We start from the raw sequence: 55,748 nt of genomic DNA on the forward strand, positions 1-55,748 counted from the left end.
GCCCGGATTCCGAGAACCTGCTTGAGTTTCGCTCGTTTGCGGTTGAAACTGACGTTTGACATCTTCGCTGCCCACCCCGCGGCTAAGGTAAAGCGAGGGGTTCAAAAACTCTTTCTTGAACTCGGTAAAATTAGAACTAGCTCCGCAACAACCAGCTCCGATGCGACATCATGACTGAAGCCAACGCCGCGCCGCTAACCGGCCATTCACCAAACGCGCTCGCCGCGGTCGAAGCCGAAATCGCGCGCGCCTGCAAGGATGCGCGGCGCGAGCGTGCCTCCGTGACGCTGATCGCGGTGTCGAAAACTTTCGCCGCGGATGCAATTACCCCGGTCATCGATGCCGGACAGCGCGTATTCGGGGAGAATCGCGTGCAGGAGGCCAAAGGCAAGTGGCCCGCGTTAACTTCTGTTTACCCCGATATCGCGCTGCATCTGATCGGCCCGCTGCAATCCAACAAGGCGAAAGAGGCAGTCGCGCTGTTCGATGCCATCCATTCGGTCGATCGCCCGAGCATTTGCCAGGCGTTAGCCAAGGAAATCGAATCCCAGAACAAGCACCCGGAATTGTTCGTGCAGATCAATATCGGTGAGGAGCCGCAGAAGGCGGGCATCGCGCCCGGCGAGGCCGATGCTTTCATCGCGAGCTGCCGCGACACCTACGGGCTGACGATCTCGGGGTTGATGTGCATCCCGCCGCTAGACGAGCCGCCGGCGGCGCATTTCGCGCTGACCGCCAAGGTCGCCGCGCGCAATGGATTGAAGAAGCTCTCGATGGGCATGAGCGCGGATTATGCGACCGCGATCATGCTCGGCGCCACCCATGTGCGCGTGGGCAGTGCGATCTTCGGGCGCCGGTGAGAGCCGTTAGCGACGGCAGAGCGCCATACGAACTCTCGATTTCGTCATTGCGAGCACAGCGAAGCAATCCAGAGTCCCTCCGCGGAAAGATTCTGGATTGCTTCGCTGCGCTCGCAATGACGGTGGTGTATGTGGGGCCTATTCAAACCCCACTGCCACCTTCCCCAGCGCGCCAAAGTCCGCGACAAACCGATCACCCGCCTGGATCGGAAGCGGCGGATGGCACGTGCCCGTGGTCACCACCTCCCCTGCCCGCAAGGGGATGCCGAGGCCACGCAGTTCGTTGGCCAGCCAGACCAGGGCAATGCGGGGATCGCCGAGCACGTTCTTGCCGTGGCCGAGATAGCGCTGGCCGCGCAGCGTGATCTGCGGCCGCTGTTCGACGAGGTCCATGGCACGCCAGTTCGCATTCGTCGCTGCGCCCAGCACGAACAGATGCGCACAGGCGTTGTCGGCGATGAGCTGCGCCTCGCCGGCGCTGGCGAAATCGGCAAAGCGCGAATCGGGAATCTCGATCGCGGGATGCAAGCTGTCCACGGCGGCGAGCACCTCGTCGACAGTATATGGCGCCGCGCGCGGCGGCAGATCGCGCCCCATGCCGAAAGCGAACTCGGGTTCGCCGACGCGCATCGCGTTGCCCTTCATCGAGGCGGTGCCGCCATCGGCGATCACGGTGTCGCTCATGATCCGACCGGCCAACGGTCCCGCGACATTGATGTGCTTCTGTCCGGACTCGCTCGTTGCCGCGATCTTCCAGCCGAACAAAGTCCCGCTGAGCGCAGCCTGCACGGCGTAAGCCTCGGTGCGGTTCTGAGGCCGCAACTCTGGCTCCAGCGCGTCAAGCTTGGTGCCGTCGCGCCAATGTTTGACCAGGACCTGCGAAGCGGCGGCGATCTGATCCTTGTCGAGCATGTGTCCTCATCCGATGATGATTTTTGTTTTTGGTCCAAGCCGCCGCAGCAATTGTCGCATCGCCGCTTCGGTCATCGAGACGCAGCCTGCGGTGGGGCCGAAATTGTCGCGGGCCAGATGCAAGAACACCGCGCTGCCCCGGCCGGCGATCCGCGGCCTCGTATTGTGGTCGATTTCGATGATGAAGTCATAGAGATGGTCGGCCCGCTTGAGCCGGTCGCCGCCCTGCCCCTCGCCGAGGCGGATTCCCTGATTGTAATGACGGTCCTTGGGATCCTCGCACCAGGCGTCCTCGCCGGTGATGATCCGGGCCGGCAGGAAGGTCTGCGGGCGGCTGTGCCGGTCGCCCCGCCACCACAATCGCCTCGGACGGAAGCTGCCCCGCGGGGTGCCGCCATCGCCCTCGCGCTTGTTCGCCAGAATGCCGCCGCGTCCGAGCGCCACCGGAATCGTCAGCGCTCCGGCGGTCAGCCAGCCCCGGCGCGGCTTCCCGGCGGCAGGCTTAACGCGGATCACCGAGAGCGGCCCGGCGCTCCGGTTCATGGTGTAACTAGCTGAAGCAGCTTTATTTTTCATGTGAACGTGCGATGTCGAATTCATTACAGGACATTCATCAAAACGGCCTGCTATTCTAGGTTAGAGTGGTTCTGGCTTGTGAATCGGTAACAGCCCACTACTTCAAGACGAACAACAATAATAACGGCGACCCCTAAACTTCCCTCTCGGCTGGGTGCAGCATGGATGCGCGCCGCGCCGGACCCCAAAAGGATGACCCCCTATGGCCAATGCCCGCAAGATCCTGATCGTGGATGACGATACCGATCTGCGCGATACGTTGGTGGAGCAATTGTCGCTGCACGAAGAATTTGAAGCCTCCGCGGTCGATACCGGCGCCAAGGGCGCGAGCGCCGCGAAGGCCAATGCCCCCGATCTCGTCCTGATGGATGTTGGCCTGCCCGACACCGATGGCCGCGAAGTGGTCCGTTCCTTACGCAAGGGCGGGTTCAAGGCTCCGATCATCATGCTCACCGGGCATGACACCGACTCCGACACGATTTTGGGGCTGGAATCCGGCGCCAACGACTATGTCGCAAAACCCTTCCGCTTCGCCGTACTGCTGGCGCGCATCCGCGCCCAGCTCCGGCAGCACGAAGCCAGCGAGGACGCAGTGTTCTCGGTCGGCCCCTACTCTTTCCGGCCCGGCTCCAAGATGCTGACCGCCGCCAATGCGCGCAAGGTCCGGCTGACGGAGAAGGAAACCGCCATCCTCCGCTTCCTCTACCGGGCCGGCCAGATGCCGGTCTCGCGCGAGACCCTGCTCCAGGAGGTCTGGGGCTACAATTCCGGCGTCACCACCCACACGCTGGAAACCCACATTTACCGGCTTCGCCAGAAGATCGAGAAGGACGCCGCGAACCCGGAAATCCTGGTCACGGAAGCCGGTGGCTACAAGCTGGTGCCGTGATACGCTTCAGGGGCGTGCGAATCGTTTTAGATTGCGTGCCCTTGAGCCCCGGACCTGAATGTCAATCGACGATGATGTAGCGCTTCTCGAGCGTGTCCCGACACTGCGCCTGTTGGGAGACGCTTCGTTGCGCATGCTGGCGATCGGCTCCGAGCAGCGTGACTTCGTCCGCGGCGACGTCTTGTTCAATCTCGGCGACGATGCCGATGCCGGCTTCGTGGTCCAGCGCGGCGCCTTCCGGGTCGACGACGGCGCCGGTGCGGAGATGATCGCAAGTCCCGGTGCGTTGATCGGCGAGCTCGCGCTGATCGTGCCGATGAAGCGGCCGTCGAGCGCGATCGCGATCGAGCACGCCTCCGTCATCCGCGTCGCGCGCAGCCTGTTTCAGCGTGTGCTCGAAAGCGACCCCGCCGCCGCCGTCCGCCTGCGCGACGAATTCGCGGTGCGCTCCAGCCAGATCGCCAGCGATATATTGATGGCGGGTGCGAAGCTGACGTCGTGATGTCGTCCTGGCGAAGGCCAGGACCCGTCATCCCAAATGTTTCTGGCTTGGTGCGATTGCCGATGTCCTCGCGCAACAACGAAGATTGGTGGTAATGGGCCTGGCTTTCGCCAGAGCGACATTAAACCTCGAGCGTCACCGTCACCGGCACATGATCCGACGGACGCTCCCAGCTCCGCGCATCGCGCAAAATCTTGAAATCACTCACCGCATCTTTCATCGCGCGCGAGACCCAGATGTGGTCGAGCCTGCGGCCGCGGTCGCCGACAGTCCAATCGGCGGAGCGGTAGCTCCACCACGTGTAGACCTTTTCCGACATCGGAATGCGCTCGCGCGCGACGTCGACCCACTCACCGGCGGCGAGCGCGGCTTGCAGCTTCTCGGTTTCGATGGGCGTGTGCGACACCACTTTCAGAAGCTGCTTGTGCGACCAGACGTCGTTCTCATGCGGGGCGACGTTGAGATCGCCGACCAGGATGTGGCGATCCTCGCCGCGCGGATGCAACGGCTCGCACGCCTTCATCTCGTCGAGGAAGCGGAGCTTGTGATCGAATTTCTCGTTCAGCGCGGGATCGGGAATGTCGCCGCCGGCGGGCACGTAGAAATTATGCACCACCAGGGGTTTCGCGATCCCGGCCCTCTCACCAAACGACACCGAGATGTGGCGTGAATCCACCTTGTCGCAGAAGGTGCGGATGTCCTTCGACTCGAACGGAATCTTCGAGACGATGGCGACGCCGTGATAGCCCTTCTGTCCGTTCAACGCGACATGCTCGTAGCCGAGCCGCTTGAAGCGCTTCAGCGGAAAAGCGTCGTCGATGCACTTGGTCTCCTGGAGACACAGCACGTCCGGCCGCGCGCTCTTGAGAAATTTTGCGACCAGATCGATGCGCAGCCGAACCGAATTGATGTTCCAGGTTGTCAGGGAAAAACGCATGAGATTGATCTAACAAACTCCATCCGTCATGGCCGGGCTTGACCCGGCCATCCACGCCTTTTTGTAGGTCCAGATTGTAGGTCCAGAACGTGGATGCCCGGGACAAGCCCGGGCATGTCGATCATCGCAGCAGCGAGTAAGTCTCAGCCCGGCGACGGGCCGTAATTGGTAAAATCGATCTTGAACATGCCGGGATCGAGCTTCTTGCTCGTATCCAGATTATAGACCGCGATCGTGGTGTCGTAGCCCTGCGGGTCGGTGACGGTCCACTGCTTCAACTGGCCGTCCTTGGCGCCGAACATCAGCAAGAGGCGACTGGTGCCGACCAGCGCCTGCTTCTCCTCGATGGTGACGCTGACGAAGACGTCGTCGGCCGAGACGTTGACGACGTTGGTGTCCTTCATCAGGTCGATGCGGTCGGACAGCAGGAAACGCAGCGGTGTCTGTGACAGCGGATAGACGTCCTGCGTCGCGAGCTTGCGGTCGCGCACCACCAGCGACGATCCGTCGGCGACGATGTCGATCGGGCTCGGCGCGTCATATTCGAAGCGCACCTTGCCCGGCTTCTGGATGTAGAAGTCGCCTTGCGTCTTGCTGCCGTCGGGGCCGACCTGGACGAAATTCCCGACCAGCGTCGACAATGACGACAAATAGGCGCTGACCTTGGCGGCCTGGGCCTTCTGGTTCGCATCGAAGGTCTGGAAGATGCTGCTCGGCACGTTGCGGCGTGGATCCGGAATCACCGGATTGGGCGGCGTCTGGGTCGCGCCGGTGACCGCGGGCCCTCCAACGGCCGGACCGCCGTCGCGGCCCTTCGGTGCAGGCTTCGGCACGGGAACGGTCTGCGCGAACGACGCCGTGATCACCATCGCGGCGGTGACGAGAATTACGCCGGCCATGCGCGCGCTCCGCGCGGCGACAATGGCAGCGAATCGAATGTCCGGATGTCTGATCAACGCGTCGTCCTGTGTGGCTGGGCGCCCTTTTAGCGTGATTTCGGCCAAAAGCAGATAACGTTTTTGCGTGAATGATGGTTTGAGGCGGCTCGCCTCACATATGGCTGTCTTCTTCCTCGACCAGGATCTCGCGCTTGCCGGCGTGGTTGGCGGGTCCGACGATGCCCTCCAGTTCCATGCGCTCCATCAGCGATGCGGCGCGGTTATAGCCGATCTGCAGGCGGCGCTGGATATAGCTGGTAGAGGCCTTACGGTCGCGTTTGACGATCGCAACAGCCTGCGAGAACAAATCGCCGCCGCCATCCGCGCCCATGGCGGACGCGTCGAACACCGCGCCGTCCTCGTCTTCGCTGGGTTCTTCGGCCGTGACGGCTTCGAGATATTCCGGCTGTCCCTGCGTCTTGAGGTGGCGCACCACCTTCTCGACTTCCTCGTCCGACGCGAAAGGTCCGTGCACGCGGCTGATGCGACCGCCCCCGGCCATGTAGAGCATGTCGCCCTGGCCGAGCAGCTGCTCGGCACCCATCTCGCCGAGAATCGTGCGGCTGTCGATCTTGGACGTCACCTGGAAGGCGATGCGGGTTGGGAAGTTCGCCTTGATGGTACCGGTGATGACGTCGACCGATGGACGCTGCGTTGCGAGGATCACGTGCAGGCCGGCGGCGCGCGCCATCTGCGCGAGGCGCTGCACCGCGCCTTCGATGTCCTTGCCGGCAACCATCATCAGGTCGGCCATTTCGTCGACGATGATGACGATGTAGGGCAGCGGGTCGAGCGAGAGCTTCTCTTCCTCGTAGATCGCCTTGCCGGTTTCCTTGTCGAAGCCGGTGTGCACCGTGCGCGTCGGCTCTTCGCCCTTGGCCTTCAATTCGAGCAAGCGCGTGTTGTAACCGTCGATGTTGCGCACACCGAGCTTGGCCATGTTCTTGTAGCGCTCTTCCATCTCGCGCACGGCCCATTTCAGCGCGACCACCGCCTTCTTCGGGTCGGTCACGACGGGCGTGAGCAGATGGGGAATGCCGTCATAGACGGAGAGTTCGAGCATCTTCGGATCGACCATGATCAGGCGGCACTGGTCCGGGCGCAGCCGATAGACCAAGCTGAGGATCATGGTGTTGATGGCGACCGACTTGCCGGAGCCGGTGGTACCGGCGATCAGCATGTGCGGCGTGCGTGCGAGGTCGATGATGACGGGATCACCGCCGATGGTCTTGCCGAGGCAGAGCGGCAGTTTCGCAACCGAATCGACAGTCTCCTTGGCGACCAGCAGCTCGCGCAGATAGACCTTTTCGCGATGCGCGTTCGGCAGCTCGATGCCGATGGCGTTGCGGCCCGGCACGACGGCGACGCGCGCCGACAGCGCGCTCATCGAACGGGCGATGTCGTCGGAAAGTCCGATCACGCGCGACGATTTGATCCCCGGCGCCGGCTCCAGCTCGTACAGCGTGACCACGGGACCCGGATGGGCCTTCACGATCTCGCCGCGAACGCCGAAATCCTGCAGCACGCCTTCGAGCGCGCGCGAATTGGTTTCCAGCTCGGCCTTGCTGAGCGGCTGGCGATCGCCGGCCTTGGGCGCGGCCAGCACCGACACGGACGGAAGCTCGAACTTGTCGGAAGATTTCTTGGAAGCAGCCTTTGGAGCAGCCTTCTTGCGCGGCGCGCGCGCGGCGGGCTCCTCCTCCTCTTCCTCCTCGTGGTCTTCTTCGTGCTCGTCCTCGTCGTGCTCGTCTTCGGACTGCGGCGAGATCGGCGGCGCGGCGCGGCCGCCACCGAGCTTCGGCTCCTGACGGCTGAAGGCAACGGCCTTGGTCTTCGGTCCGCTCGAGACCAGCGAGCGGTAGGCCGCGCCAAGCAACCAGATCAGCCGTGCCTTCGTGCTCATCAAGGCGTGGAACAGCCAGCCCAGCGATACCGAACCGCGATCGCTCTCCTCGTCCAGGTCGAGCGGCTTGTCATCGTCCTCGATCTCAGCGAGTTCGTCGTCATGCTCGCGTGCGCCGAGGCCGCAGGCGATCAGGAAGGTCGCCGCCATCGCGGCGAACAGGATCGTGCCGAGCACGATGCGATAGATCATGCCCGGCGGTCCGAAGATCACCGCGGGCGCGCGAACCAGGGCATCGCCGACCACGCCGCCGAGGCCTGTCGGCAGCGGCCAGGCGCCGCCATGTGGCCAGCAGCTGACGAAGCCCGCCGCGATCACCGTGCAGAGAATCCAGCAGCCGAGCCGCAGCGCCTCGCGGTCGAACGGGCGATGGGTCAGCATGCGCCAGCCCCAGACCGCGACGGTCAGGACCAGCATGATCGCGCCGAGCCCGAGGGTCTGCATCGCAAGGTCGGCGCCGATCGCGCCGGCATAGCCGAGAATATTGCGGATCGGCCGCGACGTTGCGTGGCTGAGGCTGGGATCCTGCACTGACCAGGTCATCAGCGCCGCCGAGGCGACGCCCGACAATGCGATCAGGCCGAGACCGCTGAGCTCGCGCACGCGCCGCGCCAGCCCCTCGCGGATCGAGGGCGGCAGATGGCTGACCAAGGGAACGACACGTTCGATTGTCGACATGCTCATGGGCCCCGCCTAACCCAGAGTCTCGACCAGGCGGTGCAGCGCCTGCGCCGTGGTCTCGCCATCCTGCACCAGCGCAAGGCGAATGTAGCCTGCGCCGGGATTGAAGCCGTCGGGCTGGAGCCGCGCCAGATAGCTGCCGGGCACCACGCGCACGCCTGCTTCCTTGAAGAGTTTCAGGCACACAGACACATCGTCGCCGATTTCGGACGTGTTGAGCCAGACGCAGAAGCCGGCATCGGGCCGGCGATAGCCGTAACGATTGCCGATGATCTGGTCGGCGAGATCGAACTTGATGCGGTAGAGCCTGCGGTTCTCCTCGACATGCGCCTCGTCGCCGTAAGCAACGGTCGCGACATGCTGCAACGGGACCGGCACCTGCGGCGCCGCGATGTTGCGCAATTCGAGGAACATGCCGATGAGTTTTTTGTCGCCGGCGGCGAAGCCGACGCGCAGGCCCGGCAGGTTCGAGCGCTTGGACAGCGACTGGAACGCGACCACGCGGGTGAAATCAGGGCCAGCGCATTCGAGCGCGCTGCCGGGCGCTTCGCGGGTGTAGATCTCCGAATAGCACTCGTCGCTGAGGATCACGAAGCCGTAGCGGTCGGCGAGCTGCTTCAGGCGAATGAAATAATCGCGCGAGGCCACCGATCCCTGCGGGTTGGCGGGCGAGGCCAGATAGAACGCCACCGTGCGCGCCAGCGTCGCCTCGTCGATGGCGTCGAGATCGGGCAGGAAGCCGTTCTCGGCGGTGGTCGGCAGGTAGACCGGCTCGCAAGCAGCGGCGCGGGCGCCGGCGCCATAGACCGGATAGAACGGGTTCGGCATCAGGATCGCGGGCTTGCCGGGACGCGGGCCGACATAGCGCGCAGCCGCGATGGCGGCGAGGAACAGCCCCTCGCGGCTGCCATTGAGGACGAGAATCTCGCTCTCGGGATTGAGCGGTCGCGGCAGCTTGAAACGCGACGACAGCCAGGCGCCCGCGGCCATGCGGAACGGGTCGGTGCCCTTGTTCGCGGGGTAACGGCCGAAATCGGCGATGTGCTTGGCCAGTACCGGGCCGACGAAATCAGGCACCGGATGCTGCGGCTCGCCGACGGCAAGCGAAATCAAAGGCTTGCCGGGCTGATGCGGTGCCAGCAGCTCGTTCAGCCGGACGAAGGGAGAGCGTTCGCTATCGGAGCTTCCACTGTCCTGCGGCGCACGGGATGAAGCGGTCATAGCCATTCTGGACGCCAGCACTCTTGGAACAGCCGGTCGCAGCACGGCGCCGGCGGGAAGCGGTTCAGTTCACCATAGATAGGGCGAGGTTAAGACGCGATTAACCATCGGTCGCCGCCTCGGTCCAGAGCAGGAATAATGACGCCACGGGCGGCTCTCGGAGCTGGTCATGCCATTGCGAGGGGGTGGACGTCTTGGCGATATCATGGCCGGGCCTGTCCCGGCCACCCACGGCCTTTCCGACGGCGTCCAAGAACGTGGATGCCCGGGACAAGCCCGGGCATGACGGCTTATGACGGCTTTGGCGGATAGGCGCCCTAATGCCCCGGCAGCTTCTCGAATGTCGCCATGCCCGCGGGGATCGCGTGGAAGTCCTGCTTGTCGCAGGTGTAGATCGCCATCTGTGGATGGAACTGCGCAGGCTCGTCCAGCGTGCCGACCTTCAGGATCGCCGCCGGCAGGCCGGGAACCTTGGTCACCAGATGGGTCCCGCATTGAGCGCAGAATTCGCGCGTGACGGCGCGTTCGAGGTCCTTGCGCGCGAATTGCTTGGGTTGCCCGGTGATGTAGCTGAAGCCAGCCGCCGGCATCGCGATGAAGGTGTTGGGCGCGCCGCCCGAGATGTACTGGCATTCGCGGCAATGACACTGCGCCTGCATCATCGGGTCGCCCTCGGCGACATAGCGCACTTCGCCGCAATAGCATCCGCCTTCCAAACGCATGACGACCTCCCGATTGTTGTTTCTTGTGGTCGATATTTCTGCGCGGGCGGTGTGGAATGGCAATCTTTTTCTTTCGCCTGGACGGACCAAGACAGACCGCCTGCAGCCGGTTCGTGCATCTATCTCTTGGCAAGTCCGCAGCCGTTGAATCCCCGGCCGCGCCAGCACCCGCTGCTCATGCACTCGGCTTCCAGCCGTGGACAAGCGGTTGAAGCGCAATCCGCGCGGCCACCCATACCGACGCATGCCGTGGCGCACCTGCTTCGCATGAACGAACAGCTCATGCCGCTTCCGGTCTGCCGCGGTTGCCCTGCGCCGGCCTGATCTGGCGGCAGCACGGCCGTCTTGTCCTCGCGCTTGGGCGCCCGCTTCGAATCAGGTTGGCCCGGACTTGCAGCGGGGCTCTGTGTCGTCAGCTTGGAGAGCTCCATCCGACACGGTCGGCTGGTATCGGTGCGGACGCCGGCGCCGGTGGTTCCTTTCAGCTCGAGTGCGAGCTTGTACTGATAGGGCGCGCCGGCTGTGCGGCGCAGCGGATCCTTCTCGCCAATCAGCCCGTTGACGGTGACAGTCGCGCTGCCATCCGCTTCGATCTTCCCGTTATAGATTGTGGCACCGGGCTTGCCCTCTTCCCCGGAGAGAGTGTGCAGCACGCCATCCTTGACGCGCAGGGCATACTGGAAATAGGCCTCGGGAAATGGGGGCTTGTTCTCGCAAGTCTCCTTCGCGATCCAGGTTCCATCGAATGCGGTTACGCGCTTGGCGGTGTCTGATGGTTTCGCCAAGGTCTCGACGCGCGATTTTGCCAGATCTGCGAACGCGCAGGCCGGGAAGCGTGCGAGGTGATCCTTGAATGCCGCGAGCGTTCCCAGCGCTTCCGCGCTACGCCAATGGTCTCCGGCCTCCGCGCAGGGATCGAGCTGAGGCGTCGCAGGCGACAACGCCGCCGTCTCGGGCTTGCCGTTCAGGTAGAACTCGCCGAAGAACGACAGCGACAGCTCCGGTACTTGCGAGCCTTTGGAGCGCTGGTAGACGCCGGCGCTGATCGTCTGAAATACCGTGTTGACGTTGCCCTTGTCGCCGATGTGCTCCAGGAACGCGCTGGTGTAGGGGCTGTTGCGGCCGCTGCCGTCGTCGGCGGTCCGGCCGGCCTGTGTCGCGTAGGAAATGATGGTGCCCTCGGGACTTTCCATCTTGGCAAGGCCGCGTGAGACGGTGACGCCACGGCCCTGTCCGACGTTTCGCCGCAACTCGTCGGCAAATGGATTGTCGCGGCAGGCGTCGAGCACGAGGATGCGCAGGTTCTTGGCCTGCTGCAGATCCGCCAGGATCTCGTCGGCGCGCACCAGACGGCGCAGATCGACCTCGTCGCGAACGACGGCATCGACAGGCACCAGATAGTTGACGCCGGCGAACTGGAGCGCGTGCCCACTGTAATAGAACAGGGCGACATCGGCGCCGCGGGCCTCACGCGCGAAGCGAAGAATGGTGTCCTGCATGGCGGACTGGTCGAGGTCGGTCGCGACCACAGGATCGAACCCCGATCGCTTGAGGGCCGCGCCGACATCGGCCGCATCGTTGGTCGGATTGGCGAGCGGGGGAACGTTTCGGTAGGCGCCGTTGCCAATCACCAGCGCGACGCGCTTGTCCGCACGGGCATCGAGGCTCGACAAAGCGAGCAACAGGAAACACCAGACCAGGCAATAGGGCAGACGCATGAAATCCTGCTCCAAACGGGGAGCATGATATTCAGCAAGCTCGCAGCAATGCAATTTAACTTATGACGGCCCAGCGGCACGGGACCAAAAGAAAGGGGCTCCAACTTGCGCTGGAGCCCCTCAACGGTCGGGACATTGCCGGGTATGTGCCCCAAACCGTAGTTGTGAGCGCGACCTCCGAGGAGGCCGCGCCCGGGAGGAGACTTACATGTTGTAGGCGCGCTCTGTGTGCTCGGTGATGTCGAGGCCTTCACGCTCGCTCTCGACATTGGCGCGGAGGCCAACGATCACATCGACGACCTTGTAGAGAATCGCCGAACCGATGCCCGACCACACCAGCGTGGTGCCGACGCCCCAGACCTGGGAGATCATCTGCGCCGCGAAGTCGTAATCGGCAACCTTCGGCGGGATCGCGGTGTAGTCGATGATGCCCGCACCACCCAGCGCCGGATTGACGAGGATGCCGGTGCCGAGGGCGCCGATGATGCCGCCGACGCAGTGCACGCCGAACACATCGAGGGAGTCGTCGTAGCCGAGCGCGTTCTTCACGACGGTGCAGAAGAACAGGCAGACCACGCCGACCACGAGGCCGAGGACGATCGCACCCATCACGCCGGAGAAGCCGGCGGCAGGCGTGACGGCCACGAGGCCCGCGACAGCGCCGGAGATGACGCCGAGCACCGACGGGTGACCCTTGATGATCCACTCCGCGAACATCCACGACAGCGCGGCGGCTGCGGTGGCGACGAAGGAGTTGGTCATGGCGAGGGCTGCGCCGCCGTTGGCTTCGAGGTTGGAGCCGGCGTTGAAGCCGAACCAGCCGACCCAGAGCAGCGAGGCGCCGATCATCGACATCGTCAGCGAGTGCGGAGCCATCAGCTCCTTGCCGTAGCCGACGCGCTTGCCGATCAGCAGGGCGCCGACGAGGCCTGCGATGCCGGCGTTGATGTGCACCACGGTGCCGCCCGCAAAGTCGATCGCGCCCTTCTTGAAGATCCAGCCTGCGTCGGCGTTGATCTCATCGAGCTTGGCCTGCGCTGCGGTCTTCGCCGCGCCATCAGCCGCAGCAGCCAGAGCCTTGGCTGCGTCCTGGATCATGTCCGGGCCGGGCCAGTACCAGACCATGTGCGCGATCGGGAAGTAGATCAGCGTGACCCAGAGCGGGACGAAGAGCGCGAGCGCCGCGAACTTCATGCGTTCGGCGAAGGCGCCGACGATGAGGGCGGGCGTGATCGCCGCGAAGGTCATCTGGAAGCACATATAGATGAGCTCCGAGATGTTGGCGTCGACCGAGAAGGTCGCGGCCTTCGAGTCGGTGGTGACGCCCATCATGAAGGCCTTGGAGAAGCCGCCGATGAAGTCGGAACCGCCGGTGAAGGTGAGGCTGTAGCCGTACACGGCCCAGATCACGGTGACGACGCAGACGGTGTAGAACACCTGCATCAGGACGGAGAGCATGTTCTTGGAACGGACGAGGCCGCCGTAGAACAGCGCGAGGCCGGGGATCGTCATCAACAGCACGAGCACTGTCGATGTCAGCATCCAGGCGTTGTCTCCCTTGTTGACCGTTGGCTCGGCGTAGGCTGCGGTCGCAGCGAACAGGCCGACTGCGAGAGCCGCCAATCCCGCGCCATAGGGACGCTTAAACGTCATTTCATTTACTCCTGATTGAATTTTGATTGAGCGCGAAATCAAAGGGCCGCAGCATCGGCCTCGCCGGTGCGGATGCGAACCGCATGGTCGAGATTGATGACGAAGATCTTGCCGTCGCCGATCTGTCCGGTTTTCGCGGCGGTCGTGATGGCGTCGATGGTCTTGTCGACCTGGTCGGAGGCGACAGCGACCTCGATCTTGATCTTGGGCAGGAAGCTCACGGCATATTCGGCGCCGCGATAGATTTCCGTATGGCCCTTCTGGCGGCCATATCCCTTGACTTCCGTCACCGTGAGACCGTGAACGCCGATGGCGGTCAGGGCGTCACGGACTTCTTCCAGCTTGAATGGCTTAATAATCGCCATAACAATTTTCATGGGTCCTATCCCCGCTTGGGCCCGGTCCGGACGTGGCCGGGCGCTTCTCGACTGGTTCGCCACGAGGGAGAAAGTTCACTACGCGGGCACAGCCAGGACCCTTAGAATCAAATGCCGTGCCAGATCGGGCGTGTTGCCTAACGGACTATGAAAACGGGTGTTTTCGCGTTTGACGCGTAGTGCGGTGCAGTGCGCCATTACGCCGCGCTCAATACCTGACCATGCCTGATTAAAATAAAGGCACGACAGGCTGTCGACACATTGGTGCTCACACGTAGGGCAGCAGAAAGGTATTTCCGTAAGGCGGACGCCTATTGCGGGGCTTGTCGTGCCGCGAAATATCGGGCCCCTCGCACTTGTGCTCACGGAATGCGCGCAACCGGCCAACCTGCTTGAGCGGGCGAGACTTGCCGGACGGGTCCCCGGCAGAGACCGTCAGGCGGCGCTGCGTTCCGCGAAGACCCGGTCGATCAGCCCCCAGTCGACCGCCTGCTGCGCGGTCATGAAATGGTCGCGGTCCAAGGTCCGTTCCACGTCCGGTTCGGGGCGCCCGCAATGCTGGGCATAGAGCCGGATGATGCGCCGCTTGGTTTCCTGCATTTCGGTGGCGTGGATCAGGATGTCGGACGCCTGGCCCTGAAAGCCGCCGAGCGGCTGATGCACGTGAAGGCTCGCATTGGGCAGGGCGGCGCGGTGACCGGGCTCGCCGGCCATCAGCAGAAACGAGCCCATCGAGCGCGCGGTGCCCATGCACAGCGTATGCACCGGCGCCTTGATGAATTGCATGGTGTCGTACATCGCAAGGCCGCTGGTGACCACGCCGCCATAGGAATTGATGTAGAGATTGATCGGCTTGTTCGGATTCTCCGCCTCCAGAAACAGGAGCTGCGCGCAGACCAGTCCGGACATCGCATCATTGACCTCGCCATTGAGGAAGATGATGCGCTCGCGCAACAGGCGCGAATAGATGTCGAAGGATCGCTCGCCGCGGGCGGATTGTTCGACGACCATAGGGACGAGCTGAAGCATGTCGCGCATCGGCGACCTCCATTTTCTGCGGGTGATGAAGTGGTGTTGGTGTCAGGCGGCCGCGCGCATCAGGCAGCCATTGCTGTTGGCCGGCTGCGGCAGCTTCATACGGATCTCGCAGGCTTGCTGGATGATGCGAAAGCGGGTGCCGCCGTCCTCGTTCGGCTCGATCCGGAAGATGACATGGCTTTCGCGAAACGGCGGTTCGGAATCGCGAAGCCGGTAGCGCACCTCCTGGCCCGGGATCGCTGATTCCGGCTCGGCGCCCGCAAGATCGCAATCCGGCAACCAGCGCTCGCGCAAAGCCGGAATGGTCACCGCGCGCCAGACCTTGGCCGGCGGCGCATCGAATTCATATTCGAGCACCAGGTCTGTTTTGAGCGCCAAGTCTGCGTCGGAGGGATCAGGCTTCACGGCGTCGCTCATTGATCCATCTCCTTCAAGAGATCGGCGAGGGCATCCATGCGTTTCGGCCAATAGGCGCGGTAGCGCGCAAGCCAGGCCCCGATCGCGGAGATTCCTTCGGGATCGACTTCGTAATTCACAAAGCGGCCCTGCCGCTGTTCGCGCACCAGGCCCGCGCCGCGCAGCACCGCGAGATGCTGCGACATCGCCGGTTGGCTGATCTCCAATCCGTCGCGCAAGGCGCTGGCATTCAGGCTTCCGCCGGCAAGCTTCTCAAAGACCTTGCGGCGGGTCGGGTCGGCCAGCGCTTTGAAGATGTCGGCTTCGATCATGGCAACACATAAGCATACGCTTATGTGTTGCGCAAGCCCAATTACTGCAGCGCCTCGCCGTGCTGCGAAATATCCAGGCCCTCGAGTTCGTGCTCGCGGGAGACCCGCAACGGCACGAACAGACCGACCAGCTTGAGCAGGACGAAGCTCATGCCTGCCGACCAGACGAAGGTGACGGCGACCCCGTAGAGCTGGATAAGAAGCTGCTGCGGATGGCCTTCGAGCACGCCGGCGGTGCCGCCGATCGCGCTCGTTGCGAACACGCCGGCCAGCAGGGTCCCGGTCATCCCCCCGATGCCGTGGACGCCGAACACGTCGAGCGAATCGTCATAGTCGAAGCGGTGCTTCAGCCAGGTGCAGGCCCAGTAGCAGACGAGGCCTGCGATCACGCCGATGACGATGCCGTGCCAGGGCGCCACGAATCCCGAGGCCGGCGTGATGGTGCCGAGGCCGGCCACCGCGCCGGAGATCATGCCGAGCACGGATGGCTTGCGCCGCGTCGACCATTCGATCGCGCCCCAGGTCAGCGCGCCGGAGCAGGCTGCGAGATGGGTCGCGATGATCGCCAGCACCGCGCGCGAATTGGCTGCGCCCGCCGAGCCGCCGTTGAAGCCGAACCAGCCGACCCACAACAGGCCGGTGCCCATCACCGCAAGCGACAGATCGAACGGCGAGAGATTTTCGGTGCCGTAGCCGTGACGGCGTCCCATCACCTTCGCCGCGACGAGGCCGGCGGTGCCGGCCGACAGATGCACCACGAGGCCGCCGGCGAAATCCAGCACGCCCATTCCGGCGAGGAAGCCGCCGCCCCACACCCAATGCGCCAGTGGAATGTAGACGAAGATGAACCAGGCCACGGAAAAGAGGAGATAAGCGGAGAACCGCATCCGGTCGGCCACCGCGCCCGCGACCAGCGCCACCGTGATGATCGCAAACGTCATCTGGTACAGCATGAACAGCGCTTCCGGGATCGTCTTCGCCGCCGGGTTGACGCTGTCCATGGTCATACCGGAGAGAAACCAGCGGTCGAGCGTGCCGATCCACGGGCCGTCGCCGACGAAGCACAACGAATAGCCGAACGCGACCCAGAGAATGGAGATGATCGTCACTGCGGCGAGGCTCTGCGCCATGGTGGCGAGGACGTTCTTCTTGCGCACCATGCCGGAATAGAACAGCGCGAGCCCCGGGATCGTCATCATCAGCACCAGCGCGGTGGCGACGATCATCCAGGCGGTGTCGGCAGTGTTGATCTCGGAGCCCGCGGCACGCGCCGGCGAAGCCATGATCGACCCAAGCCCGATCGGCGCGGCGATAGCAGCCGCGCGGCGCAACAATCCCGCCATGTCGTTTCCCCCAGCTATTGATTGTGTCGCACGCCGTGGCGCCGTTGCCCGGTGCGATCGAAGAAGAGCGTTGTCGAGCGAAGCGGTTACCGGTTCGCGAAAAGAAAACGCGTCAAAGCAAAAATCTAGAGCGCGTCGCTGTCGGTCTCGCCGGTGCGAATGCGGGTCGCGTGATCGATCGGCGTGACGAAGATCTTGCCGTCGCCGATCTGGCCGGTGCGCGCGGTCGCGGTGATGACCGCGACGGCCTTCTCGGCGATATCGGAGGCAACCGCGATCTCGATCCGCAGCTTCGGCAGGAAATTCACGACATATTCGGCGCCGCGATAGATCTCGGTGTGGCCCTTTTGGCGGCCATAGCCCTTCACTTCGGTCACGGTCATGCCGTGGACGCCGATCGCCGTCAGGGCCTGACGGACCTCATCGAGCTTGAAGGGTTTGATGATCGCGACGACGAGTTTCATGGTCAGGCCTATTCCCCGGGATGCGCCGCGCCGTATGTCCCCGGCGCAGCGTCAATCTGGCATCTTTCCGGGCAAATGGCATAAAAAACTTGCAGATTGAAGCGGAAAATCGTTGGGCCATGTGAACGGCCGCCTCTGTACAGGGCAGCCGTTCATCCTCCACAATGCGTTTTTGGCATGGATGCGATGAACCCAAGCGTCGCGGCCGGTACAAAACTATGTTCGAGGGGGACGCTTCATGGCGAGTTGGTTCTACGCATCCGAGGGCAAGCAGCAGGGGCCCTATCCGGAAGGGCAATTCCGTGACCTCGTCGCCCAGGGAGTCGTGCGTCCGGATACGCTGGTGTGGTCGGAGGGCATGGCCGGCTGGCAGAAGGCGGCCGAAATCCCCGGCCTGATCGGCGGGGGCGGTGCGCCCCCGATGATGCCGGCTGGCGGCCCGCCGATGATGGGCTCCGGGGGCTACGGCGGCGGTGGCGCCGGAGGATCGCTGGCGGTCGATTTCGGCATCCTCGAGTTCACCTGGCGCAGCATCGTGATGCTGATCGGCATGTGCTTCATCATCCCGGTGCCGTGGGTGTTCGTCTGGTACACGAAATGGATCGTGTCCTGCGTGAAGGTCCCCGGGCGGCCCAATCTCAGCTTCACCGGCAATGCGATGACGCTGGTGCCCTGGTATTTCGGCTTCATCGTTCTGGCGGTCGTGATCGGCTACATCGGCGTTCCCTTGCTGAGCAATTTGCTGTTCATCGCCCAGCTCGTTCTGTACTGGCTCCTGATCAAATGGATGGTCGCGAATCTCGCCTCCAATGGGCAGCCGCTCGGCCTGAGCTTCACCGGCACGGTTTGGGCCTATGTCGGCTGGAGCCTGCTGTTCGCGATTTCCATCATCACCATCATCGGCTGGGCCTGGGTCGCCGCGGCTCAGATGCGCTGGTTCTGCCGCAGCATCGAAGGCACGCGGCGCGAGATCGTGTTCAACGGCAGCGGTCTCGGGATTCTCTGGCGGGGCATCGTGGCCGCATTCCTGTGCGGCTTCATCATCCCCGATCCCGTGGGTCTATCGCTGGATCATGAACTGGTTCGCGTCGGAGACGGTTCTGGCTCCGCGGGGATCGCTCCGGGCCTGACCTCGAAAGGCACAAGCGCGATCGATCGTGCTTGTGCCTCTTAGGCTCTCCGTTCGCGCACCGAGCCTTCCTGCGCGACGGAGGCCACCAGCGTGCCGTCGGGCTTGAAGATCGAGCCGCGGGTCAAGCCGCGGCCGCTTCGCGCGCTCGGCGAATCCTGTGCGTAGAGCAGCCATTCGTCGGCGCGGAACGGGCGGTGAAACCACATCGCGTGGTCGAGGCTCGCGGGCATCATGCGCTTGTCGAACAGGGTGCGGCCGTAGCGCGCCATAATCGCATCGAGCAGCGAGAAGTCCGACGCATAGGCCAGCGCGCACATGTGCAGCGCCGGATCGTCCGGCAGCGTTGCCGCGGTCTTGATCCAGACATGGATGCGGCCGTCCTCGATCCTCTCACCGAAATAACGGCCGAGCTCGACCGGGCGCAGCTCGATCGGACGGTCGGATTCATAATAGCGGCGGATGAACTCCGGCATCTCCTTGAACATCGGCTGCTTCGCGACTTCCTCCGCCGTCAGCTTTTCCGGCGGCGGCACGTCGGGCATCTTGTCCTGGTGATCGAACGCGCTCTCTTCCTCCGCATGGAATGACACCATGATCGAGAAGATCGCGTTGCCGTGCTGGATCGCGGTGACGCGTCGCGTCGAGTAGCTCTTGCCGTCGCGCAGGCGCTCGACCTGGTAGATGATCGGGATCTGCGGATCGCCCGGCAGGATGAAATAGCAATGCAGCGAATGCGGCAGCCGGCCCTCGACGGTGCGGCACGCTGCAACCATCGCCTGTCCGATCACCTGGCCGCCGAACACCCGTTGCCAGCTGGTCTTCGGACTGTTGCCGCGGAACAGATTCACCTCGAGCTGTTCGAGGTCGAGGATCGAGATGAGGTCGATCAGGCTCTTGGACATGGATTTCAGCTTTCGCCTTGCCGCCCCGGGGTTCGCTGCTCCGGATTGACACAATGGGGGCTGTCCGCCCTTGTTTCACCGCACTGTTTCGCCCACCTCAAGTCTGCTAGCAAGGCCAGGATTTAGCCGGGAATTGGGTATGTCGGTACAGGGTAGCATTGTCATCGGTGGCGGCGCGTTTGCGGGCCTGGCGCTGGCCCTGGCGCTGCGCCAGGGGCTCGGCCCCGAGATCCCCGTCATCGTCGCCGACCCCGCGCTCTCCACACGTCCGAGCCGGGACCCGCGCGCGACCGCGATCGTGGCCGCCTGCCGCCGCCTGTTCGAGGCGATCGGCGCCTGGGACGACGTAAGGGGCGAGGCGCAGCCGATCCTCGACATGATCGTCACCGATTCCAAGCTGGAAGACGCCACCCGTCCGGCGTTCCTCAACTTTGCCGGCGACGTCGCGCCGGGCGAGCCCTTCGCGCATATGGTCGAGAACCGCCGCCTCATTGATGCGCTGGTGGTGCGCGCCGAGGCCGAGGGCGTCGATCTCCGCGCGACCACAGTGTCGTCTTACGACGCGCGGGCCGAAGGTATCGACGTGACGCTCGATGGCAGCGTGATTGCAGCGAGCCTCCTGGTTGCGGCCGACGGTGCGAAGTCGAAACTGCGCGAGCGCGCCGGCATCGCCACCCACGGCTGGGAATATGATCAATCCGGCATCGTCGTCACTGTCGGCCATGAGCGCGATCACGAAGGCCGCGCCGAAGAGCATTTTCTGCCGGCGGGTCCGTTTGCTATCCTGCCGCTTTCGGGCAAGCGCTCCTCGCTGGTATGGACCGAGCGTCGCAGCGAAGCCGCGCGTATCATTGCGTTGAGCGATGAGGAATTTCACGGCGAGCTCGAGCAGCGCTTCGGCCTGCATCTCGGCGAGGTGAAGGCGCTCGACAAGCCGCGCGCGTTTCCGCTGTCCTATTTCGTCGCACGCTCCTTCATTGCCCAGCGCCTCGCGCTGGTCGGCGATTCCGCCCACGTCATCCACCCAATCGCGGGCCAGGGTCTCAACATGGGGCTGAAGGACGTCGCCGCGCTGGCCGAGGTCGTGGTCGACGCCGCGCGGCTCGGCATGGATATCGGCGGCGTCGACGTGCTCGAACGTTATCAGCGCTGGCGCCGCTTCGACACCATGGCCATGGGCGTTGCCACCAACTCGCTGAACTTCCTGTTCTCCAACCAGTCCACCTTGCTGCGCACCGTCCGCGACATCGGCCTCGGCCTCGTCGATCGCGCCCCGCCGCTGAAGAATCTTTTTATCCGCCAAGCCGCGGGTTTGACCGGTGAGATACCGCGGCTGTTGAAGGGCGAGGCGCTGTAGGATTTTCGGTAGCCCGGATGGAGCGCAGCGTATTCCGGGGCCGCTGCGTCATACGAGGAACCCCGGATTTCGCTGCGCTCCATCCGGGCTACAAGTCTCTCATCGGGCCACAAGTCCCCTCAATCGATCTTGCGGGCCTCTTCCGGCAGCATGATCGGGATGCCGTCGCGGATCGGATAGGCGAGCTTGGCGCTGCGCGAGATCAGCTCCTGCTTTGCAGAATCGAACTCCAGCGGGCCCTTGGTCAGCGGGCAGACCAAAATCTCCAGCAATTTGGGATCGACGCTGGCTTCGGGGCGTTCGGTGGGCGCGTTCATGGGGGTCTCCGACGGTCGGTTGCCTCTAGCATAAAAAATCGTGGCAGCCCATCGCGTCGCTCAAGCTGAAACCATCCGCAGAATCTCGTCGAGCAGGCCCTCAAGCCGCGCGGCCGGCGCTGGCGGGCCCGACAGGGCGAAGCCGAGAAACGTCCAGTACAGGATTTGCGCGCGGGCTCGCGCTGTCGCCGCCTCGAACCCGCGCTTCCTCAGCAGCTCCTCGATATAGTCGAGCCTGCGCCGGTCGATGGCACGCACCGCCGTTTGTGCCGCCGCATCGAAGGCCGCCCAGTTCCGCACCGCGCGCTCGAGGTCGAGCCGCGCGCCAAAAGTCCTGCGCAGCAGCGCTTTCAGCGGCTCGTCGCTGTCCGCCTCGACATCGGCGATGATCTGCTCGGCCGCGATCTCGCGCCAGCGCTTCAAGAGAGCAGCATGGAATGCGCCGAGATCGGCGAAATGCCAATAGAAGCTGCCGCGCGAGACCCCCATGGCTTTTGCCAGCGGATCGGCCTTCAGCGCGGTGAAGCCGTCTCGCGCGAGCGCCTTCAGTCCCTGTTTGATCCAGTCGTCGGCGGTCAGCTGTTCGGCCATGTCGGGTTCCGGATGCAAACATACACTAGTGTATTGACAGCCGGCAGGCCAGCGCCTATCCCACCATACATAACTGTATGGACCATATTTGCAGGGAGCTTTGACGATGCGTGATCTCTTGCTCCAGTGCGCCGGGGTCTTGACCATTGCCGTGGCCCTCATTCATGGCATTCTCGGCGAGACCAAGGTCTTTGCCCGCGCCCGCATCGAGCCGGAGCGGCTCCGCACCCTGATCCGCCTGGTCTGGCAGGCCTCGACCGTCGCCTGGATCGGCGGCGGTGTGCTCCTGATCGCGGCGCCCTGGATGCAATCGGAGCCAGCGCGTCACTGGATCGTCGTCACCATGGCCGGTGTGTTCGGCTTCTCCGCTCTCGCCAACGCATGGGCCACAAGCGGCCGGCATTTTGGATGGATGGCGCTCACCGCCGTCGTCGTCATGGCGGTTGCTGGCTACTGAGCTTGCGCGTCGGGATCAGCCTGCTGTCAAACCGTGAGACGTAAGGCCGCAGTGTCGTCTCAAATGCGCGCTGCATACGGAGAGCGCTGAACTTTTTCGGATCGTTAGAATAACTCTAAAGCGAACTGGCCGCGAACCGCATTGACTTCATCATGTGCTTTGCTTCCTTCGGTCCCGCTTCGCCTGCCGGCGCAGCGCCCACGACAGAAGAGGAGACGTTCGTGAAGGTTATTCGTGTTGTTGCCGTTGCATTGACGATCGGGATTGGCATGGGATCGGCAGCCTTGGCCGATGGTTTCAAGGACTGCACCAAACTCGACAAGGCGTCGTGGAAGCCGGCGAGCGACGCCGAAGCCAAGGCCAAGGCGCTCGGCTACGAGGTGCGGCGCTCCAAGATCGAAGGCTCGTGCTACGAGGTCTACGGCGTCAAGGAAGGCAAGCTTTACGAGCTGTTCTACAGCCCAGAAGATCTCAGCCTGAAGCACACGATTGCGAAGTAGACCGCGCGAAGTGTCTGCGCAATGCTACGCCTGAGGGTGGTCCTCGCTTGATCGAAGAAACGGTGCCGCACGCACGCGGGGGGTCCGACCGGACCCCCGCGGATCGAACCGCCGCGCGGACAGTCGCGGTCTGGGACCTCCCGCTGCGGCTCTGGCACTGGGCGCTCGCGGCTTGCGTTCTGGCCGCGTGGTTCACGCCGACCGTCTATGACGGACTTCACCGCATCGTCGGTTATGCCGTACTCGGCCTTCTTGCGTTCCGTCTGGTCTGGGGTTTTTGGGGAAGCCGCTATTCGCGCTTTCGCATGGTCGGCGTCAGACTTCGGGCCGCGCCGGGTTATCTCTGGAATCTGCGCCGCGGCATCACCGGCCGCTATATCGGTCTCAATCCAGCCGGCACGTTGATGCTGGTGGCGCTGCTGGTCTCGCTGGCGGTCTCGACGATCACGGGCGCGATGTCGGTGACGGTGACCTTTTTCGGGGTCTGGTGGGTCGAGGACACCCACCACTATTCATCGGATGCGGTCATCGTCCTGGTCGTGCTGCACGTCTTGGGCGTGCTGATGATGGGACGCCTCCAGCGCGAGAATCTGATCAGCGCGATGATCACTGGACGTAAGCGCATCCGTCATCACCTCTAGAGCACTATTGGTTCTGATTGTGTCAGAACCGAAGCTTCGGTTCGGCGCGTCTCCTCCCCGCCAATCGGTGTCGCCTTCCTCCGCTCCAGGCCTCGCTGCCGGTTCCAGAGTGCTCTCGGTTGGCTCTACGAGCGGTGGCGCGCATTGTCCTGCGCGGGCGCGCCGCCAGATTTCAAATTGCACTGACCACGTTAAGCAACCAATAAGCATGCAATCAGGCGTTGCACAAAATTAACGCGAAGGCGGATTAGCACGGACACTATCGGCAATATCCACGATGGAGCGGCTGGGATGTTTCGGGTTTTCGGTTGCCTTGCTGTCGAGCACGATTGGCGGCTTGTCCTGCTCGCCGGTCTGGTCTGCTTGCTCGCGAGTAGCGTCGCGGTCAGTATCTTTCATCGTGCGATCGTGGCGCCCGCAAGAACGCGGTTGATCTGGATCGGGATTGCCGGCGCTGCCATCGGATATGGGATCTGGGCAACGCATTTCGTCGCGATGCTCGCCTACGAACCCGGCGTTACGACCGGCTACGGCATCGTACTGACGGCGCTTTCGCTTGCTACGGCAATGCTGTTGACGTCGGGCGGCTTCGGCATTGCGGCCGGCTATTCCGGCCGGTGGCGCGCCGCGGCAGGCGGTGTCGTCATTGGCGGCGGCATCGCGAGCATGCACTATCTCGGAATGTGGGCACTTGAAGTGCCGGGCCGCGTCACCTGGTCGCTGGATCTGGTGTTTGCCTCGGTCATTCTGGGCATGTGCCTCGGCTGTGCCGCCCTCGTTGTTGCAGTCAGGTACAAGAACTCCTGGGGCGCACTGTTGGCGGCAGTCCTGCTGACCCTTGCTATCGTCTCGCATCACTTCACGGCGATGGGTGCCGTGCAGATCGTTCCAGATCCGACGCGTTCAACCGACAGTCTGTCGCTTTCGCCGACTTTCCTCGCTCTCGCCATCGCCGGCGTGGCACTATCTGTACTTGGGATGAGCCTGATCGGCGTACTCGCCGACCGCCGCCTGGCAAGTAGAACCAGCAAATTCGAGGAGATCATCAGCCAGCTTTCGATCGCCCGGCAGCAGCTCGAAGGCTCGCAGAGAGAGTTGCAGGATCAGACGCTCAGGCTGGACACCGCGATCAACCACATGGTTGAGGGCCTTTGCATGTTTGATGCCGAGAAGCGGCTTGTCGTCTGCAACGAGCGCTACGCCCGACTCTATCGACTGCCGCCGGAACTGCTGCGGACGGGGACGTCGCACACCGACATCATCAGGCATCGCATCGTGAACGGAATCCTCAAGGGCGATCTCAGCGAGGGGGCTGCCGAGCAATTCATCTCGAAGCTGGCCGCGCTGCCGTTCGATGCGGTCTCAAGCAGGATCGACGAGTTTGCCGACGGCCGGTTGATCTGCGTGACGCGGCAGCCAATGGCCGGTGGCGGATGGGTTGCCACACATCTCGATGTGACCGAGCAGCGCCGGTCTGAGGCCAAAATCACTCATATGGCGCAACATGACGCGTTGACCGATCTGCCCAACCGCGTGCTGCTCAGGGAGCGGATGGAGCATGCCATCGCAGTTACTCGCAACGGTGGCGTCGACTTGGCCGTGCTCATGCTCGACCTCGACCGCTTCAAGGAAGTCAACGACACGCTTGGACATCCGGCGGGGGATTCCCTGCTCCGCGCCGTCGCCGCGCGCCTGCGCGAATGCACCACCGAAACCGCGTTGATCGCTCGACTGGGCGGCGACGAGTTCGCAGTGATCGATTACGTCACCAATCCAGCCGTGGAGGCTGCCGGCCTGGCCGAGAGCATCGGAAGGGCGCTTTGCGAGCCCTTCGATCTCGGCGATCACCGGGTCACGGTCGGCACCAGCATCGGAATCGCCATCGCGCCGCGCGATGGCAGCGATTCCGACGTGATCATGAAGAGCGCGGATCTCGCCCTCTACTCCGCCAAAAGTGGCGGACGTGGCGCATACCGCTTCTTCGAGCCGGAACTCGACGAGCTCATGCACGCGCGACGCAACCTGGAGCACGATATGCGGGATGCCCTTGCCGATCGTCAGTTCGAGCTCCACTATCAGCCGTTCGTCAGCGCCGCTACCGGCGAGACCCGCGGCTTCGAGGCCCTGCTCCGCTGGCATCACCCACAGCGAGGACTGGTCACGCCGAGCGAATTCATCCCGCTTGCGGAGGAGACAGGCCTTATCGTGCCGCTGGGAGAATGGGTCTTGCGGACCGCCTGTGCGGAAGCCGCCAATTGGCCTGCGCATGTCAGGATCGCTATCAACCTATCTCCCGCTCAATTCAGGAGCAAGGAACTCGTTGCTGTCATTGTCGGCGCGCTGGCGAGTTCGGGAGTGGCGCCACACAGGCTCGAGCTCGAGGTCACCGAGACGGTGATCATGCACGATAGCGAGGCTGCTTTCGCGGTGCTCGGACAATTGCGCGAGCTTGGCGTGCGAGTTGCCCTGGACGATTTCGGCACCGGCTATTCGTCTCTGAGCTTTCTGCAGAGATTCCCGTTCGACAAAATCAAGATCGACCGCAGTTTCGTCAGCGAACTATCCAGCCCGAGCGCAGAGGCGCACCATCTTGCGCGGGCAGTGGTTCGTTTTGCTGTCAGCCTCGGCAAGATAACGACCGCCGAAGGCGTCGAAACGAAAGAGCAGCTGGACATCCTCCGTGAGGAAGGCTGCGTCGAAACACAAGGCTACTATTTCAGCCGGCCGATGCCTGCATCCAGCATCACCAGCATGCTGCGGCGAGGTGCCGAAGCGGCCTACCACGCTGCATGAGCATTCCTACCCTCACTGCAGCGGCGGATCGCCGCTGGTGCGCTTCTTCGCGAGGTCCATCTCGGTCACCGCGATCAAAATTTCGGCGCGGGTCTTCAGGTCGGGCGCTTCCAGCATCGCCTGCTTCTCGGCCACGCCATAGGGCGACATCATCGCCAGCGCGTTGACGAGTGCTTCGTTGGGAGCGGTCTCGACGCCCTCCCAGTCAACCTTGAGGTTGTTGGCCTTCAGAAAGTCCGCCAGCACCGTCAGCAGTGCTTCGCGATCGACCTCCTCCTCGCCCATGCGCGGCGTGAAGTCGTCGACGAAGGCAAAGAAATCCACCTTGCACTGCCGGTAGGCGGTGAGAACCTCAAGCTCCTCGACGACCTTGAAGCGCGAGACACCGGTGAGCTCGAGGATGTAGCGGCCGTCGCCGGATTCCGCGAGCTGGGTGATGCGGCCGACACAGCCGACACGGAACAGCGCCGGCTTGTCGGAATTCTTGGGCGAATGCGCGATGTCGGGCTGGATCATGCCGATCAAGCGATGGCCGTCGCGAAAGGCATCGTCGATCATCGCGAGGTAGCGCGGCTCGAAGATGTTGAGCGGCATCTGCCCGCGCGGCAGCAGCAGCGCGCCCGGCAGCGGAAACACCGGAAGGATCTCCGGAAGGTCGGCGGGCCCGCGATATTCGATGTTGATCGGCATCTGCCGGGTCCCCTGGCCTTGCCAGCGCGCGTCAGGAAAACAGGATGATCGACAAGCGCTTGCGTCCCTCGACGGTTGCATCGTCCGTGCCGCCCCAGGCCTCGAAGAACTGTACCAGCTGCTTGCGGGCGCCGTCGTCGTTCCATTTGCGGTCGCGCTTGACGATCGCGAGCAGCTGCTCGGTGGCCGCTGCCCGGTTGCCTTGCGCGTTGAGCGCGATCGCGAGGTCGAATCGGGCCTGATGATCGAGCGGGTTTGCGGCGACTTTCTGTTCCAGCTCGGCGACGGGCCCGAGCTGTTCCGCCTGCTCGGCCAGATCGATCGCGGTCTGCACGGCTTTCACAGCCGGGTCGTTGCGCTTGGATTCCGGGACCATGGCGAGCGTCTGCTTGGCCTGCTCCATCGCGCCGGAGACGGCGTAGCATTTCGCGAGCCCGGCGAGGGCCGCAATGTTGGTCGATTCGAGCTGCAACACCTCCGCGTAGATCTGGGCGGCCGCGGCGGCATCGCCCTCTGCGAGCACGGCCTCGGCTTCCTGGAGGATCTCCGCGATATTCGGCTCACCCGGCGCGGTCACGCCCTTGGTCAGCTTCTCGATGAAGGCGTTGAGCTGGCTCTCCGGGACCGCACCCATGAAGCCGTCGGCCGGCTGGCCGTTGACGAAGGCGATCACCGCCGGAATCGACTGGATGCCCATCTGGCCCGGGATCGCCGGGTGCTGGTCGATGTTCATCTTGACCAGCTTGACCTTGCCCTTGGCGGCCTTGACCGCTTTTTCCAGCAAGGGCGTGAGCTGCTTGCAGGGGCCACACCACTCCGCCCAGAAGTCGATCAGCACCGGCTGGCGCTTCGATTCCTCGATGACGTCCTTCACGAAGGTCTGGGTAGTCGTGTCCTTGATCAGATCGGCGGCAGCCGGGCCCGCTGCTCCGTTACCCTGGTCGATGATCGTCACGGGATCCCCTCGTCTGATGTCTGGAATTGGCGGGTCTTTAGCACGTCGCCAATTCATATGCTTCGCTGTTGGCCCTAAATTGGGCCGGGACGGCCGAATTTCAATCCGTGTGGGCCGATTCGCCGGTTCCGGAGCCTTTTTTGGGGCATTTGGCCGCGTTCGGGTCCATATCGGCCTCCGATTGCGCATCTATGCCGCCGGTAGCTGTTGCATTCCCCTCCCGCTTTTGGCATACGACAGCCGTTGCCGGCGCAGTCATGCGACCGACACAGGATGCGGGTGTAGCTCAGTGGTAGAGCACGACCTTGCCAAGGTCGGGGTCGAGGGTTCGAGCCCCTTCGCCCGCTCCAATTTTCTCCCAAAGCATCCAGTGAGCCGGACGGGCACGTGGTTTTCCACGCCTCTGGCGGCCGTTTGAGTCTCGAATGACAATTCTGGTCACAGGCAGCGCGGGCCATCTCGGCGAGGGTCTTCTCCGCACGCTCCGCGGGCGCGATTCGTCTGTGCGTGGGATTGACCTGAAGCCATCGCCCTTCACCGATGCCGTGGGCTCGATCGTCGATTCCGACTTCGTCCGGGCCCAGATGGACGGCGTCACCGCGGTGATCCACACTGCGACCCTGCACAAGCCGCATGTGGCGACCCACAGCAAGCAAGTCTTTGTCGACACCAACGTCACCGGCACGCTCAACCTGCTTGAAGCGGCCGTGGCCGCCGGCGTGCGCAGTTTTGTCTTTACCAGTACCACCAGCGCGTTTGGCTCGCAGCTTCGCCCCGAGGCGGGCCAAGCCGCGGTGTGGGTCACCGAGGACCTGCCGCCGATTCCGAAGAACATCTACGGCACGACCAAGCTGATGGCTGAGACTCTCTGCGAGCTGTTCTGTCGCGAGCGCGGCCTGCCTGTCGTGGTCTTGAGGACCTCGCGCTTCTTCCCGGAAGACGATGACGATCCGGCGATGCGGTCGGCTTACGCGCCGGAGAATGCGCAGGCCAACGAGCTGCTCTATCGCCGGCTGGATATCGCGGACGCGGTGAGCGCCCATCTGCTCGCCGCCGAGCGCGCGCCGGACATCCGGTTTGCCCGCTACATCCTGTCGGCCACGAGCCCGTTCGAGCAGCGCCACCTCGCCGCGCTGGCGCGCGATGCGGCCGGTGTGGTGCGCGAGCTCTATCCGGATTGTGCGGAGCTCTATGCGGCGCGAGGCTGGCGGCTGTTCCCCGCGATTGACCGCGTCTATGTCAACGAGCGCGTGCGGCACGAACTCGGCTGACGGCCCGAATTCGACTTTGCGCATGTCCTGGAATGCCTTCGCGATGACCGCGATTTTCGCAGCACGCTGGCGCGCGATGTCGGGTCGAAAGGCTATCATGAGACGATTTTCGACGATGGTCCTTACCCCGTCGCCCGTAGCCGCCACCTTTGCTAATTCGCTCGATCCGTCAGATGTCTACCCGGAGTCACCGGCAGCAAGATGGCCGGAGCCGTTCTACTTTGCATGGGGTTGTTTTCGCGTTTGTTCCAGACCTCCTGCTGCCTGCAAATTAGCCGCGCATGATCTCGATTCCGCGCTGCAGCGAGAGCGTTGTCGTAGCGGCATTCGCGATTATTGCCTTTCCGTCTCAATTTTTACTGAGCGCTATCGCAGCGCACGCGGCGCGCTTCTCACCGCTCGCAGATGTGCTAACCTTCTGCGTCTGTCCTCTCGACAGAGTCCGAACTTCGCCTCTCGATAGCAAAATAAAATAAATGTGCAGCCCTGATGGCTGCCTTAGGGGAGTGACGCGATGAAATTCCATCGATCCGTCTTTCAATCCGTCCTGGCGCTTGCAGCGGTTGCCCTTCTCGCGGGGACAAGCGTCGGTCACGCGCAGCAGCAGGACAAGAACAAGCCGCTGAAGAAATACGAATCCGGCACCAAGGAGTTCTGGACCCATCCGCCGGACGACTGGTTCCTCGGCGACGAGACCGAGGCGCAGAAGGGCCTGGCGCCGCCGTCGGGTCCGCCCACCGGCGCGTCCGACGCCGAGCTCGCCAATATCGTCAAGAAGGTCAAGCTGCCGCCGGGCTTCAAGATGGAGGTCTACGCCTCCGGCGTGCTGGCCGCGCGGCAGATGGCCTGGGGTGACAAGGGCACGCTGTTCGTCGGCTCGTTCGGCCTCGGCAACGTCTATGCGATCAAGGACAACAACGGAAAGAAAGAGGTCAAGACGATCCTCAAGGGCCTGAACATGCCCACGGGTCTGGCCGTCAAGGACGGTGCCCTCTACGTCATCGCGGTCGACAAGCTGATCCGCTACGACGACATCGAAAACAAGCTCGACAATCCCGGCGAGGGCAAGGTCGTCTATGACGACATGCCGTCCTATGCCGCGCATGGCTGGAAATACATCGCGGTCGACAAGGAAGGCTGGTTCTACATTCCGTTCGGACCGCCCTTCAACATCGGCATTCCCCCGACCAGCGTGTCGCAGATCCGCCGCGTCGATCCCAAGACCGGCAATGCGGAAATCTATGCGCTCGGCGTTCGCAACTCGGTCGGGGGCGACGTCGATCCGCGCACCGGCAAGTTCTGGTTCACCGAGAATGCCCGCGACTGGATCAGCGACGATCTGCCCTCAGACAAGCTGAACATGATCAGCAAGATCGGCGAGCACTTCGGTTATCCCTACTGTCACCAGGGTGATCTGCCGGATACCAAGTTCGCGATGGGCCACAAATGCTCCGAGTTCACGCCGCCCGTGCTGAACCTCGGCGCTCACGTCGCTCCGCTGGGCATGAAGTTCTATACCGGCGACCAATTCCCGGCCGAGTACAAGAACAACATCCTGATCGCCGAGCACGGCTCCTGGAATCGTCACAAGTACCAGGGCGGCCGCATCATGCGCGTGATCGTCGGCCCCGATGGCAAGAACGCCAAGCAGGAGGTGTTCGCCTCCGGCTGGATCGAGGGCGACCAAGGCTATCTCGGCCGTCCCGACGACATCATTCTCGCCAAGGACGGCTCGATCCTGGTCGCCGACGACTGGGCCGGCGCGATCTACCGCATCAGCTACAGCAAGAAGTAGCGTAAGACGACGCGAGGCTGCGGTGCCGAGAGGGCGCCGCAGCCTTTCTCATTTCAATTTCGCACGCTGTCGTTTCCGATCGCGCACCGCTTGCGCGCAAGTCCGGAACCCTTGGCCACGAACGCGGGTTATCGAATTCTCAGATGCGTCATTGCGCATCATAGCTCGCGCTTCTTCGCCCCGGAATGACGCGTTCGATAGATCGGAATTCCAATCATGCGCCGGCAGTTCATCTCGCACGCAATCAGCGCGGTCGCGCTCCTCGCGCTCGGTTCTCTCCCCACAAGCGCCGCCGACAATGCCGCGATCAAGGAGAAGGCCGCCGTCTGCGCCGGCTGTCACGGCGAGAACGGCATCTCGCAGACCGAGAACATTCCTTCGCTCGCGGGCCAGCCCGATCAATTTCTGCAATGGCAGCTCGTGTTTTTCCGCGCCGGCTCGCGCAAGAACGACCAGATGCAACCCATCGCCGAGGAAATCACCAACGAGGACGTCCGCAATCTCGGCGCCTATTTCGCCGCGCTGACGCCGCCCACAGCGGCGGAGGACAAGGATCCGGACCTGTCGAAAAAGGGCGCCCAAGTTGCCGCCGGCCGCCGCTGCGCCTCATGTCATACGGATAGCTTTGCCGGCACCAAGGCCGTCGCGCGGCTGGCGGGCCAGCGCGAGGAATACCTGGTCAAGGCGCTGCACGACTACAAGAGCAGCCAGCGCGTCGGCGGCGGTGGCGCTGCGATGGCCGATGTCGCCTATCACATGAGCGATGAGGAAATCACCGCCGTCTCGCACTATCTCGCGTATTTCAAATAGCGGAAGCTGCGGCTACCCCACCCGCTGCTTCTCATACGCTTTCAAATGCGTGTAGGCGATGCGCAGCTTCGGCACCGGCACCTTGGCGGCATCGGCGCGAGCGATGAGGTCGCCGATGACGTGATCGGCCTCGACCGGCAGGCCCGCCTTGACGTCGCGGAACATCGAGGCCGTCATCGGTGAACCCTCGGTGGTGAGGTTGCCCTTCACGCGCTCGAAGAACGGCCCGCCCGGCGTGTAGCCCGACGCGGTGGCGATCGCGCTGGTCTCGTCCAGCATGCCGAGCAGGAAATCCCTGCCGCCGGGAGCGGCGAGAATATTGCCGACGGAGGTGCGCATCAGGCTGGTGGACGCGGCCAGCGAGGAAAGGAACACCCACTTTTCCCACATGTCTTGCACGATGTTCTGGCTGGCGGTGGCCCCAGCGATGCCGCTCTTGAAGGCCTCGTCGATCGCCTTGACGCGATCCGACAGCTCGCCGTCGCGCTCGCCGTAATTGATCGACTGCATCGGCTGGAGCTGCACCACCTCGCGCTTCTCGTTGAGCGTCGCGGCGATGGCGCAGAGGCCACCGAGCACGCGCTCCTTGCCGAACTTGTCGTCGAGGATATCGAGATGCTTCATGCCGTTGAGCATCGGGATGATCGCCGTATTGGGCCCGACTGCTGCCGCGAACGATTTGATGGCGTCGTCGAGGTCGAAGGCCTTGCAGCTCAGCAGCACGACGTCGAACTTGTCCTTGAGCGCGTCGGCCTGAATGGTCGGCGGATTTTTCAAGGTCACGTCGCCGTTCGGGCTTTTGATGACGAGGCCGGCGCTCGCGAGCTCGCTGGCGCGCCGCGGCCGGACCAGGAAGGTGACGTCGCGGCCGGCCTGCAACAGCCTGCCACCAAAATAGCCGCCGATGGCGCCAGCGCCGACCACGAGGATACGCATGGGATTGTCCTTGTTGTTGGTTCTTTTTCGTCGTCTTGGCGAAAGCCAGGACCCATTACCCCGACTGCCTCTTGTCGGACAAGTCGGAGCCCCCGCCTATCGCCAAACGCGATCCGGTGGTTATGGGTCCTGGCTTTCGCCAGGATGACGTCGAGGACATTGTTCGGTTTCCCTGCTTCGAGAAAATCACTTCCCCGACACCATCTCCTCGACCTCGCGCAACTGCTCCTTGCCGAAGAACATCTCGTTGCCGACGAAGAAGGTCGGCGAGCCGAACGCGCCCCGCGCGACAGCCTCCTCGGTGTTCTTGATCAGTCTGCCCTTCACCTCCGGTTCCCCGGCGCGAGCGAACAGCTTTTGCGCGTCGAGGCCGGAGGACGCCAGCGCCTTCGCGGCGATTTCCGGATCGTCCATCTTCTTCGGCTCGCGCCACATGTGGTGGAAGGCGGCTTCGACGTATGTTTCGAACACGCCCTCGAGCTGCGCCGCGATCGCTGCGCGCATCAGGTTCAGCGTGTTGACGGGGAAGAACGGATTCATGACATAGGGCTGCACCTGGAAGCGCTTGACGAAGCGCTCGGTCTCGACCGCGTGGAATTCGCGCTTGTTCTTGATGCCGGCAAGCGTCTCGGCGGGGGACTTGTTGTTGGTCGATTTGAAGATGCCGCCGAGCAGGATCGGCACATATTCGAATTTGACGCCGATGCGCTGCTCGATGGCGGGGATCGCGAGATGGCTGAGATAGGCGTTCGGACTGCCGAAATCGAACAGGAATTGCGGGGCTGTGCGGGTCAAAATCATGCTCCCTGACGTCGCTTTTTTTTTCGCATTGTGGCGCAGCGCGCGCCGCGGGTCTACCGTTTAATGACGGTCATAATCTCTTGATGATTTGGTCAGGTCAGGCGCCGGATCGTCCGCTTGCGCCACACCAGAAGGTAATAGCCCATCTGCAAAAGGAACATGGCGCAGAACACGATCGGATAGGCGGCCCACACACCCTGAAGGCCAATCGTGCGGCTCAGGATCACTGCGGATGGCAGCTCGATCGCCATAATGGCGAAGACCGCGAGCAGCATTGGCGTCAGTGCCACGCCGGCAGCGCGCATCGCGCCGGAAAACACCGTCGCCAGGCCGAACGGCACCGAGCTCCACAGTGCGATGTTGAGCAAGCTCTTCGCCAGCTCGAGCACGGTGTCATCAGTGATGAAGATGCCGAGCACGGCGCGCGGCGCGAGATAGATCAGCGCCACCAGTCCGCCCGTCAGGACGATGTTGAACGCAAGTCCGGTGCGCACGATGCCGTCGAGCCCCGCTCTGTCGCCGCGGCCGACCGCTTGGGCGCCGAGGATGGAAACTGCTATCGAAATCGACATCGCCGTGAACTGCGTGTAGCCCATCACCTGGTTGACCGCGCCATAGGCTGCGGTGGCGTTCGAGCCGAAGCCGTTGACGAGGCCGAGCAGCACCAGCTCGGCGATCGCCATCACCACCATGCCGATCGCGCTCGGCAGTCCAATGCCGAGGATCTGTCCCAGCACCACACGATTGAGCCGCAGATGGCGCAGCAGTGCAGCGTCCGGTGCCAAGGCATGTTTTCTCCGCAGCAGATAGGCCGCCAGCGCGACCAGCGTCAGCGCGTTGGCGATCGCTGCCGCCCAGGCCGGGCTGGTGATGCCGGCCGCCGGCAATCCGAACGACCCGCGGATCAGCATCGGCGTCAGGATCAAGCCGATCGCGGTCGACAAGGCCAGCGCCAGCAAAGGCGTCAGCGCGTCACCGACGCCGCGGATCATCGCCGTCATCAGCAGGAAGACGAAGCCGAGCGGCATGGTGAGCAGCATGATGCGGGCATAGGCGCTAGCCTGGTCGAGAATGTCTGCGGGCGTTGCGAGCATCATCATCAATTGCCGGCTGAAGATGCCGCCGATCAGTGCAATTGCAATCGAGAGCAGCAGGCCGATTGCGAGCGTCGTGCCGACGATGAGCTTGATCCGGCCCTGCTCGCCCGCACCATAGGCCTGGCCGATCAGCACCGTGGCGCCGGTGCTCAGCCCCATGACGAAGGCGAAAAGGAAGAACATCACCGGAAAGAACACCGAGACCGATGCAAGCGCGTCGATCCCGATCATCTGGCCGAGATAGACGTTGCTGACGGTGCCGAACAGTGATTGCAGCGCGTTGCTCAGCATCAACGGCGCGAGGAAGCGCAGAAAACTTTTCCAGAGCGGCTTGGCTGCGGACATGGATTGGCCTTTCAGGGCCTGCGAAACCGTCGCCACGCGCAATGCGCGTGGCCTGGCCGTCGATGGGGTTGTGAGAAGGCGCGCACCTAAGCGCGGTCGCTGTAGGCGAGCTTGACAATGTGGTCGCGGATGTCGGCGGGCCAATCCGCGATCAGTCCGGTGAAACGCCGCCGATCATCCGCAAACAGCGCGCGCGATGCTTCCTCGAACTGCGGCAGATTGCCGGCCATGGTCGACATGAAGTGATAGGCCGCATCGCGCGCCTGCCGCTCGCGGTCTTTGTCGCCGCTGGCACGCCGCGCCTCTTCGACAAGTTTCCGTAGTGCGACCGAGGCGCCGCCTGCTTGCGCGCTGAGCCACTCCCAGTGCCGCGGCAGCAGCGTCACCTCGCGCGCGACCACGCCGAGCTTCGGCCGGCCGCGACCGCGCGGCTCGCTCGGCGATGGGGTCTCCTCAACCGGGGGCGGGACCAGCTTCGCCAGTCGCGCCAGCACCTCGCGGTCTCCGCCGCGCAGATCGAAGTCGATCGATCTGCCCGTGGCGTCCTCGAAGATGATGATGGGCTCGTCCGGCCGCTCCGTCATCCTCTTGATGACCAGCGCGACCTCTCCTGCCGGCCCGGAGACCAGACGGCGATGCCCTTGGAAAGCGGTGAAAGTCTTCTGCATTGGAATCATTGCCATATTGGTCGCGATGGCAGCTTTAATACCCGGGTAAATTGCTAAGGTCAATATACCCGGGTTAAAATACCCGACCGGATGGCTCGACATTGCGTTCCCGGGCTGGCACGAACGCGCGGCCGATCGAACTATGCCTAGCCCCGGGGACCACGCGATGCTGACCGTTCATCACCTCAACAATTCCCGCTCGCAGCGCGTGCTGTGGCTGCTCGAAGAGTTGGGCGTGCCTTACGAGATCGTGCGCTATCAGCGCCAGCCGGACATGCGCGCGCCGAAGGAGCTCCGCGCCATCCATCCACTCGGCAAGTCGCCCGTTATCACGGACAACGGCAACACCATCGCCGAATCCGGCGCGATCATCGAATATCTCATCGCCACCTATGGCAACGGCCGGCTGGTCCCGCCGCCGAACACGCCGGAGCGGCTGCGCTTCACCTACTGGCTGCACTATGCGGAAGGCTCGGCGATGCAGCCGCTGCTGCTCAAGCTGCTGTTCACGCTGATGCCGAAGCGCGCGCCGGCGTTGCTCCGCCCGCTGGTGCGCAAGGTCTCGAACCAGGCGCTGACTGCGCTGGTCAATCCGCAGCTCAAGCAGCACATGGATTACTGGGAAGGCGAGCTCGGCAAGACCGAGTGGTTCGCCGGCAACGAGTTCACCGCCGCCGACATCCAGATGAGCTTTCCGCTCGAAGCTGCCCAGGCGCGCGGCGGGCTCGAGCTCGGCCACCCCAAGGCGATGGCGTTCCTGGAGCGCATTCATGCACGGCCGGCTTACAGCCGCGCCCTCGAAAAGGGCGGGCCGTATCAGGTGGGGCGATAGTTAGCCTGCATCAGTCCGCGTGCAGCACGCGCCCGCGCGTCTCCGGCAGCGCGAAGGCGGCGATGAAGAACAGCGCGTAAGCCACCACTGCGAAGATCGCGATCGCATTCGCAAGCGACGTCTTCGCCGACAGCGCTCCGACCAGGAACGGAAACAACGCGCCAATGCCGCGGCCGAAATTGTAGCAAAATCCCTGGCCCGAGCCGCGCAGCCGCGTTGGATAAAGCTCGGTCAGGAATGCGCCGACGCCGGAGAAATAGCCCGAGGCGAAAAAGCCGAGCGGGAAGCCGAGCACCCACAGGATTTCGTTGGTGAGCGGCAGCTGCGTGTAAAGCAGCACAACCGCCATCGCGCCGATCGAGAAGGTCAGGAACAGATTGCGCCGTCCGATCCGGTCGGCGAGCCAGGCGCCGGTGAGATAGCCGATGAAGGAGCCGATGATCAGGGTCGAGAGATAGCCGGTCGAGCCGACGATCGACAGGTGCCGCTCCTTGGTCAAGAACTGCGGCACCCAGAAGGTGACGGCGTAATAGCCGCCCTGGCAGCCCGTCGCCATCAGCGACGCCAGGATCGTGGTCTTCAGGATCGGGCCCGAGAAAATTTCCCAGAGCGCCGGACGATTGCCGCTCGCGGCCTGCTTGGCGCGGGCCTCGGCCGCGATCTCCGGTTCGGTCACGGAGCGGCGGATGTAGAACACCAGCAGCGCCGGTAGCGCGCCGATCACGAACATCCAGCGCCACGCCGTCTCCGCCGGCAAGGCCGAGAACAGGATCGCCTGCGACAGCACCGCGAGGCCCCAGCCGACCGCCCAGCCTGACTGCACCGAGCCGACCGCTCGCCCGCGATATTGCGGCCGGATCGCTTCACCCATCAGCACGGCGCCCGCCGCCCACTCCCCGCCGAAGCCGAGGCCCAGCACCGCGCGTGCGATCAGGAGCTGTTCGAAATTCTGCACGACCGCGCAGATCAGCGAGAAGAACGAGAACCAGATGATGGTGATCTGGAGCGTTCTGACCCGGCCGATATGGTCGGAGAGATAGCCGCCGAGCCAGCCGCCGATGGCGGAGGCCAGCAGCGTCACGGTGCCGGCGAGGCCAGCCGATCCCGCATCGACCTTCCACAGCGCGATGATGGTGCCGATCACCAGCGGGTAGATCATGAAGTCCATGCCGTCGAGCGCCCAGCCCGCGGCGCACGCCCAGAATGTCCGCCGCTCCGGCGCGTTCATGTCGCGATAGAAGGCAAGAAGGCTGGTGTCCTCGATCTCGGCGCGTTCGATGCGCTGGTTCGGATCAACGGTGGTCATGCGCGTTTCCCGACGGTGTTTTCTTTGGCTGTTTCTCTGGCCTCGCGATGGTAGCACGCGCGGCGGCGCGCGTAAGCCGGCCGCCGGCCTTCGCGCCATGCAAGGACAGAGTTACTGCCCCGCTGCTTCCGCGCCCCGGGTGCGTGGATCGGGCGCGCCGAGCGGCCCGTTGGCGGTCACCGCGATCGAATTCGCCGATGTCTGCCCCATCGGCGCGACGATGTGATGATCCATCGCCTTCAGCTCGAGCAGCACATTGTCGGGAAAGCCGCTCTCGACCCGGACCTCGTCGGGCAGCCATTGGTGATGCAGTCGCGGTGCGGCCACGGCGGCGGCGACCTCCATGTTGTAATCGAGGACGTTGACGATCACCTGGAGCACTGTCGAGATGATGCGGCTGCCGCCCGGCGAGCCTGTCACCAGCACCGGCTTGCCGTCCTTCAGGACGATGGTCGGCGACATCGAGGACAGCGGCCGCTTGCCCGGCCCGGGCAAATTGGGCTCGAACCCGACGAGGCCATAGGCATTGGAAGCGCCGACCGCTGCGGTGAAATCGTCGAGCTCGTTGTTGAGCAGCACGCCGGTGCCGTCGGCGACGAGGCCGACGCCGTAGCTGAAGTTCAGCGTATAGGTGTTGCTGACGGCGTTGCCGCCGCCGTCGACGACGGAAAAATGCGTGGTGTTGCTGCCCTCATGCGGTGAGGCCGCGGTGGAAACGAGCTGTTTCGACGGCGTGGCGCGATCCGCGGAGATGGTTGCCCGCAGCTTGGCGGCGTAATCTTTGCCGGTGAGCGTCCCGATCGGCGCGTTGACGAAGGCGGGATCGCCGAGATAGCGCGCCCGGTCCGCATAGGCGCGCTTCATGGCCTCGATCAACAGATGCAGCGAGGCCGGCGATCCCTGCTTCAGATCGGCGAGCTGAAAACCTTCGAGGATATTGAGCGTCTCCACCAGCACCACGCCGCCCGACGACGGCAGCGGCATCGACACGATGTCATAGCCGCGATAGGTGCCGCGCACCGGCGCGCGGATCACAGCCTGATACGATTTCAAATCGGCCGACGTCATGATGCCGCCCGCGTCAGTCACGGCCTTGGCAAGTTTTTCCGCGACCGGCCCCTCATAGAAACCGCGCGGGCCCAGTGCGGCGACAGCCGACAGCGTTTCGGCGAGATCGCTCTGCACCAGCTTGTCGCCTTCGCCAAGCGGCGTGCCATCAGGCCGCGAGAAGATCTGGGCCGAGGTGGGCCAGCGCACCAGCCGCTTGTGCCAGCCCGGCAGCGTGTCGGCAATGTCGTCGCCGACGAGGAAGCCGTCGCGGGCGAGCACGATCGCGGGCTCGAGCAGTTGCGCCAGCGTGAACCGGCCCGAGCCATATTTTTCCAGGGCCAGCGCAAGACCCGCGACGGTGCCAGGCACGCCGACGCCGAGCGCGGAATCCCGCGACTTCGCCGCATCGGGCTTGCCGTCGGCGCCGAGGAAAATCTGCGGCGTCGTCGCAGCCGGCGCGGTCTCGCGATAATCGATCGTGATGTCTTCGTTGCGCTCGGTGGAATGAATCACCATGAAGCCGCCGCCGCCGATATTGCCGGCGCGCGGATAGGTCACGGCCATCGCAAAGCCGGTCGCGACCGCGGCATCGACGGCATTGCCGCCGCGCCGCAAGATATCGGCGCCGACCTGCGCGGAGATTTTCTCCTGCGCTACTACCATGCCGTGTTCGGCGGGAACGGCGTGCACGGTGTCGAGCGCGGGCGACACATAGGCCCGCCGCGCATCCTGCGCGGTCGCGGTCGGAAGTCCGAACGCCAGAGTGGCAAGGAAGGCGAAAAATGTCCGCCGTGTCGAAAAAGACGACATCATCAAACTTCCGCAATGGCCATGGGCAGTTCACATGCAGCGCTGCAATGCTATACGGTTTGCCCCGACAGAGGCAAAACTGTTCGTGATGAGGATTATGGAGTGACGACGATCGCCCGGGATGCGCGGATCGCCGGCGCGCAGCGGACCTATCCGCCGCGCAGCGCCGTCGTCAGCTGGATCTTCTTCGACTGGGCCGCGCAGCCTTATTTTACGCTGATCACGACCTTCGTGTTCGCGCCCTATTTCGCCACCGGCATTGCGCCGAATCCCGCCACCGGGCAATCGTTGTGGGGCTTTGCGATGGCTGCCGCGGGCCTCGCGATTGCCTTGATGTCGCCGGTGCTGGGGGCTATCGCCGATGCGTCGGGCCGCAGGAAGCCGTGGATCGCCGGATTCGGCGCAGTGCTGGTGCTGGCATCCTGCACGCTGTGGATCGGCAAGCCCGGCGATCCCTCGATCATTCCGCCGCTGCTCACCGCGGTCGCGCTCGCCAGCGTTGGCGCGGAATTCGCCACTCTCTTCAACAATGCGATGATGCCGACGCTGGTGCCGCCGGAGCGCATCGGGCGGCTCTCCGGCACCGGCTGGGCGACGGGTTATGTCGGCGGCATCGTCAGCCTGGTCATCGTGCTCGGCCTGCTCGCCGCGAATCCCGAGACCGGCCGCACGTTGCTCGGCTTCACGCCTCTGTTCGGGCTCGATCCGATCAGCCGTCAGGGCGATCGTGCCGCCGGACCGTTGACCGGACTTTGGTTCATCATTTTCGTGACGCCGATGTTCCTGTTCACGCCGGACTATCCGGCGAAGCGTCCGGTGCGTGAGGCGCTGCACGAAGGCCTGTCGGAGCTGAAGCAATCGATCAAGGGGCTGCCGCAGCAGAAATCGCTTGCGGCGTTTCTACTCGCCAACATGATCTACACCGACGGTCTGGTGTCGCTGTTTGCCTTCGGCGGCATCTATGCCGCGGGCACGTTCGGCTGGCACACGATCCAGATCGGCACCTTCGGCATCATGCTCGCGATCGCCGGCGCGTTTGGCGCGTGGTCCGGCGGCAAGCTGGACGATCGCTTCGGGCCGAAGCGCGTGATCGCCGGCAGCATGCTGATCCTGCTGCTGGCGCTGGCGGCGATCCTGCTGGTCGACAAGGATTCGATCCTCTTCATCAAGGTCGCGCCGCCCACGCCCGGCGGTGCATTGTTCGCGGCTGCGTCAGAGCGCGCGTATCTGGTGCTGGGCTGCCTGATCGGTGCGGCCGGTGGTCCGCTGCAAGCGGCCTCACGTACGCTTCTGATCCGTCTCGCACCGAAGGACCGCATCGCGCAGTATTTCGGTCTGTTCGCACTGACGGGGAAAGTGACGTCCTTCATCGGCCCGCTGCTGATCGGCGTGATCACCGCGGTGACGGCGAGCCAGAAGGCCGGCATGGCCGTGCTGGTGGTGTTCTTCGTCGCGGGTCTGGCGCTGTTGATGCGGGTGCGGGAAAATTAGCGTCGTCCCGGCCTAGTGCGCAATTGCGCACGGGGACCGGGACCCATACCGCGTGATTGCTCGTTGCCGCGACACGGCCAGTACCGCACACCAAACTACTTCCTGGGCTATGGGTCCCGACCTTCGCCGGGACGACCCGTCGAGAGTTTAGTACACGACAGATCTAGTGCCTGAAGTGCCGCGTGCCCGTGAACACCATGGCGATGCCATGCTCGTCGGCGGCCTTGATCACTTCGTCGTCGCGCATGGAGCCGCCGGGCTGCACCACGGCGGTGGCGCCGGCCTCGATGCAGGCGAGCATGCCGTCGGCGAACGGGAAGAACGCATCCGACGCCACCACCGAGCCCTTGGTGAGCGGTTCGGCGAGCTTCAGCTCGGCGGCCGCATCCTGAGCCTTGCGTGCCGCGATCCGTGCTGAATCGACCCGGCTCATCTGGCCGGCGCCGATGCCGACGGTCGCGAGATCCTTGGCGTAGATGATGGTGTTGGACTTGACGTGTTTTGCGACACGGAAAGCAAACTTCAGGTCGCGCATCTCGGCATCAGTGGGCGCGCGCTTCGTGACAACCTTGAAGGTCATGTCGTCGACGACGGCGTTGTCGCGGCTCTGCACGAGGAGACCGCCCGCCACCGTCTTGGCGGTGAGGCCCGGCGCGCGCGGGTCGGGCAGGCTGCCGGCGAGCAGAAGCCGAAGGTTCTTGCGCGCGCCGATGATGGCGATCGCTTCCTCGCTAGCGTCAGGCGCGATGATCACCTCGGTGAAGATTTTCGTGATCTCGCGCGCGGTGTCAGCATCGAGTGCGCGGTTCATCGCGATGATGCCGCCGAACGCCGAGGTGGAATCGCAGGCCAGCGCCTTGCGGTAGGCGCCGACGAGGTCGGAGCCCTCCGCGACGCCGCAGGGATTGGCATGCTTGACGATGACGCAGGCTGCGGTGCGCTTGGCGTCGAACTCGCCGATGCATTCATAGGCCGCATCCGTGTCGTTGATGTTGTTGTAGGAGAGCTCCTTGCCCTGGAGCTGCCGCGCGGTCGAGACGCCCGGCCGCTTGTCGGGCGTCGCATAGAACGCCGCGGTCTGGTGCGGATTCTCGCCATAGCGCAGTGACTGGATCAGCCGGCCGCCGAAGGCACGGAAATCGGGCGCGTCGATCTCGAGCTGGCGATTGAACCAGTTCGAGATCGCGGCGTCATAGGCGGCAGTGCGCGCGTAAGCCTTGGCGGCAAGGCGCCGGCGCAACTTCAGCGTGGTTGCACCGCTGTTGGCGGCGAGCTCATCGAGCACGGCCTGATAGTCCTGCGCCTCGACCACGACGGCGACGTCGTCATGATTCTTCGCGGCGGCGCGGATCATCGCGGGGCCGCCGATGTCGATGTTCTCGATGCAATCCTCGAAGCCCGCGCCTTTGTCGACGGTCGCCTCGAACGGATAGAGATTGACGACGAGGAGATCGATCGGCGCGATCCCATGCGCCGTCATCGCATCCGCATGGTCCTTGTTGTCGCGGATCGCGAGCAGACCGCCGTGCACCTTCGGATGCAGCGTCTTCACGCGGCCATCCATCATCTCGGGGAAGCCGGTCAGCTCGGACACGTCCTTCACCTCGAGGCCGGCCGCGGCGATCGCCTTCGCGGTGCCGCCGGTCGAGATCAGCTCGACATCGTGCGCGGCAAGCGCCTCTGCGAAGTCGATCAGGCCGGTCTTGTCGGAAACGGAGAGAAGTGCGCGGGTGACGCGGCGGGGATGGTCAGTCATGAGCAAGATCCTCTGTCTGAAGGAGTAATGCCCAGGCGCGCGGCAGCTGTGTCCCGCGCTTCCCGATGGTGCTCCATCCAAGGTCGCCAGTCGCGCGAGCGAGGCCTCGATAGCAGTTTTCGGTCGCTATCACAACGACCAGATGGTGCCGAATCGCATGCGTCTACAGCGGAAGTTCCGGCTCCCGCCGTGCATTTCTGCGGGCATTCGTGACCGCCGGCGAGGCGGTGGAGCGCACAAAACTCCAGCGGATCGAGGGCGCCTGCCGCGCGTCCTGGCGGATCACGATCTGCGCGGTGCGGCGCGGGCCGTCATTGCCGGCCAGGGATACGCTGTCCTCCAGCTCCACCTTGTCGTCGAGCGCCTCGAAGGTCCAGACGTCGCGATTCGGGAGCACCAGCATGACGCCGCGGGCGTCGGACAGCCGGCTCGCCTTCACCGCCGGGTGCAGATGGAATCGCAGCGCGAAATCGGCATCCGGACCCTTTAAGCGCCCGCCTTGCGGCGGCGACAACGTGTCCTCGCCGTCGATGCGCGCGCCGTCATTGGCGATCATCAGTACGCGGCGGTGGATCGCGCCGAATTTTGTCAGGTAACCGTCATGCGACGTCGTGAGCAGGGTGCCGTTCTGCACGATTTCGCGATAGCTCTCAACCTCGACGGGGCCGCTGGTGACCGGAGCGCCGTGCAAGAGCCGCTTCATAGCCGACATCTCCACGAACTGGCATGACGAGGTGTCGTGATAGGTCAGCGTCGAATGCGCCGCCGTGCCGCGTGCGAACGGCCGCCAATTGTCGCGGCCCGTGGCCGGCATGCCGCAATTGGTGACGATGCGGCTGATGCCGGAGGAGAGTTCGAACGACAGGCAGCCGGCATGGGCGTCGTGGCTGACGCTGGCCGCCGGCGGCGGGCCCGTGTCGATGATCAAAGTGGTCTGGCCGGCATCGAGGCGCTGGAAACCGGTATGCGGCATGTTCGACATCGGCGCGCCGTGGGTGTCGTCATAGGCAAGCAGCGTCGCAAGCAGGTCCGAGGGGGTCGCGCTCATGCCGTTGAACAGCGCGAAATTGCCGTCGCCGTGGCGGAAGAAGCGCAGCATCGGCATCATGCGGTCGATCGCGTTGAGCAGCGCGGGCGGCGGCGCGATGTTGCGCGCGGCAAAGGTCTGCCGCAGCGGCAACAGGTCGATCAAGAGCTCGATCAGCGCGCCCGGGTTGCGCGAGACATGGCCGCCGTCGGGCAGGATCTGCCGCTGCAATTCATCCGAGAGCTTTTTCGAGGTGCTGCGGATGTGACTTGCCTGGTTGGCAAGGCACAACGCCGCATAGCACAGCGCGATCAGCACCTGGAGCTTCGGCACTCCGTCGGGGATGTTGACCATGGTGTAGCGCAGCAAGCGGATTTCGCGCGCCAGCGCGCGCAGATACCGACGATAGAATTTGTTGTCGGTATCGTTCAGCACCAGCGGCGCCTGCGACAGCAGGGAGATCACGCGGCGCGCCAGCACGTCGGCGCGTCGCGCGACGGGACGGCGCTTGCTGGCGGGGTTGCCGATCCAGTCCTCGATCAGCGAGCGCGCATTCGCGCGCGTCAGCGCGGTGTCGGCGGCGCGCAAATGGCGCAGCCAGCCGAAGCCGAGCAGCGCAACTTCCCAATCTTCCGACGGCGGCTCGAGATCGAAGATCGAGCGGCCGTGGCAATTGACGATCTTGCCGGCGAAGACGAAGCGGCCGGCATAGATCTCGGCGGCGCGGGTCGCATCCGCGGTGCGTAGATCATGCGGCGCGATGATCAGCCGGTCGGCGCGGCCGGGCCAAACCCGCGACAGGGCGACGGAACCGCCGCTCGCGCGCGCGAGCATGTTCCGCGCGAAGCGGTTCATCACCAGCGTCGAGATACGTCTGCGTTGAGCGACCGACACGCCTTGCCTTGATGGGGGAGAGGATTCCGACGAATCCTTATTAATCCCAAAATCGGACGGCCGACACCACCTTGAACGACGCGAATCAGTGCCGTGTTTGCAAAATCCAGTGCAAAATCAGGATTTAACGAGCCGGGCCGCGAAAAATCCGTCGAGCCCGCCGAGCTTGGGATCGGCGTTCGGCAGATGGCTGGGCAGGGTGCGCAGATCGCCCTCGGCGGTAATGATCTCGCTGAGCCCAGACACCTCGGACGCATCGATCGGAACCCGGCGAAGACCGGGCTCCGCGGTCAGCAGCGCGGCGACCGCATGCTCGCCCTCTTCAGGTTCCAGCGAACAGGTGCAATAAACTAGCGTCCCACCGGGCTTGAGTAGCGAGACCGATTTTTGCAGCAGCCGCCGCTGGAGCGCGGTCATTGCGGCGATGTCGGATTCCTGCCGGAGCCAGGATACATCGGGGTGGCGGCGGATCGTCCCGGTCGATGTGCAAGGCGCATCAATGAGGATGCCGTCGAAGCCATCGGCAGGGCCGGCCCATTCCGCGGCGTCGGCGACGACGGTCTCGGCCTGCAGCGACAACCGCGTCAGATTCTCGCGCAGCCGTGCCACCCGGGCAGGCGAGCGGTCGATGGCGGTGACGTGCGCGCCGGCCTGCGCCAGTTGCGCGGTCTTGCCGCCGGGAGCGGCGCAGAGATCGGCGATGGATTTGCCCTTGATGTCGCCGAACAGCCGGGCTGGCAACGCAGCGGCGGCGTCCTGCACCCACCATTGTCCTTCGGCGAAGCCGGGAAGCATGGTCACCGCGCCGTGCAGCACCGTGCGCACCGATCCGGTCGGTAGCACTTCGCCATGGAGCCGGCTCGCCCATTGCGCGGCGTCCGACTTCACGGTCAGATCCAGCGACGGATCATGGCTGAGCGCGAGCGCCATGTCCCTTGCGACCGTCTCGCCATAATGCGCGCTCCAGCGCGCGACCATCCAGGGCGGCAGGTCCAGCGACTGCGCGGCAACCTCGTCCACCAGCGCCTTGCCCTCGCGGGCGCAGCGGCGCAGCACGGCGTTGACGAGGCCGGCATAGCGCGCGGCGCGCCGGTCGGATTGCACGAGGCGAACGGAGAGATCGACGGCCGCGTGATCGGGCACGTCCATCCAGAGGATCTGGGCGGCGCCGATCAACAGCGCGCTCTGCGCGCGCGGCGCGTCGGAGGGAATGCCCTTGTCGAGCAGGCGGGACAGCACATGGCCGAGCGTGCCGAGCCGGCGCAGCACGGTGGCGACCAGGCGGCGCATCAGCGCGCGGTCGCGGTCGGGGAGCGTCTTCAGTCCGGGATGGGCGCCGCTGCCGTCGAGCTGCTCGTCAAGTGTGCGGTGCTTTTGCAGCACGCCGTCGACGATGTCGGCGGCAATCCGCCGCGCCGCGAGACCGGGCACTTCGGATGGAGGAGCGAAACGTTGAGAAGGCATGCGGAAACAAGGTTCTGAGCAGCGGCAGTTCGCCGTAATGGGCGCATGCCTTGAGAAGGCGATCTCTGGCACGCGAATATGCCAAATGTAAGAATCGCTTCCGGGTTTTTCAGCCCTTTCGGAGCCATTTCAGGAATGCGTTATTGGGCGTCGCGTCGCGGGCCATCCCGCGCTAGAAAGCCGGCGATGAGCGACCAGCCTCCCGTTCCCGACCGCAAGCAGCTTACGCCGGCCGCCCAGCGCGCGCTGGCCGAGGCCGAAGCGCGCCGTCAGGCTGCGGCAGTCGGAACTAAAAACGACGGCCAGGCGGCGCCAAAGGAGTTGCAGGGCCCAAAAGGACCCGAACCGACCCGCTATGGCGATTGGGAGCGCAAGGGCATCGCTTCCGACTTCTGAAGCTTGTCTTTTGAGGCTCGCTTGCCGGACTGCCCGACTCAGCCCTAGCGTGCGCGGATGTCGCGTTTCGATCCAAGCCATCCATATCGGCCTTCATACAGCGGCTCGCCATTTGGTCGCCGGTTCTCAGGGCTGTTGCCGTGGATGTTCGTGGTTGGAATCGTGGTGGCCGTGGTGTTCACGTCCCGGCATGGGATGAACTGGCAGTTCCCTCACGTGACCGACGGTCAATCACGAGACGCCGAGATTGTGCTCCAGCAAGGCGGCCATCCCGATCGTCGCGAGCCGGTCGATGTCGTTCGCACCATTGACGGCGACACCTTTCTCGCACGCGTTCGTCAGCGCGACGGCCGCGATCTCATCGTGCGCGTTCGCCTGCGCGGCATCGACGCACCCGAGATGAAAGCATCCTGCCAGGAGGAACTGGACAAGGCCGAAGCCGCGGCCCGCGCATTGCGCGATCTGCTCGCACAGGGTGGCGTGACGATCACCAACCTCGGTGCCGACAAATATGGTCGCGTTCTCGCCGACGTCGCGACCAAACGCACGACCAATGTCTCGGCGGCGTTGCTCGCGGGCGGTTACGCGCGGAGCTACAATGGCGGCCATCGCGACGGCTGGTGCGCGCGGAGCTGGCGCTTCTGGTGACAAAAAAGCCGCGTCGAACGACGCGGCTATTGCCGTCTCGTCCTGATGCCGGCGATCAGCGCGTCACGACCACCGTCGTGCCGACCGAGACGCGGCTGTAGAGATCGGTGATGTCGTCGTTGAGCATGCGGATGCAGCCATAGGAGACGAAGCCGCCGATCGAGCCCGGCACGTTGGTGCCGTGGATCGCGTATTCACCGCCGGACAGCGTCATCGCCGCGACGCCCATCGGATTGCGGGGCGAGCCGCCCGGGATGACGTCCGGGATGCTGGGCTTGTCGCGCTTCACCTCGGCGGGCGGCGCCCAGGCCGGATTGCGGTACTTGCCGTCGATGCGGGTGGTGCCGGCCCACTGCTTGCCGGACTTGCCGACGCCGACCGGGTAGCGCACGGCGTGGCCGCTATCGAGGACGAGATAGAGCCGACGCTCGTTGGTTTTGACCACGATGGTGCCCGGCGAATAGTCAGCCAGGTTCGTCCCCACCATTTCCGGCCGCGCCTGCGCCGCCGTCAACGTCAAGACCCCAGTCACGACGGTGGCGGCCAGCGCCACAGCAATCCTCATCGACATCGATTTTCCCCTTGCCCCGAACGGACCGTCCAAGATTACGCAAAACCGGCAATCGCCGGCTCGCCAAGTCCTTGTTAGGGGACATTCTTAACCGCGCCTGTTAACCGGATGGTTTCCACGCACGGCCGCCAAGGGCCAGCCAGCAGGGGGAACAAAGGAAATGTTCGAAACAAAGTAAATGACCTGAAAACAACACTTGGCGGGAAAGATGCCCGGGCGCCGGGGCGCGGCCTGACAAGTGCGTGAGGATGCGAACGGCCGTTGTTCGGGGGAGCGCTAACGCGGGGATGCGATCTCGTGTCCCGGACGCGGCGCAGCGCGAAGCGGTGCGACGCAGAGCCGGGATCTAGAAGGCCACAGAGTCTGCCGTTGCATCGGCCCCGACTCTGCAGCGCACCGCGAAGTGCGCGCTACGCTGCGTCCGGGGCACAGGACGATGTGGCTCAGACCGCCTTTTTGTTCTGACGGTTCTTGACGAGGTCGTCGACCACGCCGGGATCGGCCAGGGTCGAGGTGTCGCCCAGGCTGCCCGGTTCGTCCTCGGCGATCTTGCGTAGGATGCGGCGCATGATCTTGCCGGATCGGGTCTTGGGCAGGCCGGGCGAGAACTGGATCTGGTCGGGCGCAGCGATCGGGCCGATCTCCTTGCGCACCCAGGTGACGAGCTCCTTGCGTAGATCCTCGGTTGGCTCGATGCCGGCCATCAGGGTCACATATGCGTAAATGCCCTGACCCTTGATGTCGTGCGGGTAACCGACCACGGCGGCTTCCGAGACCTTCTCATGCGCCACCAGCGCGCTTTCGACTTCGGCGGTACCCATGCGGTGGCCGGAGACGTTGATGACGTCGTCGACGCGGCCGGTGATCCAGTAATAACCGTCCGCATCGCGCCGGCAGCCGTCGCCGGTGAAGTACTTGCCCTTGTAGGTCGAGAAATAAGTCTGCTCGAAGCGGACGTGGTCGCCATAGACCGTGCGCATCTGGCCCGGCCATGACCGCGTCAGGCACAGATTGCCTGATGTCTCGCCGTCCAGCACGTTGCCGTCGGCGTCGACGATCTCAGGCACCACGCCGAAGAACGGCTGCGTCGCCGAGCCCGGCTTGAGCTTCGTGGCGCCGGGCAGCGGCGTGATCAAAATGCCGCCGGTCTCGGTCTGCCACCACGTATCGACGATCGGGCAGCGGTCGTCGCCGACGACGCGGTGATACCACTCCCAGGCTTCCGGATTGATCGGCTCGCCTACCGAGCCGAGCAGGCGCAGGCTGGCGCGCGAGGTCTTTTTCACGGGCGCGTCGCCGCTCTGCATCAGCGCGCGGATCGCGGTCGGCGCGGTGTAGAAGATGTTGACCTTGTGCTTGTCGATGACGTTCCAGAATCGCGAATTATCCGGGTAATTCGGCACGCCTTCGAACATCAGCGTGGTCGCGCCGTTGGCGAGCGGTCCGTACAGAATGTAGCTGTGGCCGGTGACCCAGCCGACGTCGGCGGTGCACCAGTAGATGTCGCCGTCGTGATAGTCGAAGACGTATTGATGCGTCATCGCGGCGAACACGAGATAGCCGGCGGAGGTGTGCAGCACGCCCTTGGGTTGGCCGGTCGAGCCCGAGGTGTAGAGGATGAACAGCGGATCCTCGGCGTGCATGTGCTCGACCGGGCACTCGGTCGTCACCATCTTGGCGGCGTCGTGGTACCAGAGGTCGCGCGAGGGATTCATTTCGACCGCGCCGCCGGTGCGCTTGACCACGACGACCCAGTCGACGCCGTCTGCCTTGGCGAGCGCCGCGTCGACATTGGCCTTCAGCGGCACCTTCTTGCCGCCGCGCAGGCCCTCATCGGCGGTGATGATCACCTTGGACTGGCAGTCGTTGATGCGCTGGGCGAGGCTGTCGGGCGAGAAGCCGGCGAACACCACGGAGTGAATCGCGCCGATCCGCGCGCAGGCCAGCATCGCGTAGGCCGCCTCCGGAATCATCGGCAGGTAGATGGTGACGCGGTCGCCCTTCTTGACGTTCCGGGTACGCAGGATGTTGGCCATCCGGCAGACCTCGTCGTGCAGCTCCTTGTAGGTGATGTGCCGGGATTGTGCGGGATCGTCGCCTTCCCAGATGATCGCGGTCTGGTTGGCACGATTGTGGAGATGCCGGTCGATGCAATTATGGGCGACGTTGAGGACGCCGTCCTCGAACCATTTGATAGAGATGTTGCCGGGCGCGAAGGAGACGTTCTCGATCTTGGTCGGCGCGTGCATCCAGTCGATGCGCTTGGCCTGCTCCGCCCAGAAACCGTTCGGGTCCGAGATCGAGCGGGCGTACATGTCCTTGTACTTGGCCTGGTCGACCCAGGCGCGCTTCGCCCATTCTGCGGGGACGTCGTAGATCTTCTCGGACATGTTTCCCTCCACATACGGCGAGCCGAGCACGGACCACTGGCGAGCCGACTTGATCGTTGAACCGATTATGCGTCGGGCTAACCGGACCCGACAAGGTGCACAAGCTGGACCTTCGGCGAGCAGCCTGCCATGCGGAGGATCAAGCCGTTTCGTGCGACTGTCGCAGTTTTGAAACAGGGCGACGGGCGGCTTTCGGGTCTTCACCCAGATCCTCGGAATGGGCCCGCGCAGAGCGCCATGCATTCAGCAGAGGTATTTAGAAACCGCCTCTCACTGATTCGGGACTCGCAATGCGGTTCGGAACACCCTAAATGGCCAACCCGGGTCCAACCAGACCCCTTGGAACAAAAATCAGAACAGCGGCATTGACCGACAACAGACAGGGCTAAGGCATAAGACTATGATGGATCAGCAGAATCTCGGGACGATACGGCCCGCTTCAGCCGATCCTGCAGCCATTGCGCTGGCCAAAGCCCTCGGACAATGGCCGAAACCGCTCGGTTCCGGCCGTCCCAGCCCGAAGAAAGTGTTCGACGCGGCGCCAGCAGCGACGGTCGAGGCCCTCGCCAAGGAACTGGGCCTGCGGCTCGGCGACCAGAACGAGCTGACCATCCGCCGCGTCAGGCGCGGCAAGGGCTATTCGTTCGTGCGGCCTAACGGCGTCCACATCCGCGATGCCCGCACCATTCGGCGGCTGCATTCGATGGCGGTGCCGCCGGCCTATCGCGAGGTGCGCTACTCGGCCGATCCGAGCACGCATCTCCAGGCAGTGGGACGCGATGCCGCGGGCCGGCTGCAATATCGCTATCACGCCGATTGGGAGAAGGTCCGCGAGCAACGCAAGGCGCATCGCCTGGAAAAGCTCGTCGGCGCGCTGCCCAAGATCCGGCGCAAGGTCTCGGCGTTCCTGTCGGGCGACGAGCCGACCCGCGAGTTCGCGCTCTCCGCCGTCATCGAATTGATCGCGCGCACCGCGATCCGCCCCGGCAACGAATCCTATGCCCGTCTCAACGGCACCCGCGGCGCCACCACGCTGCTGAAGTCCAACGTCTCGCTGGAAGACGACAGCTTCGTGCTGACCTTCAAGGCGAAGGGCGGCAAGGCGGTGCGCAAGGAATGCGACGCGGCCAAGCTCGTGCGCGCCATCGGGATCTTGCAGGGCGTTCCCGGCAAGCGCATGTTCCAGTATCGCGATCCCTATGGCATCGTGCGCGCGGTCAGCACCACGCAGGTGAACGCGTTTCTGCGCGAGATCGCCGGCATCAAGATCTCGCTGAAGGATTTCCGCACGCTGATGGCCTCTGCCGTCGTCGTGGAATCGCTGTCGCGGATCACGCCGGCGACCAGCCAGCGCGGCCGCAAGAAGCAGGTGCTGGAGGCGATCCGCGGCGCTGCCGACCAGCTCTCCAACACGCCGGCGATCTGCCGCAAGAGCTATGTTCACGATACCATCGTCACCGCGTTCGAGGACGGCATCCTGGAACGCTTCGCCGCGACCATGAAGGGCCAGCGCTCGCAGGCCAGGCGCGAGCAGCTTTTGCAGCAGGTGGTGGCGACCGCGGCGGTCTGACCTCGGCGTCGTTACGCCTTGTTGGAAACGCCGTTGTCGGGACCGGGATCGCCGCCCGCGGCTGCCGCCGTGAGCCGTCCCAGATAGTGCGCCCATCCCGTCGCGTGGGCGGCCGCCTGTTCCTCGGTCGGCAGCCCGCTATGGGTCATGCGCAGCAATGTGCCGCCGTCGCGTTCGATCAGGTCGATCTCGATCAGGCTTGAGCCGGGCGGCACTTCCTGGCCGCCCTCCCATCCAAACGTGTAGGCGAGCCGATGCACCGGCACGACTTCGCGGAATGCGCCGCGGGCAACGCCGCCGCGGGGGCCGATGCCTTTGAGCAGATACAGCCCGCCGGGATGTGGCTCCGTGGTCGCGTCGGAACCCATCCAGCTCAAAATCTTCTCGGGGTCGGTCAGGTAGGCGAAAACGGTGGCGCGTGGGGCCGCGATCTGGGTCTCGCGTCGCACTATGAACGGTTCGGTCATCGACGATCACCCCTGGGCTGACACTGGGACATGGCGGCGCTCGAGCGGCCCGTCAAGGATTGCCCGTGACAAAGACCGCCTGCCTTCGTCATGATCGGGCCATGCACCTCTCGCCGACACTCGCCTGGCTTGTCGATGCCGCCGCCGATAGCGCCGGCGCCGACCGCCTGCTCGCGGACCTTGGCGCACATCTGGTCGCCGATGGCGTGCCGCTTGCGGCGGGCAGCCTGACGCTGGAGGTGCCACATCCGCTGATCGCGAAACGGACCTGGTTGTGGCGCGCGGAGAACGGCCGGGTGATCGAAGCGCTCGGCTTCGCACCAGGCGGCCTCGCGCCCGACCCGCCCAACGATGCCGGCCGCCGCTGGCTGCGCGACATCGCGGAGGGTGAAGTGCACGAAGATTTGGTCGGACGGCCCGACGGGCCGTTGCTCGGCTGGATCGGGCCGCGTCCGTTCACCGCGGACGAGACCGAGCAATTGCGCCAGGCCGCGCGCTTTGCCGCTACACCCCTTGCCGTACTTGCCGCGCGTGCAACGTTGCGCGCGACGCTGGATGCCTATCTCGGCAAGCGCAGTGCGGAGCGGGTGCTGGCGGCACCCCTGCGGCGCGACCTCGGCGAGACCATACAGGCCGCGCTGCTCTATGCCGATTTGCGCAACTTCACGCTCCTATCGGAAACCAATCCGCCTGCCGAGGTCATCGCGGCGCTCGATGCCTGGTTCGATCGCATCGCCGGCGCGGTCCACGCCTTCGGCGGCGAGGTGCTGAAATTCATCGGCGACGGTGTGCTCGCGATCTTTCCGGTGGTCGGGCCGTCACCGCGCCAAGCGTCCGATGCAACTCTGCGTGCCGCGCGCGCAGCCGAAGCCGGGATGGTGTATCTCAACGCGGAGCGCCGTGCTCAAGGTCTGCCGCCGCTCGCGTTCGGCGCGGCGCTGCATCTCGGCGAGATGCTATGGGGTAATATCGGTGCCGCCAATCGGCTGGATTTCACCGCGATCGGTCCCGCCGTCAATCTCGCCAGCCGGCTCGAAGGATTGTGCAAGCCGTTCGGCAGAACCGTGCTGGTGTCGGGCGCGCTCGCCGCCGAGACCGACATGCCTCTGATCGCGCTCGGATCGCATTCGCTGCGGGGCATCGCCTCGCCATGCGAGGTGTTTGCGCTGCCGGAGACGCAAGCTCCGACATCGTAGCCCGGATGAGCGTAGCGACATGCGGGATCGCAGCAGTAGTCCGGGATATTGCTTCGCTCATCCGGGCTACAGCACCTAAGCCTACATCCCGCCCATCTTGCAGACGAGCTTCCATTCCTCGGCCGTCACCGGCTGCACCGAAAGGCGCGAATATTTCACCAGCGCCATGTCGGCGAGTTTCTTCTCGGCCTTGATCGCGGCCATCGTCACCGGAATCTTCAACGGCTTGTCGGCCTTGATGTCGACGCAGACGAATTTCTCGGTCTTGTCGGTCGGATCGGGGTAGGCTTCCTTGATAATCTCCGCGATGCCGACGATCTCCTTGCCCTCGTTGGAATGATAGAAGAACGCCTTGTCGCCCTTCTTCATGGCGACGAGGTTCTGGCGCGCGGTGTAATTGCGCACGCCGGTCCAGGCTTCGCCCTTGGCGCCTTTCGCCACCTGCTGGTCCCAGGACCACACCGATGGTTCGGATTTCACCAGCCAGTACGCCATGTTCATTCCTCCGCCTTGAAAGGTCGCGTCATGAGCCCCGAGATCGCGGCGTCGATCGTGCTTCTGCCGGTCAGGATCGATGCGACGGCTTCCGATACTGGCATTTCGATGTTTTGCGAAGCCGCGAGCTCGATCAGTACCGGCGCGGTGAATTCGCCTTCGGCAAGCTTGCCGGCGGGCGGCTGCTCGCTGCGGCCAAGCGACAGGCCGAGCGCAAAATTGCGCGATTGTGGGCTCGAGCAGGTCAGGATCAGATCGCCGAGGCCAGACAAGCCCGTGAGTGTTTCGCTGCGTGCGCCGAGCGCGCGGCCGAGGCGTGTCAGCTCGGCAAAGGCGCGGGTGGTAAGTGCGGCCTGGGCGGAAGCGCCGAGCTTGCGCCCGACCGCGATGCCGACCGCGATCGCCAGCACGTTCTTGGCGGCGCCGCCGATCTCGACGCCGCGGACATCGGTGGAGTGATAGGGCCGGAACGTCGGCGAGCCCAGCGCCTGCACCAGGTGGCTCGCCAAGGCGTCGTCCTTTGCGGCCAGCGTCACCGCCGTCGGCAGGCCACGCGCGACATCGTCGGCAAAGCTCGGGCCCGACAGGATCGCCGGCTGCGCGTGAGGCGCGGCCTCGGCGATCACGTCGGTCATGAATTTATGGGTGCCGTGCTCGATGCCCTTGGCGCAGGCAATGATCGGCACCGGCTTTTCCAGGTGCGAGGCGAGCATGTTGACAGCACCGCGCAGATGCTGCGCGGGCACTGCGATCAGCAGCATGTCCGCGCGTGCGGCGAGGGCCAGGTCGCTCGTGACGATGATCTCCGGCGCAAGCCGCACGCCCGGCAGCCGCGGATTGTCGCGGCTCGATGCGATTCGCGTCGCGTGCTCGGAATTGCGCGCACACAGCGTCACGTTCCGTCCGGCCCGCGCCGCCACCATCGCCAGCGCCGTGCCCCAGGCGCCCGCGCCGATCACCGCGACAGATCGGAACGCTGTCATTGCTAGAATCCCGCGCGTGTCTTGCCGTATCCGGCCGGTGCCGTCGCGTTCGCATCGAGCAGCCAGCGCGCGCGAGGCTGTGCTTCCATCGTGTCGGTCATGCCGAGCGCGAGACGTTCCGCGCCGGCCCAGGCGATCATTGCACCATTGTCGGTGCAGAGCGCCGGCGGCGGCATGATCAATTGTGTTCCGGCTTTCCTCCCAACGTCATGCAGCGCGCCGCGGATCGCCTGATTGGCGGCGACACCGCCGGCCGCCACCAGCGCACGCGGTGCACCGAACTGCTCGCGGAAGAGTTTCAGGCCGACGCTCAGCCGGTCGGCGGTGGAGTCGAGCACGGCGGCCTGGAAGCTCGCGCAGAGATCGTTGACGTCCTGCGGTGTGATCTCGGCCAACCGGCTTGCTTCGTTGCGCACCGCTGTCTTCAATCCCGAGAGTGAGAAGTTGGCGTCGGGGCGTCCCTGCAGCGGCCGCGGAAACGCAAATCGCGCGGCATCGCCGTTGGCTGCCGCGCGCTCGACCTGCGGGCCGCCCGGATAGGGCAGCCCCAGCATCTTCGCCACCTTGTCGAAGGCTTCGCCGATCGCATCGTCGACGGTGGTGCCGAGCCGCACATACTGTCCGACGCCGGTGACGGCAACGATCTGGGTATGGCCGCCCGAGGCGAGAAACAGGCAATAGGGAAATTCGAGTGCGTCGGTCAGGCGCGGTGTCAGCGCATGCGCTTCCAGATGGTTCACCGCGACCAGCGGCGTGTCGTGCACCATCGCGATCGCCTTCGCGGTGGTGAGCCCGACGATGACGCCGCCGATCAGTCCCGGGCCCGCGGCGGCCGCGACACCGTCGAGTTGGGCGAAGTCGATGCCGGCCTCAGTCATGGCG

At 64.4% G+C, this 55,748-nt stretch carries 53 protein-coding genes, 1 tRNA gene, 2 pseudogenes and 1 riboswitch (2 of these 57 cut by a window edge); of the genes and pseudogenes, 19 read left to right on the forward strand and 37 right to left on the reverse strand.

The annotated features are described in order from the left end of the window. Nucleotides 1–62 carry the start of a diguanylate cyclase domain-containing protein gene (locus RX329_RS01055; protein ID WP_085349233.1) on the reverse strand. 1,636 nt of this gene lie to the left of the window's left edge, so the window shows 62 of its 1,698 coding nt (coding positions 1–62); it begins with the start codon at nt 60–62; its stop codon lies off the left edge, out of view. Between the two features lie 108 nt (nt 63–170). Between RX329_RS01055 and RX329_RS01060 the strand changes: the two genes are divergently transcribed. Continuing rightward, a complete protein-coding gene (locus RX329_RS01060; protein ID WP_085359581.1) occupies nt 171–860 on the forward strand; it encodes a YggS family pyridoxal phosphate-dependent enzyme in 690 nt (229 codons plus the stop codon). A gap of 138 nt (nt 861–998) precedes the next feature. On the opposite strand, the gene RX329_RS01065 is transcribed toward RX329_RS01060, so the two are convergent. Both RX329_RS01065 and RX329_RS01070 read right to left on the reverse strand, forming a co-directional pair. Beyond that, nucleotides 999–1,772 (reverse strand): 2-keto-4-pentenoate hydratase, encoded by a 774-nt coding sequence (locus RX329_RS01065; RefSeq protein WP_085359583.1) that lies wholly within the window; start codon nt 1,770–1,772, stop codon nt 999–1,001. 6 nt (nt 1,773–1,778) lie between these two features. Further along, the gene (locus tag RX329_RS01070) at nt 1,779–2,315 is read right to left on the reverse strand and encodes a L,D-transpeptidase (protein ID WP_240543268.1); all 537 of its coding nucleotides are present in this window, start codon (nt 2,313–2,315) and stop codon (nt 1,779–1,781) included. A gap of 235 nt (nt 2,316–2,550) precedes the next feature. On the opposite strand from RX329_RS01070, the gene RX329_RS01075 reads away from it, so the two are divergent. Together RX329_RS01075 and RX329_RS01080 are read left to right on the forward strand one after the other, a co-directional pair. After that, complete coding sequence (locus RX329_RS01075) at nt 2,551–3,237, forward strand: response regulator transcription factor (RefSeq protein ID WP_007598630.1); 687 nt, start codon at nt 2,551–2,553, stop codon at nt 3,235–3,237. Nucleotides 3,238–3,295: 58 nt separating this feature from the next. Further along, entirely contained in the window at nt 3,296–3,739 is a 444-nt protein-coding gene (locus tag RX329_RS01080) for a cyclic nucleotide-binding domain-containing protein (RefSeq protein ID WP_007598631.1), read from the forward strand. A 121-nt stretch (nt 3,740–3,860) separates the two neighbouring features. On the opposite strand, the gene xth is transcribed toward RX329_RS01080, so the two are convergent. The 13 genes from xth to RX329_RS01145 form a co-directional block, all read right to left on the reverse strand. Continuing rightward, nucleotides 3,861–4,676 (reverse strand): exodeoxyribonuclease III, encoded by an 816-nt coding sequence (xth, locus tag RX329_RS01085; protein ID WP_085359585.1) that lies wholly within the window; start codon nt 4,674–4,676, stop codon nt 3,861–3,863. A 143-nt stretch (nt 4,677–4,819) separates the two neighbouring features. After that, a complete protein-coding gene (locus tag RX329_RS01090; RefSeq protein ID WP_018459655.1) occupies nt 4,820–5,575 on the reverse strand; it encodes an outer membrane lipoprotein carrier protein LolA in 756 nt (251 codons plus the stop codon). A gap of 151 nt (nt 5,576–5,726) precedes the next feature. Then, complete coding sequence (locus tag RX329_RS01095) at nt 5,727–8,201, reverse strand: DNA translocase FtsK (RefSeq protein ID WP_317245489.1); 2,475 nt, start codon at nt 8,199–8,201, stop codon at nt 5,727–5,729. Nucleotides 8,202–8,210: 9 nt separating this feature from the next. After that, nucleotides 8,211–9,425: an aminotransferase class I/II-fold pyridoxal phosphate-dependent enzyme gene (locus RX329_RS01100; protein WP_162496342.1), complete on the reverse strand. Its 1,215-nt coding sequence runs from the start codon at nt 9,423–9,425 to the stop codon at nt 8,211–8,213. A 311-nt stretch (nt 9,426–9,736) separates the two neighbouring features. Next, the gene (locus RX329_RS01105; RefSeq protein ID WP_018459659.1) at nt 9,737–10,141 is read right to left on the reverse strand and encodes a GFA family protein; all 405 of its coding nucleotides are present in this window, start codon (nt 10,139–10,141) and stop codon (nt 9,737–9,739) included. Between the two features lie 119 nt (nt 10,142–10,260). Further along, entirely contained in the window at nt 10,261–11,859 is a 1,599-nt protein-coding gene (locus tag RX329_RS01110) for a caspase domain-containing protein (protein WP_085359666.1), read from the reverse strand. A gap of 204 nt (nt 11,860–12,063) precedes the next feature. After that, entirely contained in the window at nt 12,064–13,512 is a 1,449-nt protein-coding gene (locus RX329_RS01115; protein WP_018459661.1) for an ammonium transporter, read from the reverse strand. 38 nt (nt 13,513–13,550) lie between these two features. After that, entirely contained in the window at nt 13,551–13,889 is a 339-nt protein-coding gene (locus RX329_RS01120; RefSeq protein ID WP_007598642.1) for a P-II family nitrogen regulator, read from the reverse strand. A gap of 435 nt (nt 13,890–14,324) precedes the next feature. Next, the gene (locus tag RX329_RS01125) at nt 14,325–14,927 is read right to left on the reverse strand and encodes an ATP-dependent Clp protease proteolytic subunit (protein ID WP_018459663.1); all 603 of its coding nucleotides are present in this window, start codon (nt 14,925–14,927) and stop codon (nt 14,325–14,327) included. A 42-nt stretch (nt 14,928–14,969) separates the two neighbouring features. Continuing rightward, a complete protein-coding gene (locus RX329_RS01130) occupies nt 14,970–15,344 on the reverse strand; it encodes an SRPBCC domain-containing protein (protein ID WP_018459664.1) in 375 nt (124 codons plus the stop codon). Next, nucleotides 15,341–15,655: an ArsR/SmtB family transcription factor gene (locus RX329_RS01135; RefSeq protein WP_018459665.1), complete on the reverse strand. Its 315-nt coding sequence runs from the start codon at nt 15,653–15,655 to the stop codon at nt 15,341–15,343. The genes RX329_RS01130 and RX329_RS01135 overlap by 4 nt, the downstream gene beginning before the upstream one ends. Before the next feature lie 41 nt (nt 15,656–15,696). Beyond that, nucleotides 15,697–16,998, reverse strand: a complete 1,302-nt coding sequence (locus RX329_RS01140) for an ammonium transporter (protein ID WP_085359587.1) — start codon at nt 16,996–16,998, stop codon at nt 15,697–15,699. Between the two features lie 125 nt (nt 16,999–17,123). Next, nucleotides 17,124–17,462, reverse strand: a complete 339-nt coding sequence (locus tag RX329_RS01145) for a P-II family nitrogen regulator (protein WP_007598647.1) — start codon at nt 17,460–17,462, stop codon at nt 17,124–17,126. A gap of 238 nt (nt 17,463–17,700) precedes the next feature. Here RX329_RS01145 and RX329_RS01150 point away from each other — a divergent pair. Next, a pseudogene (locus tag RX329_RS01150) lies at nt 17,701–18,592 on the forward strand (DUF4339 domain-containing protein). Nucleotides 18,593–18,632: 40 nt separating this feature from the next. Here RX329_RS01150 and tesB read toward each other — a convergent pair. Further along, nucleotides 18,633–19,496, reverse strand: coding sequence for an acyl-CoA thioesterase II (gene tesB / locus RX329_RS01155; RefSeq protein ID WP_018459668.1), 864 nt, complete (start codon nt 19,494–19,496; stop codon nt 18,633–18,635). A gap of 139 nt (nt 19,497–19,635) precedes the next feature. On the opposite strand from tesB, the gene RX329_RS01160 reads away from it, so the two are divergent. Continuing rightward, nucleotides 19,636–20,853 (forward strand): ubiquinone biosynthesis hydroxylase, encoded by a 1,218-nt coding sequence (locus RX329_RS01160; RefSeq protein ID WP_317245490.1) that lies wholly within the window; start codon nt 19,636–19,638, stop codon nt 20,851–20,853. A gap of 119 nt (nt 20,854–20,972) precedes the next feature. Here the strand turns inward: RX329_RS01160 and RX329_RS01165 are convergent, their stop codons facing one another. Both RX329_RS01165 and RX329_RS01170 read right to left on the reverse strand, forming a co-directional pair. Further along, the gene (locus RX329_RS01165; protein WP_007598651.1) at nt 20,973–21,170 is read right to left on the reverse strand and encodes a Trm112 family protein; all 198 of its coding nucleotides are present in this window, start codon (nt 21,168–21,170) and stop codon (nt 20,973–20,975) included. 60 nt (nt 21,171–21,230) lie between these two features. After that, the gene (locus RX329_RS01170) at nt 21,231–21,761 is read right to left on the reverse strand and encodes a TetR/AcrR family transcriptional regulator (RefSeq protein WP_085359593.1); all 531 of its coding nucleotides are present in this window, start codon (nt 21,759–21,761) and stop codon (nt 21,231–21,233) included. Nucleotides 21,762–21,867: 106 nt separating this feature from the next. On the opposite strand from RX329_RS01170, the gene RX329_RS01175 reads away from it, so the two are divergent. The 3 genes from RX329_RS01175 to RX329_RS01185 all read left to right on the forward strand — a co-directional run bounded on the left by RX329_RS01175 (nt 21,868) and on the right by RX329_RS01185 (nt 23,359). Then, nucleotides 21,868–22,218: a hypothetical protein gene (locus tag RX329_RS01175; RefSeq protein WP_018459672.1), complete on the forward strand. Its 351-nt coding sequence runs from the start codon at nt 21,868–21,870 to the stop codon at nt 22,216–22,218. A 221-nt stretch (nt 22,219–22,439) separates the two neighbouring features. Then, nucleotides 22,440–22,718, forward strand: coding sequence for a PepSY domain-containing protein (locus RX329_RS01180; protein WP_007598654.1), 279 nt, complete (start codon nt 22,440–22,442; stop codon nt 22,716–22,718). 47 nt (nt 22,719–22,765) lie between these two features. Continuing rightward, nucleotides 22,766–23,359 carry a cytochrome b/b6 domain-containing protein gene (locus RX329_RS01185; RefSeq protein WP_085384733.1) on the forward strand — a complete coding sequence of 198 codons (594 nt, stop codon included), beginning with the start codon at nt 22,766–22,768 and terminating at the stop codon, nt 23,357–23,359. A 231-nt stretch (nt 23,360–23,590) separates the two neighbouring features. Here the strand turns inward: RX329_RS01185 and RX329_RS01190 are convergent, their stop codons facing one another. Beyond that, nucleotides 23,591–23,758 (reverse strand): hypothetical protein, encoded by a 168-nt coding sequence (locus tag RX329_RS01190; RefSeq protein WP_240543269.1) that lies wholly within the window; start codon nt 23,756–23,758, stop codon nt 23,591–23,593. A gap of 30 nt (nt 23,759–23,788) precedes the next feature. Between RX329_RS01190 and RX329_RS01195 the strand changes: the two genes are divergently transcribed. After that, entirely contained in the window at nt 23,789–26,152 is a 2,364-nt protein-coding gene (locus tag RX329_RS01195) for an EAL domain-containing protein (protein WP_244559931.1), read from the forward strand. 12 nt (nt 26,153–26,164) lie between these two features. On the opposite strand, the gene RX329_RS01200 is transcribed toward RX329_RS01195, so the two are convergent. Both RX329_RS01200 and trxA read right to left on the reverse strand, forming a co-directional pair. After that, nucleotides 26,165–26,842 (reverse strand): LON peptidase substrate-binding domain-containing protein, encoded by a 678-nt coding sequence (locus RX329_RS01200; RefSeq protein WP_018459676.1) that lies wholly within the window; start codon nt 26,840–26,842, stop codon nt 26,165–26,167. Nucleotides 26,843–26,873: 31 nt separating this feature from the next. Then, nucleotides 26,874–27,797: a thioredoxin gene (trxA, locus tag RX329_RS01205; RefSeq protein ID WP_007598659.1), complete on the reverse strand. Its 924-nt coding sequence runs from the start codon at nt 27,795–27,797 to the stop codon at nt 26,874–26,876. A 275-nt stretch (nt 27,798–28,072) separates the two neighbouring features. On the opposite strand from trxA, the gene RX329_RS01210 reads away from it, so the two are divergent. The 4 genes and pseudogenes from RX329_RS01210 (at nt 28,073) to RX329_RS01225 (ending at nt 31,673) form a co-directional block, all read left to right on the forward strand. Next, nucleotides 28,073–28,147 (forward strand) — tRNA-Gly (locus RX329_RS01210). 75 nt (nt 28,148–28,222) lie between these two features. Continuing rightward, a pseudogene (locus tag RX329_RS01215) lies at nt 28,223–29,224 on the forward strand (NAD-dependent epimerase/dehydratase family protein). Nucleotides 29,225–29,582: 358 nt separating this feature from the next. Further along, a complete protein-coding gene (locus RX329_RS01220) occupies nt 29,583–30,863 on the forward strand; it encodes a PQQ-dependent sugar dehydrogenase (protein ID WP_085349220.1) in 1,281 nt (426 codons plus the stop codon). A gap of 216 nt (nt 30,864–31,079) precedes the next feature. Then, nucleotides 31,080–31,673 carry a c-type cytochrome gene (locus tag RX329_RS01225; protein WP_018459679.1) on the forward strand — a complete coding sequence of 198 codons (594 nt, stop codon included), beginning with the start codon at nt 31,080–31,082 and terminating at the stop codon, nt 31,671–31,673. Between the two features lie 12 nt (nt 31,674–31,685). Here RX329_RS01225 and panE read toward each other — a convergent pair whose 3' ends face one another. From panE to RX329_RS01245, 4 genes are all read right to left on the reverse strand, one after another. Then, the gene (panE, locus tag RX329_RS01230; protein WP_085359599.1) at nt 31,686–32,609 is read right to left on the reverse strand and encodes a 2-dehydropantoate 2-reductase; all 924 of its coding nucleotides are present in this window, start codon (nt 32,607–32,609) and stop codon (nt 31,686–31,688) included. A 186-nt stretch (nt 32,610–32,795) separates the two neighbouring features. After that, entirely contained in the window at nt 32,796–33,410 is a 615-nt protein-coding gene (locus RX329_RS01235) for a 2-hydroxychromene-2-carboxylate isomerase (protein WP_085349218.1), read from the reverse strand. Between the two features lie 92 nt (nt 33,411–33,502). After that, nucleotides 33,503–34,852, reverse strand: coding sequence for an MATE family efflux transporter (locus tag RX329_RS01240; protein ID WP_026233859.1), 1,350 nt, complete (start codon nt 34,850–34,852; stop codon nt 33,503–33,505). 86 nt (nt 34,853–34,938) lie between these two features. After that, complete coding sequence (locus tag RX329_RS01245) at nt 34,939–35,535, reverse strand: DUF2239 family protein (protein ID WP_085349217.1); 597 nt, start codon at nt 35,533–35,535, stop codon at nt 34,939–34,941. Nucleotides 35,536–35,686: 151 nt separating this feature from the next. Between RX329_RS01245 and RX329_RS01250 the strand changes: the two genes are divergently transcribed. Next, the gene (locus tag RX329_RS01250) at nt 35,687–36,352 is read left to right on the forward strand and encodes a glutathione S-transferase family protein (protein ID WP_085349216.1); all 666 of its coding nucleotides are present in this window, start codon (nt 35,687–35,689) and stop codon (nt 36,350–36,352) included. Nucleotides 36,353–36,362: 10 nt separating this feature from the next. Here the strand turns inward: RX329_RS01250 and RX329_RS01255 are convergent, their stop codons facing one another. Together RX329_RS01255 and ggt are read right to left on the reverse strand one after the other, a co-directional pair. Continuing rightward, on the reverse strand, nt 36,363–37,658 hold the full coding sequence (locus RX329_RS01255) for an MFS transporter (RefSeq protein ID WP_085359601.1): 1,296 nt from the start codon (nt 37,656–37,658) through the stop codon (nt 36,363–36,365). 111 nt (nt 37,659–37,769) lie between these two features. Continuing rightward, nucleotides 37,770–39,521 carry a gamma-glutamyltransferase gene (ggt, locus tag RX329_RS01260; RefSeq protein WP_317245491.1) on the reverse strand — a complete coding sequence of 584 codons (1,752 nt, stop codon included), beginning with the start codon at nt 39,519–39,521 and terminating at the stop codon, nt 37,770–37,772. 99 nt (nt 39,522–39,620) lie between these two features. Here ggt and RX329_RS01265 point away from each other — a divergent pair, with 99 nt between their 5' ends. After that, nucleotides 39,621–41,009: an MFS transporter gene (locus RX329_RS01265; RefSeq protein ID WP_085359603.1), complete on the forward strand. Its 1,389-nt coding sequence runs from the start codon at nt 39,621–39,623 to the stop codon at nt 41,007–41,009. A 163-nt stretch (nt 41,010–41,172) separates the two neighbouring features. Here the strand turns inward: RX329_RS01265 and purH are convergent, their stop codons facing one another. From purH to RX329_RS01280, 3 genes are all read right to left on the reverse strand, one after another. Next, a complete protein-coding gene (gene purH, locus RX329_RS01270; RefSeq protein ID WP_085359605.1) occupies nt 41,173–42,765 on the reverse strand; it encodes a bifunctional phosphoribosylaminoimidazolecarboxamide formyltransferase/IMP cyclohydrolase in 1,593 nt (530 codons plus the stop codon). A 22-nt stretch (nt 42,766–42,787) separates the two neighbouring features. Beyond that, nucleotides 42,788–42,869, reverse strand: a riboswitch (ZMP/ZTP riboswitch). Nucleotides 42,870–42,928: 59 nt separating this feature from the next. Further along, on the reverse strand, nt 42,929–44,647 hold the full coding sequence (locus RX329_RS01275; RefSeq protein WP_317246495.1) for a heparinase II/III family protein: 1,719 nt from the start codon (nt 44,645–44,647) through the stop codon (nt 42,929–42,931). Nucleotides 44,648–44,803: 156 nt separating this feature from the next. Next, on the reverse strand, nt 44,804–46,150 hold the full coding sequence (locus RX329_RS01280; protein ID WP_085384732.1) for an RsmB/NOP family class I SAM-dependent RNA methyltransferase: 1,347 nt from the start codon (nt 46,148–46,150) through the stop codon (nt 44,804–44,806). A gap of 186 nt (nt 46,151–46,336) precedes the next feature. Between RX329_RS01280 and RX329_RS01285 the strand changes: the two genes are divergently transcribed. Beyond that, nucleotides 46,337–46,546 (forward strand): DUF1674 domain-containing protein, encoded by a 210-nt coding sequence (locus tag RX329_RS01285; protein ID WP_085359609.1) that lies wholly within the window; start codon nt 46,337–46,339, stop codon nt 46,544–46,546. A 57-nt stretch (nt 46,547–46,603) separates the two neighbouring features. Then, entirely contained in the window at nt 46,604–47,194 is a 591-nt protein-coding gene (locus RX329_RS01290) for a thermonuclease family protein (protein ID WP_026233862.1), read from the forward strand. Nucleotides 47,195–47,249: 55 nt separating this feature from the next. Here RX329_RS01290 and RX329_RS01295 read toward each other — a convergent pair whose 3' ends face one another. Continuing rightward, complete coding sequence (locus tag RX329_RS01295; RefSeq protein WP_018459693.1) at nt 47,250–47,765, reverse strand: L,D-transpeptidase; 516 nt, start codon at nt 47,763–47,765, stop codon at nt 47,250–47,252. Between the two features lie 443 nt (nt 47,766–48,208). After that, nucleotides 48,209–50,155 (reverse strand): acetate--CoA ligase, encoded by a 1,947-nt coding sequence (gene acs, locus RX329_RS01300; protein ID WP_085384754.1) that lies wholly within the window; start codon nt 50,153–50,155, stop codon nt 48,209–48,211. Between the two features lie 400 nt (nt 50,156–50,555). Between acs and RX329_RS01305 the strand changes: the two genes are divergently transcribed. Continuing rightward, nucleotides 50,556–51,725: a DNA topoisomerase IB gene (locus RX329_RS01305; protein WP_085359611.1), complete on the forward strand. Its 1,170-nt coding sequence runs from the start codon at nt 50,556–50,558 to the stop codon at nt 51,723–51,725. Between the two features lie 11 nt (nt 51,726–51,736). Here RX329_RS01305 and RX329_RS01310 read toward each other — a convergent pair whose 3' ends face one another. Continuing rightward, nucleotides 51,737–52,192: an SRPBCC domain-containing protein gene (locus tag RX329_RS01310; RefSeq protein ID WP_018459696.1), complete on the reverse strand. Its 456-nt coding sequence runs from the start codon at nt 52,190–52,192 to the stop codon at nt 51,737–51,739. 101 nt (nt 52,193–52,293) lie between these two features. On the opposite strand from RX329_RS01310, the gene RX329_RS01315 reads away from it, so the two are divergent. After that, on the forward strand, nt 52,294–53,388 hold the full coding sequence (locus RX329_RS01315) for an adenylate/guanylate cyclase domain-containing protein (RefSeq protein WP_085384731.1): 1,095 nt from the start codon (nt 52,294–52,296) through the stop codon (nt 53,386–53,388). An 81-nt stretch (nt 53,389–53,469) separates the two neighbouring features. Here RX329_RS01315 and RX329_RS01320 read toward each other — a convergent pair whose 3' ends face one another. The 3 genes in view from RX329_RS01320 to tsaD are tightly spaced (at most 2 nt apart) and all read right to left on the reverse strand, a layout consistent with a single transcriptional unit that may run on beyond the window. Further along, nucleotides 53,470–53,883, reverse strand: a complete 414-nt coding sequence (locus RX329_RS01320; RefSeq protein ID WP_026233864.1) for an EVE domain-containing protein — start codon at nt 53,881–53,883, stop codon at nt 53,470–53,472. 2 nt (nt 53,884–53,885) lie between these two features. Then, entirely contained in the window at nt 53,886–54,866 is a 981-nt protein-coding gene (locus RX329_RS01325; protein ID WP_018459699.1) for an NAD(P)H-dependent glycerol-3-phosphate dehydrogenase, read from the reverse strand. 2 nt (nt 54,867–54,868) lie between these two features. Next, nucleotides 54,869–55,748 carry the 3' portion of a tRNA (adenosine(37)-N6)-threonylcarbamoyltransferase complex transferase subunit TsaD gene (gene tsaD / locus RX329_RS01330; RefSeq protein ID WP_085359615.1) on the reverse strand. It continues 194 nt past the right edge of the window, so the window shows 880 of its 1,074 coding nt (coding positions 195–1,074); its start codon lies beyond the right edge, outside the window — the gene reads right to left on this strand; its stop codon occupies nt 54,869–54,871.

The organism is Bradyrhizobium sp. BWC-3-1 (genome assembly GCF_032917965.1).
In the GTDB taxonomy this organism is placed as follows: Bacteria; Pseudomonadota; Alphaproteobacteria; order Rhizobiales; family Xanthobacteraceae; genus Bradyrhizobium; species Bradyrhizobium canariense_D.

Excerpts from the sequence above, each read along its gene's own strand:
- RX329_RS01070 (WP_240543268.1), bottom strand. The coding sequence starts at position 2,315 with ATGAACCGGAGCGCCGGGCCGCTCTCGGTGATCCGCGTTAAGCCTGCC.
- ggt (WP_317245491.1), bottom strand. The coding sequence starts at position 39,521 with ATGATGTCGTCTTTTTCGACACGGCGGACATTTTTCGCCTTCCTTGCC.
- RX329_RS01060 (WP_085359581.1), top strand. The coding sequence starts at position 171 with ATGACTGAAGCCAACGCCGCGCCGCTAACCGGCCATTCACCAAACGCG.
- RX329_RS01170 (WP_085359593.1), bottom strand. The coding sequence starts at position 21,761 with ATGGCCGAACAGCTGACCGCCGACGACTGGATCAAACAGGGACTGAAG.
- RX329_RS01220 (WP_085349220.1), top strand. The coding sequence starts at position 29,583 with ATGAAATTCCATCGATCCGTCTTTCAATCCGTCCTGGCGCTTGCAGCG.
- RX329_RS01310 (WP_018459696.1), bottom strand. The coding sequence starts at position 52,192 with ATGACCGAACCGTTCATAGTGCGACGCGAGACCCAGATCGCGGCCCCA.
- RX329_RS01145 (WP_007598647.1), bottom strand. The coding sequence starts at position 17,462 with ATGAAACTCGTCGTCGCGATCATCAAACCCTTCAAGCTCGATGAGGTC.
- RX329_RS01325 (WP_018459699.1), bottom strand. The coding sequence starts at position 54,866 with ATGACAGCGTTCCGATCTGTCGCGGTGATCGGCGCGGGCGCCTGGGGC.
- RX329_RS01065 (WP_085359583.1), bottom strand. The coding sequence starts at position 1,772 with ATGCTCGACAAGGATCAGATCGCCGCCGCTTCGCAGGTCCTGGTCAAA.
- RX329_RS01075 (WP_007598630.1), top strand. The coding sequence starts at position 2,551 with ATGGCCAATGCCCGCAAGATCCTGATCGTGGATGACGATACCGATCTG.
- RX329_RS01255 (WP_085359601.1), bottom strand. The coding sequence starts at position 37,658 with ATGACCACCGTTGATCCGAACCAGCGCATCGAACGCGCCGAGATCGAG.
- RX329_RS01125 (WP_018459663.1), bottom strand. The coding sequence starts at position 14,927 with ATGCGCGACATGCTTCAGCTCGTCCCTATGGTCGTCGAACAATCCGCC.
- xth (WP_085359585.1), bottom strand. The coding sequence starts at position 4,676 with ATGCGTTTTTCCCTGACAACCTGGAACATCAATTCGGTTCGGCTGCGC.
- RX329_RS01200 (WP_018459676.1), bottom strand. The coding sequence starts at position 26,842 with ATGCCGATCAACATCGAATATCGCGGGCCCGCCGACCTTCCGGAGATC.
- RX329_RS01240 (WP_026233859.1), bottom strand. The coding sequence starts at position 34,852 with ATGTCCGCAGCCAAGCCGCTCTGGAAAAGTTTTCTGCGCTTCCTCGCG.
- RX329_RS01275 (WP_317246495.1), bottom strand. The coding sequence starts at position 44,647 with ATGAACCGCTTCGCGCGGAACATGCTCGCGCGCGCGAGCGGCGGTTCC.
- RX329_RS01120 (WP_007598642.1), bottom strand. The coding sequence starts at position 13,889 with ATGAAAATTGTTATGGCGATTATTAAGCCATTCAAGCTGGAAGAAGTC.
- RX329_RS01280 (WP_085384732.1), bottom strand. The coding sequence starts at position 46,150 with ATGCCTTCTCAACGTTTCGCTCCTCCATCCGAAGTGCCCGGTCTCGCG.
- RX329_RS01160 (WP_317245490.1), top strand. The coding sequence starts at position 19,636 with ATGTCGGTACAGGGTAGCATTGTCATCGGTGGCGGCGCGTTTGCGGGC.
- RX329_RS01295 (WP_018459693.1), bottom strand. The coding sequence starts at position 47,765 with ATGTCGATGAGGATTGCTGTGGCGCTGGCCGCCACCGTCGTGACTGGG.
- panE (WP_085359599.1), bottom strand. The coding sequence starts at position 32,609 with ATGCGTATCCTCGTGGTCGGCGCTGGCGCCATCGGCGGCTATTTTGGT.
- RX329_RS01130 (WP_018459664.1), bottom strand. The coding sequence starts at position 15,344 with ATGAGCGACGCCGTGAAGCCTGATCCCTCCGACGCAGACTTGGCGCTC.
- RX329_RS01320 (WP_026233864.1), bottom strand. The coding sequence starts at position 53,883 with ATGGCGTACTGGCTGGTGAAATCCGAACCATCGGTGTGGTCCTGGGAC.
- RX329_RS01315 (WP_085384731.1), top strand. The coding sequence starts at position 52,294 with ATGCACCTCTCGCCGACACTCGCCTGGCTTGTCGATGCCGCCGCCGAT.
- RX329_RS01080 (WP_007598631.1), top strand. The coding sequence starts at position 3,296 with ATGTCAATCGACGATGATGTAGCGCTTCTCGAGCGTGTCCCGACACTG.
- RX329_RS01235 (WP_085349218.1), bottom strand. The coding sequence starts at position 33,410 with ATGATTTTGACCCGCACAGCCCCGCAATTCCTGTTCGATTTCGGCAGT.
- RX329_RS01095 (WP_317245489.1), bottom strand. The coding sequence starts at position 8,201 with ATGAGCATGTCGACAATCGAACGTGTCGTTCCCTTGGTCAGCCATCTG.
- tesB (WP_018459668.1), bottom strand. The coding sequence starts at position 19,496 with ATGTCCAAGAGCCTGATCGACCTCATCTCGATCCTCGACCTCGAACAG.
- RX329_RS01090 (WP_018459655.1), bottom strand. The coding sequence starts at position 5,575 with ATGGCCGGCGTAATTCTCGTCACCGCCGCGATGGTGATCACGGCGTCG.
- RX329_RS01110 (WP_085359666.1), bottom strand. The coding sequence starts at position 11,859 with ATGCGTCTGCCCTATTGCCTGGTCTGGTGTTTCCTGTTGCTCGCTTTG.
- RX329_RS01115 (WP_018459661.1), bottom strand. The coding sequence starts at position 13,512 with ATGACGTTTAAGCGTCCCTATGGCGCGGGATTGGCGGCTCTCGCAGTC.
- RX329_RS01285 (WP_085359609.1), top strand. The coding sequence starts at position 46,337 with ATGAGCGACCAGCCTCCCGTTCCCGACCGCAAGCAGCTTACGCCGGCC.
- RX329_RS01305 (WP_085359611.1), top strand. The coding sequence starts at position 50,556 with ATGATGGATCAGCAGAATCTCGGGACGATACGGCCCGCTTCAGCCGAT.
- RX329_RS01135 (WP_018459665.1), bottom strand. The coding sequence starts at position 15,655 with ATGATCGAAGCCGACATCTTCAAAGCGCTGGCCGACCCGACCCGCCGC.
- acs (WP_085384754.1), bottom strand. The coding sequence starts at position 50,155 with ATGTCCGAGAAGATCTACGACGTCCCCGCAGAATGGGCGAAGCGCGCC.
- RX329_RS01190 (WP_240543269.1), bottom strand. The coding sequence starts at position 23,758 with ATGAAAGATACTGACCGCGACGCTACTCGCGAGCAAGCAGACCAGACC.
- purH (WP_085359605.1), bottom strand. The coding sequence starts at position 42,765 with ATGACTGACCATCCCCGCCGCGTCACCCGCGCACTTCTCTCCGTTTCC.
- RX329_RS01140 (WP_085359587.1), bottom strand. The coding sequence starts at position 16,998 with ATGGCGGGATTGTTGCGCCGCGCGGCTGCTATCGCCGCGCCGATCGGG.
- RX329_RS01250 (WP_085349216.1), top strand. The coding sequence starts at position 35,687 with ATGCTGACCGTTCATCACCTCAACAATTCCCGCTCGCAGCGCGTGCTG.
- RX329_RS01245 (WP_085349217.1), bottom strand. The coding sequence starts at position 35,535 with ATGGCAATGATTCCAATGCAGAAGACTTTCACCGCTTTCCAAGGGCAT.
- RX329_RS01225 (WP_018459679.1), top strand. The coding sequence starts at position 31,080 with ATGCGCCGGCAGTTCATCTCGCACGCAATCAGCGCGGTCGCGCTCCTC.
- RX329_RS01100 (WP_162496342.1), bottom strand. The coding sequence starts at position 9,425 with ATGGCTATGACCGCTTCATCCCGTGCGCCGCAGGACAGTGGAAGCTCC.
- RX329_RS01105 (WP_018459659.1), bottom strand. The coding sequence starts at position 10,141 with ATGCGTTTGGAAGGCGGATGCTATTGCGGCGAAGTGCGCTATGTCGCC.
- RX329_RS01290 (WP_026233862.1), top strand. The coding sequence starts at position 46,604 with ATGTCGCGTTTCGATCCAAGCCATCCATATCGGCCTTCATACAGCGGC.
- RX329_RS01165 (WP_007598651.1), bottom strand. The coding sequence starts at position 21,170 with ATGAACGCGCCCACCGAACGCCCCGAAGCCAGCGTCGATCCCAAATTG.
- RX329_RS01175 (WP_018459672.1), top strand. The coding sequence starts at position 21,868 with ATGCGTGATCTCTTGCTCCAGTGCGCCGGGGTCTTGACCATTGCCGTG.